Genomic DNA, 55,744 nt, shown 5'->3' with positions numbered 1-55,744 from the left:
ATGCCGTATAACCATGGCCTGGCATCGGGCCACGAGCGGTCGTAACGCGCCCGCCGGCGGAACGCGACGAGGAACACCTCCCCCGTCACGTCGTCGGCCAGCTCGGTCCCGAGGCGCCGGGCCGCGTACCTGTGGATCTCGTCGGCGTGCCGGTCGAACAGCGCCGCGAAACTCTCCGGGTCGGCCAGCGAATGCCCGATCAGCGTCGAGTCATCCAGCGTCTCAGGCACATCCTGAACACCCACCACTCTGCCGGTCCTCTCTCATGCGGTCACCCTGTTGTTGACCGCACGCCGGAGGGCGGTTCCACCTTTCTTGTGGCTACGGGAGGCGCCACACCTCCATCCCCTCCGGAGCCGGCTCTGGGGTGAAGCCCGCGCTCTCCAGCTCCGAGACCAGCCGCTCCCGGGCGGGCCAGTGGTTCGTGAGGACCACCTCGTCCTCGCTGATGGCCACGCCGTGCTGCCTGATCCGGTAGACGAAGCGCGTGGTGACGCTCTCCCCCTCGGCCTCCAGCACCTGCCCGGCCACCTCGTACGCGTGCCTGCCGACCTGGTACGACCCCAGGACCTCCAGATCGCCCGGCACCGGCGCGGACCGCTCCCGCCAGTTGAACACCAGCCGCCCGCCCGGCTCCAGCTGCCTGGCCAGCACCTCCCACAGCGTGGCCCGCTCCTCCGCGTCGAAGCTCTGCAGGACGGAGATCATCACGACCGCCTCGACCGGTTCGTCCACCTCCACGTCGAGCGCCCCATAAGGCAGCACGGTCACCCGCCGCAGCGTGGCGGGGTCGGACGCCAGGCGGGAGACCAGGACCGAGCGCATGCCCAGCGACGGCTCCAGGGCGTAGATCTCGGCCGGCGTCTCCCTGGCGATCAGCTCGGTGATCAGGCCGGTGCCCGCGCCGATCTCGAGCACGCTCCGCCGCACCCCCTTCAGCAGCAGGGGAAGCAGCTCCCGCACCATCGGGACATGCCCGTCCTCGTGCCAGAGGTCGTAGAACGGCACGGCGGCGGCGTAATCATCCTTGTGCATGCGCTTCAGCGTAGGCGGACGGAGTCGATCGGCCTGACCGCATCGCCGACGGACTCGTACCAGGTGACCTCGTCGGGCAGGGTCAGCGTGGCCACCGCGTTCTGGAACCAGGGCCCCTTCGTGACCCGCCACCTGAACGGCGGCTTCGGGATGCCCGCCAGCCGCGCCAGCAGGCCGCCGACCAGCGTGGCGATGGAGAACTGGGTGAACACGTTGGCCCAGCGGAGCAGGCGGCTGAGCGGGTTGCGGATCGGCGAGCAGACGATCTGGTAGATCTGCCCGGCACCGGCCTTGGCCAGGTAGGAGTAGTGGACGTCACCCGAGAGGATCAGCACGGGCCGGCCGGCCTTCACCAGCAGCCGGGACAGGTCCTCGAACGAGCGCCGGAACGCCGCCCAGTGCTCCAGGTCGATGCGCTGCCGGAACTTCTCCGACCACCGCCGCGCCAGCCCGCCCCACTTGCCGTCGCACAGGGCCTCGTTCCAGTTCTGCACGCCGTGGACGCCCTCGGGGAGCAGGAACGGGATCGACGAGCCGATGATCAGCCGCTCGGCCGGGGCGGCGACCTGCTCCTCCAGCCAGGCCCACTCCCCCGGGTCGAGCATGCGGCGGTCGCCGGGCGTGAGCTGCCTGGCGCACCTGGTGTCCACCATGATCAGGCGGGCGTTGCCGAAGTCGCGGGCGTAGCTCCAGCGGTTGCTGCTCGGCTCGGCGTCGGCCTTCTCCGCGAACGAGTCCAGGGCCGCGCCGCCGTCGCCGTCCATCAGCTTGCGCAGCAGCGGGTCCTCCGCGCGCTCGGCCGGCGAGAGGTTGCCGAGGTGCTGATAGATCCAGTACGCCCCCAGCCCCGCGACGACGCGGCGCGGCCACCACGGCACGGCGGCCATCTGCTCGCGCCAGGGCTGCGAGCTGTTCCAGTCGTCACGCAGGTCGTGGTCGTCGAAGATCATCGCGGACGGGACGGTGGACAGCAGCCAGCGGATCTCCTCGTCGGTCCAGGCCAGGCGGTAGAGCTCGGCGTACTCCTCGAAGTCGGCGATCTCCCCCTGCGGCTCCGTGCTCCTGCGGGAGCGGATGTATTCGAGCATCGCGGGCGAGGGGTTGTCGGCGTAGACCTGGTCGCCGAGGAGCACCAGCAGGTCCGGCCACTCCTCGTCGTCCGCGGTGGGGAGGTGCTCGCCGTACGCGCGCAGGACGTCGTCGCCGTGGGTGAGGACGTACGTGGCGTCATGCGGGACGCTGGTGCGGCACGAGCCGAACGCCAGCTTGCGCAGCCCATCGGCGGGCAGCAGCCGGATCCGGCTCGGTGGGCGACCCGCCAGGGGCCATACCTGCTCCCCGTCGAGCCTTACCGAATACGACCCGATATCCTGGGAGAGTTCAACGAGATCCACGATCGCGTAGTGGTGACCGTGCACGGTGAAGGTAGGCGACCGGTAAGACCTGCCGTCCGCCTCGATGGTGACCGTGCAGGGCTCGGCGGTCTCCACCCAGATCGAGGCGCTGACGGAGTCCACGTATCGCAGCATCGGCCCCATCACGAGTGCGGGCATCTCACTCCCCGAGATATTCACGATTCAGCACACTGACCGGACGCAAGCCTGCCAGAGTGGCACGGTCCACAGCACCTCGGGATTTCATCGACCGCTAGGCAAGGTCAAACCCTCCGCCTTAGGATGATCGAGACAAGCACGCCCAAAGCGGGAGGCAAAGGCGCTTCTCTCTTAAAAAGGGCGTCATAGCAGGAGGACTCTCTTCCATGAGCATCATGGTGCCGTCAAAGACGCCGGCCCTGATCACCCCGGGCCGTCAGGCCCTCGACTCCGCACTCCACCAACTCGACCAGGCCGCCGAGCAGCTCGGACTCGACGACGGGCTCCGCACGATGCTGGCCACGCCCCGGCGGTCGCTGACCGTCTCGGTCCCGGTCCGGCGCGAGAACGGCCGCCTGGACGTCGTGCAGGGCTTCCGCGTCCAGCACAACGTCTCGCGAGGTCCCGCCAAGGGCGGGCTCCGTTTTCATCCGGACACCGACATCCACGAGGTCACCGCGCTCGCGATGTGGATGACGTGGAAGTGCGCGCTGGTCGGCATCCCGTACGGCGGCGCCAAGGGCGGCGTGGCCGTGGATCCGTCCACACTCACCGAGCGCGAGCGGGAGCGCATGACCCGCCGCTACGTCAACGAGGTCATGCCGCTGATAGGCCCTGAGCAGGACATCCCGGCTCCGGACGTCGGCACCGACGCGCAGACCATGGCCTGGATCATGGACACCTACAGCGTCCACACCGGCTTCCCGGTGCCCGGCGTCGTCACCGGCAAGCCGAAGACGCTGGGCGGCTCGCACGGACGCATGTCCGCCACCTCGCGCGGCGTGCAGATCGCGGCGCTGGCCGCGCTCGGCCGCTCGCCCGCCGGCAGCACCGTCGCCGTGCAGGGCTTCGGCAAGGTGGGCGGGCCGGCCGCGCAGTTCCTGGCCGACGCGGGTTGCAAGGTGGTGGCCGTCTCCGACGCCACGGGAGCCGTGTACGCACGCGGCGGCCTCGACATCCCCGCCCTGGTCGCGTACGCGGCCGAGGCCGGGGGCGTGCGCGGCTTCCGCGAGGCCGACGCGCTGACCCATGACGAGCTGCTGGAGCTGGACGTGGACATCCTCGTCCCGGCGGCCCTCGAAGGCGCGATCACCGAGGCCAACGCGCCCCGGATCCGCGCCCGGCTGATCGTGGAGGGCGCGAACGGCCCCACCACGCCCGAGGCCGACGAGATCCTGACGGCCAACGGCACCACGGTGGTGCCCGACATCCTCGCCAACGCGGGCGGGGTGATCGTGTCCTACCTCGAGTGGGTGCAGAACCTGCAGGCCTACTCGTGGAGCGCCGAGGAGGTCGAGCGCAAGCTGCGCGAGCTCATGCTGGAGGCCTTCGCCGAGGTGAAGTCGGTGGCGGCCGAACGCGGCCTGACGCTCCGGCAGGCGGCACACGTCATCGGCGTGGGCCGCGTCGTCGAGGCCCACCAGCTCCGCGGCCTCTACCCGTAACCACACCTCAGTCCCACCGGCTGAACCAGGGTGGGCGCGCCACCACCGCGCGCCCACCCCTCCCCGAAGAACCCCAGCCCCCTGCGACGGTGGCGCGGACGTAGCCGTGGCACCCGCCCTACTGGTGCTCGTAGAGGCGGTAGGTGGCCAGGACGTTGAGCCGGTGGAGGTCCCGGCAGAGCGCGAGCATCCCCTGCTCGGCCAGTTCCCGCGGCACCGGATAACGGGCCAGGGCCGCCGCCAGGCCGGGATCGAGCGCCTCCGCCCACGGATCGGCGCAGGCCGCGTACGTCTCCTCCAGGCTGCGCCCCGCCCGCACACTGGCCAGCACCTCATCGTGCAGCCGCTCCAGATAGCCGATGAGGGCGTCCACCGCCGCCGGCCCGTCGCCCATCGGGCCGTGGCCCGGGACGATCGTCTCCAGCTCGGGCAGAGCCTCGCGCATCCTGCGCAACGACCCCAGGTACGGCTCAGGACCGCCCTGGAGCAGCATGTGAGCCGTACCCGCGTGACAGACGAAGTTGCCGGTCCACGCGGTACGGGTGTCGGGCACGTACACGACGGTGTCACCCGGACCGTTGCCGGGGCCGAAGTGGTGCAGCTGGACCACGCGCCCGCCGAGGTCGATCTCCGCGTACTCATCGAACACGAGGTCGGGCAGACGCCACGTGGTGACCGCGTCGAGCAGGGCGTCGTCGCCGTACATGTTCGCCGACCTGGTCTGCTTCTCGTACGCGAGGTCGGACATGTTGTCGCGGTTCGTCCGGGACGAGACGACGACGACCTCGTCGGGGAACGCGGCGTTGCCGAAGCTGTGATCGCCGTGGTACGTGGTGTTGACCAGGTAGCGGAGGGGCCGGTCGGTCAGGTCGGCGGCGATCGCCTGGATTTTTGCCGAAATTTCGGGTGTGATCCCGGCGTCGACGACCAGCGCCGCGTCCCGCCCGGCCACCACCCCGTTGTTGTCCTTCGGCGGGAGGCTCGCCATCAACGCGTACACACCCTCGGCGAACGCGTGCGGCACCAACTCCAGGCCCACCGGCGACAGGTTCGGCCCGCCGTAACCGGCCGGCCGCTCGGCGATCTCACGCTCGGGAATCCGCGAAGTGAACATTTCCGCTCCCATCTCTCTCCGTGCCTCTAAACTAATCGAACGAGCGATTATTTTTCAAGGTGATTGGATGTCCCCGTGAGCAGCATCACCAGCGGCCGCCGTCCGGGCCGTCCTTCCAAGGCCGAGGCAGGCGACACCAAGGCCGCACTCCTGGACGCCGCACTGCGCCTGTTCGCGCAGAAGGGGTACGCGGGAACCTCGATCAGGGCCATCGCCAGAGAGGTGGGGTTGAGCGAGAGCGTCCTTTACGCGCACTTCGCCAGCAAGCAGGCGATCTACGACGCGGCCATGTCCCTGGCCGGCCCGCAGGCGGCCGACGTGGCGCTCGACCAGGCCCCGGACGAACCGGCGGCCTTCGTCGAGTCGTTCGCGGCCCGGGTGCTGGCCGCGTGGGACACCCCGCAGTCCAGGCAGGTCATGAGCCTGGTCTCACGTGACGGCCTGATCCACGACGACACCCTCTCCGTGGGCATCGAGAACGTACTGGGCCATCTCGCCGAGGTGTTCGCGCGGTGGCAGTCGGAGGGGCGGATCCGTACGGACCTGGGCACTCCCGACGACCTCGCCTACGCCCTCCTGGCCCCGATCGCCCACGCCCGGCTGCTGTGGCTGCACGGGAACGCCACGGAGGCCCAGCGCGAGCGCGCCCGCGACCGCATCAAGGCCCACGCCGCCCTGTTCGCGAAAACGCTCACCCGCTGAACCCACCACGACAACGGCCCCACCGACGGCAGCGACCCACCGCACCCGCCCGGCGTCGGGGAAGAGCGCGTCACCCAGCGGGACCGGCCGTCAGACGCGGAGCTCCGCGTAGTCGAGGGCCTCCATCAGCCTCTCCAGGTCGCGCATGAGCTGCTCCGTGCGCTCCCGCCCGAACGCCCCCGCGATCAGCCCGTGATGCTCGGCCACCGCCCCGTCCACCCGCGCGAGCAGCTCCGCCCCCCGGTCCGAGACGAACACCGCCACCCGCCGCCGGTCACCCTTGGACGGCCCGCGATAGACCAGCGCCCGGTCGATCAGCCGGTCGATCGCCTTGGTCAGCGTCGGGTGCGGCATCAGCACCGCCTCCGCCAGCTCGCCCATCGAGTCGCCGTGCCCGTCGGCCAGCGCCCGCATGATGCGCCACTGCTCGACCGTGACATCCTCGCCGGCCAGCACCGCGGCCAGCCCGCGGTTGACACTGCGCTCCGCACGGCTCAGCAGGTAGGCGAGTGAGGACCCGAGCCCAGAGGTGGTCATGGAGAAAGGTCCTTTCATCGGAGAGCTAGAACGGAGGATACTCGTCGGCGTGGCGGCGACCGTCGACCCGTTGGAAGCGCGGCTCATACCGTCGGAGTCGATCAGGATCGGCCTGGTCGTGCCCGTGTCAGGGGTGCTCGGCCTGATGGGCCCGTGCGCGATCAACTGCGCGGTGCTGGCCGCCGAGGAGGTCAACGCCGGCGGCGGCGTGCTGGGCAGGCCGGTCGAGCTGGTGCTCATCGACGGCGGCCGGCCCGCGCGCCAGGTGGCGGCCGAGGTGGCCGGGCTGGTCGGCTCGGAGACGGTGCAGGCCGTCGCGGGCGCCCACGCGAGCGACGTGCGGGTGGAGGTCGTGGCCGCGATCGCCGGGCGGGTGCCGTTCGTGTACGCGCCACCGTACGAGGGCGGCGGCCACGCGCCGGGCGTCTACTTCCTCGGCGAGACCCCGGGCAGGCAGCTCGCGCCGGGCATCGAGTGGCTGGCCGGCGCGCGCAAGGCGCGCCGCTGGTACCTGCTGGGCAACGACTACGTCTGGCCGCGCCTGGTGCACGCCAGCGCCCGCGGGCGGCTGCGCGCCCGGGGCGCGAGCGTGGTGGGTGAGAGCTTCGTCCCGTACGGCGAGGCCGTCAGCCGGCTCGACCGGGTGGCGGCCGCGCGGCCCGACGCCATCCTGCTGACGCTGATCGGCAGTGACCTCATGGCGTTCAACCGGGCGTACGCGGCCGCCGGGCTCGGCGCGGCCCGGCTGTGCGGGGCGCTGGAGGAGCACGGCCTGCTGGGCGTCGGCGGGGACGTCACCGGCGAGCTGTACGCGTCCATGGGCTACTTCCGCGACCTGTCCACCGACGCCGGTCTCGACTTCGCCGAGCGGTACGCGGCCAGGTTCGGCGAGGACGCCCCCATGCTGAACGCCCACGGCCACGGCTGCTACGAGGCCGTGGCGATGCTGGCCGCGCTCGCGGCGCGGGCGGGGTCGCTGGCCGTGCCCGCGCTCGACGCGGTCGCCGACGGCACCGAGATCACCAGCGCCCGGGGCACGCTCACGCTGCTCGACCGCCAGGTACGCCATCCCGTGCACCTGGGCAGGGCGGACGGCCTGGGATTCTTTCTAGAGAAACCTTTTCAGTAGAAAGCTTTGGCTCTAGGGTGCGAATCGCCCCCCACGCAGCTAGGAGCCGTAATGAGCACAGTCGAGCAGTTCGGCTACCGCCAGGAACTCCAGCGTTCCTTAGGCTTCGCCGACCTGATGATCTATGGCTTGATCTTCATGGTGCCGATCGCCCCGTTCGGCATCTTCGGCCACGTCTTCGCCGTCTCCCACGGGATGGTGGCGCTCGCCTATGTCATCGGCCTGGTGGCGATGGCGTTCACGGCGCTGTCGTACGCGCAGATGGCCCGCGCGTTCCCCATGGCCGGCTCGGTCTACACGTACGCGGGCCGGGGAATCGCCGCCCCCGTCGGGTTCATCGCCGGATGGGCGATCCTGCTCGACTACGTGCTCGTGCCCTCGCTGCTCTACCTGGTGGCCGGCGTGGCCATGAACTCGTTCGTGCCCGCGGTGCCCGTCTGGCTGTGGCTGGTGGCGTTCATCGTGCTCAACACGGTCGTGAACTACCTCGGCATCCAGATGACCGCCAGGATCACCCGGATCATGCTGGTGGCCGAGCTCGCGGTGCTGGCGATCTTCCTGGTGGTCGGCGGCGTCGCGCTGGCCCAGGGCAAGGCGCAGACCGGCGCGCTCACCCCGTTCTTCGACTCCGCCGGATTCAGCTGGAGCGTGGTCCTGGCCGCCGCGTCGGTGGCCGTGCTGTCGTTCCTCGGCTTCGACGGCATCTCCACGCTGGCGGAGGAGAACCGCGAGGACGCCCGCCGGCTCGGCCGTTCCATGGTGGCCGCGCTGGGGCTGGCCGCGGTGCTGTTCGTGGCGCAGACCTGGGTCGCCGCGCTGCTCACCCCCGGCCGTGACGCTCTGATCGCGAACGACGACCCGGCGGGCAGCGCGTTCTACACCACCGCGGAGTTCGCCGGCGGGCACTGGCTGTCGGTGCTGACGGCCGTGGCCACCGCCGTCGCGTGGGGGTTCGCCAACTCGCTGGTCGCGCAGGCGGCCACCTCTCGCCTGCTGTTCGCGATGGGCCGCGACCGCCAGCTCCCCTCGTTCCTCGCGAAGGTGGACCCCAAGCACAAGGTGCCGGTCAACGCGACCCTCGTGGTGGCCGCGCTCTCCCTGATCATCGGTGTCTACATGAGCACGCGGCCGACCGGCATCGGCGAGCTGAGCTCGCTGGTCAACTTCGGCGCCATGGCCGCGTTCCTGCTGCTGCACGTCTCCGTCGTCGTCCACTACGTCATCAGGCAGCGCAGCCGCAACTGGCTCGCGCACCTGGTCGTGCCCGTGGTCGGCATCGTCGTCCTGGTGGCCGTCGTCTTCAACCAGAGCGTCTACGCACAGTGGGCCGGCGGCATCTGGCTGGCCGTCGGCCTCGTCGTCCTCGGCATCTCGTACGCCCGCGGCCGCCGGCCCGTACTCCCCTCGGAGGTCAAATGAACGTCGTCTCCTACCGTCCCTCCCCGGAGGACCTGAGCTACACCTTCGGGGGCCGCTCGGCCGTCGGCAAGGTACGGCCGGGCACGATCCTGGAGCTGTACACCGAGGACTGCTTCGGCGGCCGCGTGCGGACCGTGGACGACCTGCCGTCGCAGGTGTGCGAGTTCCCCTACCTGAACCCGGTGACGGGCCCCTTCCACGTCGAGGGCGCCGAGCCCGGCGACACGCTGGCCCTGCACTTCGTGAAGATCACACCGGCCAGGGACTGGGCGGTGTCGACGACGTTCCCCCACTTCGGCGCGCTGACCGGCACCCACACCACGGCCATGCTGCAGCCGCCGCTGGAGGAGCGGGTCTGGCGATACGACATCGACCTCGACCGGGGCGTGGCCGTCTACCACGCCCGCAACAGCGACTTCAGCGTGGCGCTGCCGCTCGACCCGATGCACGGCACGGTCGGCGTGGCCCCCGCCGCGAACGAGGCACGCATGACGATCACCCCGGACGCGCACGGCGGCAACATGGACACCCCGGAGCTGCGCGCGGGCGTCACCGTCTACCTGGGCGTCAACGTCGAGGGCGGGATGTTCTCGATCGGCGACGGCCACGGGTTGCAGGGACACGGTGAGGTCTGCGGCACCGCCGTGGAGTCGGCCATGAACACCGTGGTCGCGGTCGAGCTGGTCAAGGGGGTGGCGACGCCGTGGCCGCGGCTGGAGGACGACCTGCACCTGATGTCCACGGGTTCGGCCAGGCCGCTGGAGGACGCGTACCGGATCAGCCAGCACGACCTGGTCACCTGGACGTCGGAGCTGACCGGGCTGGACACGCTGGACGCCTACCAGCTCGTCAGCCAGGCCGGGCAGGCGCCGGTCGGCAACGTGTGCGACACCAACTACACGATGGTCGCGAAACTGCCCAAGGAGTATCTGGGCCGCCCGGCCGCCTACGCGTCGGCGCACGCCCGGCTGCGCGCGCTGGGCTCTCAGTACACAAGTTGAGGTAAAGATTGATGTTGCAGGTCAGAGCACTGATCATCGTCACCTTAAGGTGGGAGTGTGCTCAGGTTGGTGCTGTCTCTGGTCCTGCTCGACCCCACCGCCGTCGCCGAGGTGTCGCAACGTAACGTCCCCGTACCCCGCGTCCTGACCCCCGACGGCGACCGCCTGGGCTATGCGCCGGTCCCGCGCCCCTACACGGGGGCGCGGCGCCTCACGGGGGTCCTGCTCGGCCGCGACCCCGTGACGCGGACGAACGTGCTGTGCGGGGGCACGGTGATCGGCTCGCGCAGCCGCAGCCTGGTGGTCACCGCCGCGCACTGCCTCTACCAGAACGGCCACTCGCTCCAGCAGGTGACCTTCCTGCCCGGCTACGACCTGGGGCAGCCGAAGCTGGGGGTCTGGCAGGCCGTGCGCGTGTGGGTGCCCGACAGGTGGCGCACCGAGCCGTACTCGGCGAGTCTGCTGCCGTACGACGTCGGCCTGGTCGGTGTGGCGCGCCGCGAGCGCCCGCTGGAGGCCGTCACCGGCAAGGGTGTGCGGCCGATGCCCACCACCAGGGGCACGAAGCTGCGCGGGCTCGAACTGCTCGGCTATCCGGCGGGCAAGGGCTATCCGGGCACGAAGATGTACCGGTGCGTGGGCGACGCGAGCGAGGGCCTCTCCGAGGGGCCCGGGCTGATGATCACGCGCAACTGCCACGCCGCCGCCGGCGGGAGCGGCGGTCCCGCCCTGTACGGCGACGCGCTGGCCGGCGTCGTGTCGTCCTCCAGCCCGATGAGCGACACCCAGGGGTACACCGTGCTGACCAGGCTGGGCGAGTCCGTGTTCGGGCGGATGCTGGCCAAGGCCGACAAGGAGATGCTCAAGCTGCCCGGCTGACGATCTCCTCGCAGAGCGCGTGGGTGGCCAGGGCGTCGTCGGCGGCGATCCGGCGGCCTTCGCGCACGGCGGCGAGGAAGTCGAGGCAGATCTGCTCGATGCCGCGCTGTCTGGCCACCGGCACCCAGTCGGGGCGACGGGCGAGCGTCTCGCCGCCCCGGTAGTCGACGACGTCGCCGAGGTTGGCCACGCGGCGCTTGGCGCCGTCGCCCATGGCCTCGCAGGTCTCCTCGCTCGCCCCGCTCGTCCGGTTCATGACGCCGATGGCGGTGAAGCCGTCGCCCGTCAACTCCAGGACGACGTGCTCGAGGAGGCCGTCCTTGACGCGGGTCCTGCTCCTGGTGCCGGTCACCGGGCCGGGGGCGAGGAACCTGAGGGTGTCCACCACGTGGATGAAGTCGTCGAAGATCACCCGGCGCGGCTCGTCGGGCTGGTTGTCGCGGTTCTTCTCCATGAGGACGAGGTGCCGGGGATGGGCGGCGAGCCCGGCGTATCCGGGCGCGTACCGGCGGTTGAAGCCGACCATCAGTGACCTCCCCTCGCTCTCCGCGAGCCGTACGAGCCGCTCGGAGTCCTGGAGCGTGTAGGCGATCGGCTTGTCGACGTAGACGTGGATCCCGGCCTTGAGCAGGGGCTCCACGATCTGCGGGTGCGCCTCGGTGGCCGCGTGCACGAACGCCGCGTCGGCCCCCGCCTTGATCACCTCGTCCACGCTCGTGGACCGCGCGGCGATCCGGTAGGTGTCGCCGAGCCGGTCCAGGCGGGCCTGGTTGCGCGTGCAGAGGTGCAGGTCGAGGGAGGGCTGGGCGGCGAGCACGGGGAGGTAGGCCTTCTCCGCGATGTCACCCAGGCCGATCACGGCTATCTTCACGCCTCGAGCGTAGCCTTGAGGCTCACTTCGATCGGCGTAGGCGCGACACCGAACGTGGTCTGGAAGGCCGAGGAGTCGAGCACGAACGGCTGCGTGAACTGGTACCTGACGTGGCCGAGCTCCCCGATCATGGGCGAGAACAGGCCGGCCACCCTGACCAGCGGCCACGGGAGCTGCGCGAACTTGGGCGCGGGCCGCCCGAGCAGCGCGGCCATCCGCTCCCCCATCTGGCGGAAGCTCAGCGGCTCGCCGGTGGGCACGTGCCACGGCCGGCCCCAGGCCCGCTCGTCGCCGCCGGCCACGATCAGCGCGTCCGCCACGTCGGGCAGGTAGGTCCAGCTGTGCGGCATGTCCGGAGGGTAGACCAGCTGGATGGTCTTGCCCTCCCTGAGCGGCACGAGGAACCGGCCGCCCAGGTAGGACTGGTCGCTGGCGCCCGGGCCGAAGAAGTCGGAGCCGCGCACCTCGGTCGTCCTGATCCGGCCCGCCTCGTGCGCGGCCAGCGCGTCCCGCCACATCTTCGCCCGCACCCGGAACTTGGGGTTGGCGGAGGTGAGCGGCAGGTCCTCGGTCATGGGGCCGTTCACGGGCCCGTACGGGTAGAGGTTGCCGAGCATCACGTACACGGCGCCGCTCGCCTCGGCGGCGGCCAGGAACGACTCGGCCATCGGCGGCCAGTCGGTGAGCCAGCGGTGGTACTTGGGGTTGACGCAGTTGTAGAGGACGTCGGCCCCCTTGGTCGCCTCGATCAGCCCGGCCTTGTCGGAGATGTCGGCGGCCACCTTGACGGCCCCCTCGGGACCGCTGCCCGAGCGGGTCACGACGGCGACCTCGTGTCCCTGAGCGAGCAGCTTGTTCGCCACATGCGTGCCGACCTGGCCGGAGCCTACGACGACGTGCTTACCCATGATCAGACCTGCTTCCAGATGATGCGGAGAACCGCGTTGACGACGAACACAGCGAAGAAGACGACGGCGGGGGTCGCCAGGCCGGAGGCGTAGAGCGCGACGGCGCCGCCGCCGAACCAGAGGATCTCCAGCGCGGCGCGGGCCAGACCGGTGAGGGGGAACGTGGCGTTGGCGCCCCCGCCGGCCCCGAACAGCGCCCAGGCGGCGATGAACAGCGCCGGCGCACCCACCCCGGCCAGCAGCCTGATCCACCAGGCGGCGCTCAGGGTGAAGCCCCAGTATCCCACGGAGGCCAGCACGCCGAGCTCCAGGAAGAACATCAGGACGGCGTTGGCGCCTTTGACTGTGCCGAGCATTTCGGTCCTCCGTGAACTGTCATTCGCTTACGAGAGCAATGCTCTCTCAAAAGAGCAGGGATCGTCAAGAGCGGTGCTCTCGTTTTTTGGCACCGCTCTGATAGCCTGCTTCCATGACAGCCAGCCGCACCGCCAGAGAACGCGTCAGGGCCGAGCTCACCAGGGAGATCACCGACATCGCGCGTCGCCAGCTCGCCACCGACGGCGCCGGCGGCCTGTCGCTGCGGGCGGTCGCCCGGGAGATGGGTATGGTCTCCTCGGCCATCTACCGCTACTTCCCGAGCCGCGACGACCTGCTGACCGCGTTGATCATCGACGGCTACAACGCGCTCGGCGAGAGCGTGGAGCGCGCCGACGCCGAGTGCCGGCAGGACGACTACCTGCGCCGGTGGATGACGGCCTGCCACGCCGTCCGCGACTGGGCGCTGGCGCACCCGCACGAGTACGCGCTGCTCTACGGCTCCCCCGTGCCCGGCTACCAGGCTCCGCAGGACACGGTCCCGGCCCGGATCCGCGACGTCACCGTGCTGGGCCGGATCGTCTCCGACGCCTGGGCCGCGGGCGCGGTCCAGGCCCTTCCCGGCGAGGCCCCGCGCGAGCTGGCGCCGGAGGCGGCGGCGATCCGCGGGCTCATGCCCGGCGTGCCCGACGACGTGCTCTGGCGCGGCCTGTCCGCGTGGACCACGCTGTACGGGTGGGTCAACTTCGAGGTGTTCGGCCAGTTCAACAACACGATCGAGAACAGGCGCGCGGCGTTCGAGCACTCGATGCGGCTGGCGGCTTCGGCGATCGGGCTCGCCGCCGCGTGAGCGGCGCCGCTCAGCTCGGCTTGAACAGCGGCACCAGCACCTCGTCCACGATCGCGACGACGAGCTCGTCGGGGACGGGCGAGCCCTCGAAGAGGAAGTGGTGGCGCAGCAGCGCGTGACCGGCGTCGAGGCGGCGGGGGGTGACGGCCCCGGGGGCGACCTCGCCGCGCTCGACCGCCCGGCCGACGACCTCCGTCATCAGCCTCCTGGAGGTGCTCTGGGAGTCCTTGCGCAGGGCGCGCAGCGGGGACCCGCTGCTCAGCGCCTCGCCGAGCAGCCCGCGCATGGCCTCGCCCGCCGGGCCCGCCAGCGCCTTCGACGTCATCCTGAGCATGGCCACCAGGTCGTCGCGCAGGTTGCCGGTGTCGGGCGCGGCCCCGGGGGTGGGCAGCGAGTTGTAGACCGCGTCCATCACCAGCTCGATGCGGGTGGGCCAGCGCCGATAGAGCGACGCCTTGCTGGCCTTGGCCCGCTCGGCGACGCGCTCCATGGTCAGCCCGGCGTAGCCGGCCTCGGCCAGCTCGTCGAGCGTCGCCTGGAAGATCGCGGCGTTCAGCGCCTCGCCCCGGCGTCGCGGCAGCTTGCGGTGGTCGGTCACCATGGCATCTTAGAGAGCTCGGGTGACGCGACCGGTGTCGCCGTTCACGGTCACCGGCTGGCCGTCCACCAGCACGGAGGTGGCCCTGCCGGTGCCCATGACGGCCGGGATCCCGTACTCCCTGGCGACAATGGCGGCGTGCGAGGCCGCGCCGCCGGCGTCCACGACCACGGCCGACGCCAACTGGAACAGGGGCGTCCACGACGGGTTCGTGTACGGGCAGACGAGCACGTCGCCGCTCTCCAGCCTGGCGAACTCGGCCGGCTCCCTGATCACCTTCACCGGCCCGGTCGTCACGCCGCCGCTGGCCGGGGAGCCGGTGACCAGCGCGTCCCCCGTCTCGTGGACCGGGAAGACGGCCGCGGGGTCGATCAGTCGCACGCCCGACAACTCCTCCCGCTTGGCCGCCCGTGCCCGGACCGCCTCGCGCAGCCGTTCCCGGTCGGCGCCGGCCATGGCGGTCACGTCGCGGATGGCCTCCAGCTCCGGCAGTCGCAGGTGGAAGACGTCCTCCGGCCGGTCGAGCACGCCCTGCCCGCGCAGACGGCGGCCGATCTCCATGAGTGATCTGCGCAGGATGGGCTGCGGCATCATGAAGAAGAAGTGGCTGTCCTCGCGGAACGCGACGCCCGCGCGGGCGGCCTCCACCCACCGCCGCATCCGGGCGCGGCCGCCGGCTGTCAGCCACGGGTGGCGGAGCAGGCGGCCGAGAGCGTCGTCGCCATCCTTGCGCGCGGGCGGCGCGGCGGCCAGCACTTTGATCAGGTCGATGACGGTCTCGGGGACGTCGGACCAGGTGGGCGTGGTGACGAGGATCGGGCTCGAGGTCTCGCGGTGGCCGTACTCGGCCAGGAACGCCCGCAGCCCCTCCTCGAACTCGGCCGGCCTCGGGCCACCGTCGAGCGCGCCCGTCCGCCTGGCCAGCTCGGCCAGCCGTTCCAGCGCCTGGTTGGCGTCGGTGGTACGGGTACGCGCCCCGTGCAGCAGGTCGCCGAAGAGCCGGCCGCGCCCGAGCAGCTTGACCGCCACCAGCAGCCGCAGCAGCGCCAGCCCGGTGCCGGGCAGGTAGTCCGCGCGCAGGCCGGCCACCGGGTCCACCAGGTCCAGGGCCCGCCGGGGCACGCGGACGAGCTCCGCCCACGGCAGCTCCGCCAGGTCGCGGGCGGCCAGCTCCCTGACCGCGGCGAGGTAGGCGCGCAAGCGCGGGTCCTCCGTCCAGCGGGCGGGGTCGAACCTCCTGGCCCTGGCCAGCAGGCTGAACGGGACGGCCGGCAGCTTCCGGGTGGGGCGCGGGCTCCGCGGAACGAGCTGGTAGACCACGCCGTCCTCCTCCCGCAGGAACCCGTCGAACACGCCGGCCATGCCGAAGCCGGCCACCACCCTGGCCATCAGCCCGACGGGGCCGTACGGGATCCAGGTCGTCATGTCGATCGGATAGGGCCGTTCCGGGAGGTACTCCATCAGAATGGTGGCGATGCGGCGCTGGGCCGGGTTGAGCCTCCCGACCGGGGGCGGCGGCAGCGCGGTCATGGGCCGGGCCTGCAGCAGGTGGACGCGACCGCCCGCGTACGCCCACTCGATGTCCTGGGGCCGCCCGAAGTGCGCGGCGACCTCCTTCCCCAGCCTGGCCAGCTCCCCGAGCGCCGCGTCGGGCAGGCGCTCCTGAGCGGCCGAGCCCGTCTCGCGCGTGACTCCCCCGCCCGCCGCGCCCCTGATGACGACCTCGTGACGCCCCGGCGTGAAGGCCGTACCGGCGTCGGAGATCACGTAGTGGTCGGGCGTGACCAGGCCGGACACCACGGCCTCGCCGAGCCCGCTGCCGGCGTCGACGACGAGCTGGGCGCGGTCGCCGGTGACCGGGTTCGCGGTGAACATGACGCCCGCCAGGTCCGCCTCGACCATGCTCTGCACCACGACCGCGATCCGCACCTCGGAGTCGTCGATGCCGAGCCGGGCGCGGTAGGCGACGGCGCGGTCGGTCCAGAGCGAGCCCCAGCAGCGGCGTACGGCGTCGAGCACGGCCCGCTCGCCCACGACGTTCAGGTACGTGTCCTGCTGGCCGGCGAACGCGGCCCCCGGCAGGTCCTCGGCGGTGGCGCTGGAGCGCACGGCCACGGGCCCGCCGCCAAGGGCGCCGTACGCGCCGGCGACGGCCTCCCGCAGCTCGTCGGGCAGCTCGACCTGCTCGAAGTACGCCCGCGTGCCGTGCCCCTGGGCGATCACGTCGTAGGCATGGGTGGTGACGACGAAGCCGCCCGGGACGGGGAAGCCGTTCCTGACGAGCTCGCCCAGGTTGGCGCCCTTGCCTCCGGCCATGGCCAGGTCGTCCCGGCCGAAGGCGGCCAGCGGTGCGACGAGTTTCACGATCTCTCCTCGGCGTAGGCGGTGGTGCGGAGCGGACGCGCCGGCAGCGCCAGCGCGAGGAAGAACGCCACGGCCAGCAGCGGCGCCATGGCCGCGAAAACCGGCGGCACGGCCGCGGCGAAGGCGTCCCGCATGCTGTCGGGGACGTCGGACGGGTTCGTGGCGGAGATCCCGGACCTCAGCGTGATCAGCGCGCCCACCAGCGCGACCCCGGCGGACGCGCCGACCTGGCGCAGGAAGGTCACCGACGAGGTGGCGGTGCCCAGGTCGGCGTACTCCACGGCGTTCTGGGCGGCCAGCACCATGGTCTGCATGACGAGCCCGACCCCCAGCCCGGTCACCAGCATCGCGCCGGCCAGCGCGAGCGGGTCGCGGCCCGCCAGGCCGATCAGCCCGAGCCCGGCGGCGGCCACGGCCGTGCCCGCGATCGGGTATGGCCGGTACCTCCCGGTCCGCGTGATCAGCCGCCCGGACACGACGGTCGTGGCGAGCACGCCCGCCATCAGCGCCGTCACCAGCAGCCCCGCCCCCGTCGCGCTGGAGCGCAGCGCGATCTGCAGGTAGGCCGGCATGTACGTGATCGTCCCGAACAACGCGAACCCGATGAGCAGGCTGATCGACACCGGCACCGCGAACGCCCGGTCGCGGAACAGCCGCAGCGGCAGGATCGGGTCGCTGGCGAACCGGGCGCTGACCAGCCACGCCAGCGCCCCGGCGATCGCCACGCCGAGATAGACGGGGTTCCCGGTCTGCCCCAGCAGGACCACCCCGACCACGGCGACCGCCAGCGTGACGGCCCCGGCGACGTCGAGCGGCGCCCGGCCCGCCTGCCCGCGCGGCCTCGGCAGCCGCAGGGTGGCGCTCAGCACGACCAGCGCCAGCACCCCGAGCGGCGGGTAGATCGCGAAGATCCACCGCCAGCTCAGCCGGTCGACGAGGAACCCCCCGATCAGCGGCCCGCCCACGGCGGCCACCACGTACATGGCCCCGATGAGCCCGAGGTAGCGGCCCCGCTCGCGCGGGCTCACCACCTCGCCGATGATCGCCTGAGCCCCGATCATCAGCCCGCCGCCGCCCAGGCCCTGCACGGCCCGGAAGGCGATGAACTGCGGCATCGACGTGGCCACCGCGCACAGCACGGCCCCGGTCACGAACACGACGATGGCGACCTGCATGGTGGGCTTGCGGCCGTACCGGTCGCCGAGCTTGCCGTAGACGGGCATGACCACGGTGGCGGCGGCGAGGTAGGCGCTGACGACGGCGGGCATCTGGTCCAGCCCGCCCAGGCTGCCCGCCACGGCCGGCAGCGCGGGCGCCATGATCGTCTGATCGAGCGCGCCCAGCAGCATCGCCAGCATCAATCCGGACAGCACGACGCCCATGACGTCTCTCCTTAGAGAACGACTCGTTCTCTAAGGAGCATAGGATTCAACTCGAAGAAACGCAACGTTCACTAATCGGGCCTCAGCGGATGCCGCGGGTCCGGAGCGCGGAGGCCAGGGCGGCGATGCTCAGGAAGGAGACGGCGAGCAGGTAGTACGCCGGCGACACCTGCGAGCCGGTCCCCGAGACGAGCGCCGCGGCGATGGCGGGGGTGAACCCGCCGAAGATCGCGACCGCCGCGTTGTAGCTGAACGACAGGCCGGTCGCGCGCGCCTGCACCGGGAATGCGTCGGCCATCACCGACGGCAGCGCGCCGAAGTAGGCGGCCTTCAGCAGGCCGAGGATCGTCATGCAGAGCGTCAGGGTCAGGAACGACGGCGACGCGGTCAGCCAGAGGAACAGCGGGACGACGCTCCCGCCGATCAGCACCGCGGCCGGGATCATGATCTTCAGCCGGCCGAACCGGTCGGCCAGCAGGCCGACGAAAGGGGTCGCGACGGTCAGGGTGACCCCGGTGATGAGCAGCGCGACGAACGACAGCGAATCGTTCAGGCCCAGCTCCTCGATCCCGAAGGTCGGCATGTACTGCAGGATGAAGTTGAGCGCGGTCGAGATGACCATCGCGCCACCGGCGATCAGCAGGCCGCCCCAGTGGTCGCGGAAGACCGACCGGATCGGCGAGGGACGCTCGCCCGTCGCCTCCGGCGTGATCTCCGGCGACTCCAGGACGTACCGGCGGATGTAGAGGCCGACCGGAAGGACCAGCAGCCCGAACACGAACGGCACCCGCCAGCCCCAGGCCGCCATCTGCTCCTTGGACAGCACGGCGGTCAGGCCCGCGGCGAACCCGGAGGACATCAGGGTCGCGAGCCCCTGGCTGGCGAACTGGAAGCTGCCGAGGAAACCCTTGCGGCTGTCGTCCTGCTCGACCAGGAACGAGGTGGCGGCGCCGAACTCGCCGCCGGCCGCGAATCCCTGGATCAGCCGCGCGACCACGATCCCCAGCGGCGCGAGGAGCCCGAGCGTGGCGTAGCCGGGCATGACCACGATCAGCAGGGTGCCGAGGGCCATCAGCCAGATCGTCAGCACCAGGGCCTTCTTGCGCCCGTGCCGGTCGGCGTACGCGCCGATGACCAGTCCTCCGAGCGGACGGATCAGGTACGTCACGCCGAACACCGCGTATGCCTGCACCAGCTGGACGCCGGGCGCGTCGGCGGGGAAGAACACCTGTCCGATGTAGGCCGCCATCAGCGCGTACACGGCGAGGTCGAACCACTCGAGCGCGTTGCCGATGGTCGCCGCCGCGATCGCGCGGCCGGTGGAGCCGCGCGTCGCGGGCTGGGTCGGATCTGTGGAGGCGACGGCCATCGAAGGTCCTTCCGGTGGGGGCTGACGTCTGTCAGACCGGTTGGGGGGCGGGGAGAGGGTGGTCGGCCGAAGGGTTGCCGAGAGCGTGGAACAGCGCGGCGGCCAGCACGACGCCCTCGCGGGCGATCCCGGCGAGCAGGTGCTCGTCGGGCGCGTGCTGGAGGCAGCCCGGGTACGAGTGCGGCAGCCACAGGGTCGGCAGCCCGAGGACGTCGGTGAAGACGAAGTTGGGCAGGGAGCCGCCGATGTTCGGGAGCAGGGCGACGGGCCCGCCGGTCACCTGCTCCAGCGATCCCCTGGCCCACCGCATCCACGGGTCGTCGAGTGCCGTACGGCTGGCCGGGAAGTGGCCCAGGACGCTGACGCCGACCATCGGGTAGCCGTGGGCGGCGAGGTGCTCGGCGACGGCCTGCTCCACGCCGCTCACGTCGGTCCCGGCCACGTACCGCAGCTGCAGGATCGCGCGGGCCCGGCCGGGGATCGCGTTGACGGGGTTGTCGATGTCGGCCGACCCCATCGCCAGGACCTCCAGGGTGTTCCAGCCGTACAGCCGCTCGGCGGCGGTCAGGCCGGTGTCACCCCAGCCCTCGTCCGGGGCCGGGTCGCCGGGGCTGTTCGCGACGGTGACGCCGGCCAGCACCTCGCGGACCGCGTCCGGGAGCTCCGGCGGCAGCAGGGCCGGCACCCGGATGCGCCCGTGCCCGTCGACGCAGCTCGCGATCGCGCCGGCCAGGGTGGTGGCGGGGTTGCGCAGGACGCCGCCCCAGTTGCCGGAGTGGTAGGTGTTGGGGCGCAGATCGACGTCGAGCGCGATGTCGACGCCGCCGCGCGACCCGAGGAACAGCGTGGGCGTCGCCGCGTCCAGGCGCGGCCCGTCCGAGGCGATCAGGACGTCCGCCCGCAGCTCCTCGCGGTGCGCCGCGGCGAACTCGGCCAGCCCCGGCGAGCCGATCTCCTCGCCGGACTCGAACAGGAAGATCAGGTTGAACCCGAGCCTCCCCTGCCGGGCGAGCAGCAGGCGCAGCGCGGCGAGGTTGATCAGGTGCTGACCCTTGTTGTCGGCCGAGCCGCGGCCGTACCAGCGGTCGCCGTCGGCGGTCAGCGTCCACGGGTCCCGGCCACCGCTCCACCGGCCCGCGTGGCCGTCCACCACGTCGGCGTGGCCGTAGCAGAGGAGCGTCGGCAGCGAGGAGGACTCGATCCGGGTGCCGACCAGGAACGGGCCCCCAGCGAGGTCGGGGTTGGGGTGCTCGGTCACGGAGCACCCCAGGCCGGTCAGCGCGGGTGCCAGAACCTCGTCCAGGTATGCCTTGACGGCAACGCGGGCTCCCGGCTTGGTGCTCTCGGTGGGGTAGGAGACCATCGCGGCGAGGTCGGTGAAGAACGCGCCGGAATCGACGTACTCCTCCGCCTGTTCGATGAGGTCTGCTGGGATCACGAGAGGTTCCTCCGGGGGATCGCGGGCGCTGTGCTGGTCAGCAGCGTAGGACGGTTCACGGGCTTGGACCATTGCCGATTGCCGCAACGAGCGTTCTACTATTGGCAAACCCGTGTGCCAGAAGCATTTACCAGGAGGTCCCGATGCAACTCCTGCCGGTGGGCCTCTCGTACTTCCTCGAGGTGGCCCGGACGGGGTCGGTGACCGAGGCGGCCCGTACGCTGACCGTCGCGCCCTCGGCGATCAGCAGGCAGATCGCCAAGCTGGAGTCCGGGTGCGGGGTGCCCCTGTTCGTCCGGCATCCGCGCGGGATGGCGCTGACCGAGGCCGGGTCCCGGCTCCTCGCTCACGTCCGCCGCAGCGAAGCCGAGGCGTCCGCCCTGGTGAACGAGTTGCGGACCGGGCGCGGAGCCGATGTCCGCAACGTCACGGTGGCGTGTTCGGAGGGGTTCGGACGGCGGATCGTCCCGCGGGCGATGGCGGCCTTCCGGCGCGACCACCCCGACGTGACGTTCCAGCTCGACGTCGTCCCCCGGCAGGAGGCCACCCGCCGGGTGATCGAGGGGATCGCCGACGTCGCCGTCACCTATGCGATGGGGCCGCAGCACGATGTGCGGGTGGAGTGCGCCGTCGTGATCCCGGTGGTCGCGATCGTCCCGCTCGGGCACGAGCTGGCCGGACGTGACCGGGTCGGGCTGGCGGAGCTGTGTGAGCACCCGCTGGCCCTCGCCTCCACCGGGACCAGCCAGCGCGAGCTCTTCGACATCGGCACGCAGATCGAGGGGCTGACGGTCCGCCCGGTGCTGGTCTGTGACGGGCTCGGCCCGCTGCACGAGTTCGTCCGCTGCGGGGGTGGCATCGCGCTCGTCGGAGATCTCGGCGACCTGCACCGCGAGGGCTCGGGCGAAGGGGTCGCCTACGTACGGCTGGACCACCCGGTGTTCCGCCAGCGGGAGGCCCAGGTGCAGACCGCCCTGGGCCGCCGGCTGCCCTGGTCGGTGACGGAGTTCACCGGGCTGCTGGTCTCACTGCTCGGCCCGCCGCCCAAGTGACGGGCGGCCCCTTGGACGGCGTACCGAGTCGATGGGATGCGGTGCGGTCAGCGCGAGGCGCGGTTGACCGCGGAGATGATGGCCTTGAGCGAGGCCGTCGTGGTGTTGGCGTCGACGCCGACGCCCCACAGCACCTGGCCGTCGACCTCGCACTCCAGGTAGGAGGCGGCCTTGGCGTCGGAGCCGGCGCTCATCGCGTGCTCCACGTAGTCGAGCACGCGCACCTGGATGCCGACCCCCGCCAGGGCGTCGATGAAGGCCGAGATCGGGCCGTTGCCCGCGCCCGCGATCTCGCGGATCTCCCCGTCGACCCGGACGTCGGCGCCGATGCGGTCCTTGTCGTCCACCGTGGACTCGTGGCGGTGGGCCATCAGGCTGAGGCGGCCCCAGCGGTTGGCCGGGTTGGGCAGGTATTCGTCGCGGAAGATCTCGTACATCGCGGTGGGGCTGATCTCGCCGCCCTCGCTGTCGGTGCGGGCCTGCACCACCTTCGAGAACTCGATCTGCAGCCGACGCGGCAGGTCGAGCTGGTGGTCGGCCTTCATGATGAACGCGACGCCGCCCTTGCCCGACTGGCTGTTGACGCGGATGACGGCCTCGTAGGTGCGGCCGATGTCCTTCGGGTCGATCGGCAGGTACGGCACCGCCCAGGTGAACGCGTCGACCGGCACGCCCGCCGCGGCCGCGTCGCGTTCGAGGTGCTCGAAGCCCTTCTTGATGGCGTCCTGGTGGGAGCCGGAGAAGGCGGTGTAGACCAGCTCGCCGCCCCACGGGTGGCGCGGGTGCACGGGCAGCTGGTTGCAGTATTCGGTGACGCGGCGGATCTCGTCGATGTCACTGAAGTCGATCTCGGGGTCGACGCCCTGGGAGAACAGGTTCATGCCCAGGGTGACCAGGCAGACGTTGCCGGTGCGCTCGCCGTTGCCGAACAGGCAGCCCTCGATGCGGTCGGCGCCCGCCATGTAGCCCAGCTCGGCGGCGGCCACGGCGCTGCCGCGGTCGTTGTGCGGGTGCAGCGACAGGACGATCGAGTCGCGGTGCTTGAGGTTGCGGTGCATCCACTCGATCTGGTCGGCGTAGATGTTGGGGGTGGCCATCTCGACCGTGGCCGGCAGATTGACGATGACCTTGCGCTCGGGGGTGGGCTGCCACACGTCGTTGACCGCGTCGCACACCTCGACGGCGTATTCGAGCTCGGTGCCGGTGAACGACTCGGGAGAGTACTGGAAGTAGACGTCGACGTCGCTCGCGTCGGCGAGCTTCTTGACCAGCTTGGCGCCCTCGACGGCGATGGCGGTGATGCCGTCCTTGTCCAGGCCGAACACGACGCGGCGTTGGAGGGTGGAGGTCGAGTTGTACAGGTGGACGATGGCCTGCTTGGCGCCCTCGATGGACTCGAAGGTGCGCTCGATCAGCTCCGGCCTGGCCTGGGTCAGCACCTGGATGACCACGTCGTCGGGGACGCGGCCCTCTTCGATGATCTGGCGGATGAAGTCGAAGTCGGTCTGCGAGGCGGCCGGGAAGCCGACCTCGATCTCCTTGTAGCCCATGCGTACCAGCAGCTCGAACATCTGCAGCTTGCGATGGGAGTCCATCGGGTCGATCAGGGCCTGGTTGCCGTCCCGCAGGTCCACCGCGCACCAGCGGGGCGCCTTGGTGATGACCTGGTCGGGCCAGGTGCGGTCGGTCAGGCGGATGGGCTCGAACGCCTGATAGCGATGGGTCGGCATGGGGCTGGGCTGCTGAGCGGTCATGTCTGCTGGCTCCTCATCGGTCGAAAGAAATCGGCCGACGCGCATGACTGGCTCCGCGGCGAGGGAGCCGGCCTCAGTGGCCCCCGCCGCGGCAGCTAAGAAGCAGCCCACGCAGCATGCCATGCACGTTACCAGACGTCTCGCGATGCACTGCCCCGGATCTCAGATCCTGAGAAGGCGGCGAGTCGCCCCCAGCCGAAGTGCGACGGAAACGGGCCCCGGGGCGGGAGGCCGGCCCGGACCGGTGACTAGAGTTCAGGCATGCGGGACGACGAAATTCTCACCAAGATCAGTGCCCTGGTCGACGAGGAGCACGAGCTTCGCAACAGGCTGACCCAAGGCGAGGTGACCACGGACGAGGAGCACGAGCGCATCAAGCAGCTGGAGGCGGCGCTCGACCAGTGCTGGGACCTGCTCAGGCAGCGCCGGGCCAGGCGGAGCGCGGGCGAGGACCCCGACAACGCCGCCGCCCGCCCCGCCAACGAGGTCGAGAACTACAGCCAATAAATTCGCTCGCCCCGGCCGTCGTCCGTGCGATTTGCTGGGCACATGTGGATCCAGCCCATCGATCTCGACCGGCCGGGCGACCTGGTCACGGGCCTGCATGAGGCGTACACGGCGGCCTACTCCGACGACCCGGGCCCGCTGATGTCGCTCGCCAACTTCCGCCACGGCATCGCCAGGCACTCACCGGGCGACCGGGCCGAGCTGTGGGCCGTCGTCGAGGGCGGCGAGGTCGTCGGCGGCTACGCCCTGTCGCTCTCCCAGCTCGACAACACGCACATGGGCTGGATCTTCCCCCTCGTCGTGCGCCCCGAGCGGCGCGGCCGGGGGCTGGGCTCGGCGCTGTTCGAGCATGCGCTGGAGAGGTTGCGCCACCACGGCAGAAGCCTGCTCCTCACGGAGACGCCGACCACCGGCGTGGGCGCCCGCTTCGCGCTCGCCCACGGCATGACGGTCGCGGTCGCCGAGGCCCGCCGCGTGCTGGATCTCCGCAAGGCCGGCTGGGACACCCTGGAACGCATGATCCCCACCGTCGAGGGCTACCGTCTCGAACGCTGGACCGGCCCGGCCGACCCCGGCCTGATCCCCGACCTCTCGACCCTGATGAACGGCATGAACGACGCCCCGCGCGACGCCGGCATCGAGGACTTCGACTTCAGCTCCGAGCTCATCCGCGACCGCGAGGAGGGCATCAAGGAGCGCGGCCTCACCAGCTATTCGATGATCGCCCGCCGCGACTCCGACGGAGCCCCCGCCGGATACACGCGTGTCTACCTCGCCGCCGACCGCTCGGACGGCTGGGGACATCAGGCGGACACGACCGTGCTGGCCGGGCACCGGGGCCACCGCCTCGGGCTGCTGCTCAAGCTCGCCAACCTGTTCTGGCTCCGCGAGCACGAGCCCCACCTGGAGCGGATCATCACCTGGAACGCCACCTCCAACGCCCACATGCTGGCCATCAACGAGGCCATGGGCTTCGAGCTCCTCGACGAATGGAACGAATGGCGGCTGGAACTGTAGGCCGTTCGGAGGCGGGAGGCTAACCTGACCCTTTATGACCTTGGAGGCGTTGAGGGACGGGGATCCGCGCCAGGTGGGGCCGTACACGCTCCTGGTCCGGCTGGGCGAGGGCGGCATGGGCGTCGTCTACCTGGGCCAGGCGCCGGACGGCACGCGGGTGGCGGTCAAGCTCATCCACGCCAGGATGGACGCGCAAGCGGACTTCAGGCGGCGCTTCGCCCGCGAGGTGGCCGCCGCCAAGCGGGTCGCCCGCTTCTGCACCGCTCCCGTCCTGGACGCCGACGTCGAGGGGGACGTGGCGTACCTGGTCACCGAGTACGTCGAGGGGCCCAGCCTGGGGGACGCCGTCCACGAGTCGGGGCCGCTGAAGGGCTCGGCGCTGGACGGCCTGGCCGCCGCGATGGCCATGGCCCTGCGCGCCATCCACGGGGCGGGGGTCGTACACCGCGATCTCAAGCCGTCGAACGTGCTGCTCTCCCAGGTGGGGCCCAAGGTCATCGACTTCGGCATCGCGCAGCTCATGGACGCGGAGATGAGCAGCGCGATCGTGGGGACGCCGTCGTACATGTCGCCCGAGCAGGTGTCGGGCGCCACCATCGGCCCGGCCTCGGACATCTTCTCGTGGGGCTGCACGGTCGCCTACGCGGCGAGCGGCAGGCCGCCGTTCGGCTCGGGCTCGGTCCCCACGATCCTCCTGCGCATCATCAACGAAGCCCCGAAGCTGCACGGCCTCTCGGGGCCGCTGCGCGACCTGGTGCTCGCCTCGCTGACGAAGAACCCGCGCGAACGCCCCACGGCCCAGGACCTGATGGACCACCTCAGCGTGGCGGACCCCGGCGGCGCTCCACTCCCCAGCGCGGAGACGGACACAAGCGATACTCCGGCATCCACTGGTAGCACTGGCACGGGCACGAACGCGACCGGTCACCCGGGGCACGCCGATGTGACGACGGCGCCGCCTGACGGCCCAAGACCGCCCGTCGCGGCGACGGCGCCGCCCGACAGCCCCTTGACTCCCGGCCCCGGGGTGGCGGGGAACCGGAGGAAGATGCTCGCCGCGGCGGCGGCCGTCACCGTGGCCGTGGGAGGCGCGTCCGTGGCGGTCGCCTGGCGCACCCTGGGCACCTGGTCGAGCGCCCGCACCCCCGCCCAGACGACCACCACCCAAGCCGCCCGCTCCAACAACCAGGCCAAGCCCCAGAACCCGCTCACAGCCCCAGGCAAGATCACGTTCTACTCTCCACCGGAGCCGGCCGCCACCCGCCAGGCCAAGCAGTGGAAGAAGGACCGCCCCGAGGACGCGGAGCTCATGAGCAGGCTGGCCGCGGTCCCCCATGCCATCCGCCTCAACCAGCCCGAGGCCAGACCGGAGGTCGACGCCACCGTCAAAGCGGCCCGGCAGGAAGGCGGCGTCCCGGTGTTCCTGATCAACTCCCTGCCGGGCAGCGAGTGCCGCTCGACGACCGCCGCGGAACTGGCCTCGTACCAGGAGTGGATCAAGGGCATAGCGAGCACGATAGGCCGGGCCGAGGCGGCGGTGATCCTCGAACCGGGCGCCACGGTCAAGATCCCCGGCGTCAAGGCCTGCGACCCGCAGGGCTCGGTGGACCAGCGCTACGACGCCCTCCGCCAGGCCGTCCAGACCCTCAAGGCCAACCCGAACACGGCCGTCTACCTCGACGGCAGCCAGGACCTCTACCCGGGCACCGCGCTCATGGCCGACCGGCTGATCAAGGCCGGCATCGACCGGGCGGACGGCTTCTTCCTCAACACGGGGGCCTTCCACCCCACGGAGCGGAACGTCGCGTACGGCAAGGCGCTGTCGGCCTGCATCAGCGTCCAGCGGGCCACGGGCGCCAAGGACTGCCCGTCGGACGGGAAGGTGGACCCGGCGACGATGCCCCACTTCGTGGTCGACACCGCCAGGAACGGCCAGGGCTCGTGGTCCCCGCCGCCGAAGAAGTACCCCGACCCGCAGACGTGGTGCAACCCGCCGGGCCGGGGCGCCGGCGACCGGCCCACGACCGACACGGGTGAGGAGCTGGTGGACGCCTACCTGTGGATCGCGCGGGCGGGCTCGTCCAGCGGCCGGTGCAGGCGCGGGGAGGGCGGGGAGAAGGACCCCGAGCGCGGCGTCGTGTCCCCGGAGGCCGGCGAGTGGTGGCCGGATCTGGCGCTGGAGAGGGCCGAGAAGGCCAACCCGCCATTGTGACGGGCCGGGGCAAGCCCGAGGTTGCGCCCATGTTAAGCGGACGTTAGATCTCGGCCGCCTGCCCTTGTCCGAACATCCTTCTGCGGAGAGGCTCTGACCTGCACCTACTCCCCCCAGGAGGTTACCCGTGAGCAAGGCACGCGTGCCGTGGAAGGCAGTGATCGGCGGCTCCGTCGGCAATCTGGTCGAGTGGTACGACTGGTTCGTCTACACCAGCTTCGCCGTCTATTTCGCCGCGTCCTTCTTCCCTGAGGGCGACAACACGGCGAAGCTGCTCAACACCGCGGCCATCTTCGCCGTCGGCTTCTTCATGCGCCCGCTCGGCGGCTGGCTGCTCGGCCGTTACGCCGACAGGAAGGGCCGCAAGGCGGCTCTCACGCTCACCGTCACCCTCATGTCGGCCAGCGCCCTGCTGATCGCCATCGCCCCGACGTACGAGACGGTCGGCTACTTCGGCGCCGTGGTGCTGGTGGTGGCCCGCCTGCTGCAGGGGCTGTCGGTCGGCGGCGAGTACGCGGCCAGCGCCACGTACCTCACCGAGGCCACCCCGCGCGGCCGGCGCGGCTTCGCCTCGAGCTTCCAGTACGTCTCCATGACCGCCGGCCAGCTCGTCGGCCTCGGCCTGCAGATCATCCTGCAGAACACGATGTCCACGGAGGCCCTCAACTCCTACGGCTGGCGCATCCCGTTCGTGATCGGCGCCCTGGGCGCCGCGGTCGTGTTCTACCTGCGCCGCAACCTCCTGGAGACGGAGGCGTACGACGAGGAGGAGCGCGAGGTCGAGCACGAGGGCCGCGGCACGATCAAGCAGCTGCTGGCCCACAAGAAGGAAGCGCTGCTGGTCATCGCCCTGACCATGGGCGGCACGGTCGCGTACTACACCTACACCACGTACCTCACCAAATACCTCGCCATCACCGCCGGCCTGCCCAAGGAGACGGCCACGCTGGTGAGCTTCTGCGCGCTGTTCATCTTCATGTGCCTGCAGCCGCTGGCCGGTGGGCTGTCGGACCGGATCGGGCGGCGGCCGCTGCTGATCACGTTCGGGATCGGGTCGATGCTGGGCACGGTGCCGCTGATGACGGCGCTCGGCGGGGTCACGGGGTTCGCCGGCGGGCTCACGCTCTCTCTGATCGGCCTGATCATCGTCACCGGCTACACCTCGATCAACGCGGTGGTGAAGGCCGAGCTGTTCCCGACGAACGTGCGCGCGCTCGGCGTCGCCCTCCCCTACGCCATCGCGAACGCCCTGTTCGGCGGCACCGCCGAGTACGTGGCGCTGTGGTTCAAGAACAACAAGATCGAGTCCGGCTACTTCTGGTACGTCTCCGCCTGCGCCGCCGTGTCGCTCGTGGTCTACCTCACCATGCGCGAGACCAGGGACGCCGCCCTCTCCCGCGCCGAGCAGACTTCGGAGGATGTGGTCGCGGCCCGCGTCTAACCTGGGCACATGCGAGTTCTCCTGGTCGAGGACGACGATCGGCTCGCGTCCGCGCTCACCACGGCCCTCGCCCGGCACGGCCATCAGGTCGCCCGTGCCGGGCTGGCCGTCGACGCCCTCCGTCTGGCGGGGGGCGTCGATTTCGTCCTGCTCGACCTGGGCCTGCCCGACATGGACGGCCTCGACGTGCTGCGCCGCCTGCGCCGGGTGTCGGCGGTGCCGCTCATCGTGGTCACGGCCCGCACGGAGGAGCGCGAGGTGCTGCGCGGGCTGCGGTCCGGGGCCGACGACTACCTGGTCAAGCCATTCCGCACGGTGGAGCTGATGGCCCGCATGGAGGCGGTGGTGCGGCGCGGCACCAGGCCGATGCCGGCCCGCGACGACGTGGTGAGCGTCGGCGACGTCCGCATCGACCTGGAGTCCAGGCAGGTCACGGTGGCCGGCGAGCCGGTGACGCTGACGCGGCGGGAGTTCGACGTGCTGGCGATGCTGGCGCGCGAGCCGGGCGTGGTGCGCGGCCGGGAGGAGATCCTCGACGAGGTCTGGGGCGATCCGCTGCTGTCGGCGTCCCGCTCGCTCGACGTGCACGTGGCCAACCTGCGTTCCAAGACCGGCCGTCCGGGGCTGGTGGAGACGCTGCGCGGCACCGGCTACCGGCTGGGCTCGACGGCGTGAACTCCCGCCTGGTGGTCACGTTCACCACGCTGATCGTCTTCCTGATCGCGGCGCTGGCCGTGCCGCTGGGCCTCGCCTACGCCTCCCACCGGACGAACCGCCTGCTCCTCGACCGCCGCGCCGACGCCACCCGCTTCGCGGAGCTGGCCGACCAGGCGGCCAGGGAGGACGACCGCTCGGGGCTGATCGCCGAGATCGACCGCTATGCCGAGCTCTACGGGGCGGCGGTACGCGTACGCGACCGCGACGGTTCCGTCCTGGCCACCGCGGGCCGCTTCGACGCCGACGACCGGGAGGCCACCCGCCTGGCGCTGTCCGGCCGCACGACGGAGGAGCTGCCCACGATCAACCCGTTCGGACCGGCCACGGTGCTGCTGGCCGAGCCCGCGGGCCGGGACGCGCAGCTGTCCGGCGTGGTGCTGCTGGAGGCCCCCACCGACCGGGCCAGGCAGGACGTGTCGCTGGTGTGGGGCGCGCTGCTGGTCGGCGCGCTGGTGGCGCTGGGCTACTCGGCGCTGGTGGCCAGGCGGCTGGCCCGCTGGATCCTGCGGCCCGTCACCGAGCTCGACCGGACCACGCAGGCCATCGCGCAGGGCAGGCTCGACGCGCGGGCGCATCCCGGCGCCGGGCCCTCCGAGCTGCGGCGGCTGGAGGAGCGCTTCAACACCATGGCGGACGCGGTCTCCAACGCGATGGAGCGGCAGCGGGCGTTCGTGGCGGACGCCTCCCACGAGCTGCGCACCCCGCTCACGGCGCTGGGGCTGCGGCTGGAGAACCTGGAGCCGCATCTGCGGGGTGAGGGCACGGCCGAGTTCGGGGAGGCGATGGCGGAGCTGGACCGGCTGGCGCTGCTGGTGGAGGACCTGCTGGCGCTGGCGAAGGTGGAGGCGGGCGCGGGCGTCGAGGGCAAGGAGATCCCGCTGGCGCCCCGGCTGGGGACGTGGCGGGAGGTGTACGCGGCCAAGGGCATCCACCTCATAACCGAAATTTCGGAAATGGCAGTGGTTCCCGAGGCAGCGGCCAGGGTCGCGGACATCGCGCTCGACAACGCCCAGAAGTTCGTGCCCGAGGGCGGCACCGTCACGGTCACCCTGGAGGACGGGGTGCTGCGGATCGCGGACGACGGGCCCGGGCTCGGCGAGGAGGAGCGGGCGGAGGCGCTGGGACGGTTCTGGCGGTCCGGGGCCCACGCGAACGTGGTGGGCAGCGGCCTGGGCCTGGCCATCGCCGCCGAGCTGGCCAGGGCATGCGGGGCCACGCTGGCGCTGCTGCCCGCCGTACCGCACGGTCTGGTCGTGGAGCTGCGCCTGAGGGCTCAGCCGTAGGCGGAGCGGTAGTAGCGGGCGGCGCCCGGGTGGAGCGGGACGACGCCGGTGCCGATGGCGTAGCGCATGTCGAGCCGCCCGCCGGGCGCCGACGGGGCCTGGAGGCGGTCGCGGGCGCCGAAGAGGGTCTCGGTGATCGAGTACGCCAGATCGTCCGGGAGCGTGGCCCGGCACATCAGGTAGCTGGGGGTGCCGATGGTCGGCACCGGCCGGCCGACGCCGTACACGCCGGCGGGCACCAGCCCGTGCTCGTAGAGCGGGCCGAACCGGCGGCGCAGGACCGTCACCAGCGGCTCCAGCGGCACGAGCTCGATGTCCTCCAGCGCGGCCAGGACCGGCGTGGGCACCCCGCCCGACCAGAAGAACGCCTCGATCCCGCCGTCGCGCAACGCCTGGACCGACTCGTCCAGGCCCAGCCTGCTGACCTCGGCGGGCTCGGCCAGGTCGGCCACGGCCAGCACGCGGGTGGCGGTCACCGCGGTGCCCGAGCCCTCCAGCCCGATGGAGACCGCCCGACCCGCCAGGTCCTTGACCGCCGCGATGCCGGAGCCCCGCCGCACCACCAGGTGGACGTAGTTCATGTACACCCTGGCCAGCGCGGAGACCGGCTGGTGGCGCACCCTGACGGCGTCGTCGGCGCTGTCGGCCAGCGCGAACGCCACGTCGGCCCGCCCGTCGGTCATCATCGTCAGGTTCTGCACACTGGCCGCGGTCTTCATCACCCGCACCGTGAGCCCGTCCTGCCGCAGCTCCCGCGCGAGCCCGTCGCCGAGCTGCTCGTAGATCCCGCCCGTCACGCCCGTCGCCAGCCGCAACTCGGCCCGCCTGCCGTCGGCGGCCGAGCACCCGGTCGCCAGCGCGGCGAGCCCCAGGAAGGCGCGGCGAGATATCGGCATGAAATTACGTTATCCGGTCCACCAGAATGGACATGTGAGCGAACGGGACGCACGCCTACTCATCGCCTCAGAGCTGACGATGTTCCTGCCAGTGAGCCGGCGCCAGGAGTGGCAGCGGGTGACGCCGGACGGCACCTCGACGCTGGGTCACCACGTCGAGTCGCTCGGCATCCCGCTGACCGAGGTGGGGCCGATGGGCGCCGACGGCCGCGGGGTGCCGCCGTCGTACCAGCTCGTGGCCGGTGACGTGGTGGAGGTCCAGCCGGTGCCGCGCCCGCAGCCGCTGCCGGAGGAGCCGCGGTTCCTGCTGGACGTGCACCTGGGCACGCTGGCTCGGCGGCTGCGGCTGCTCGGCATCGACACGGCCTACCACAACGACATGGACGACCCCTCGCTGGTGGTGCAGGCCAACGAGGAGCACCGGGTGCTGCTCACGCAGGACCGCGGCCTGCTGCGCCGCCGCGCGCTGTGGCTGGGCGCGTACGTACGCGGCTCCCGCCCCGCCGACCAGCTCCGCGACCTCCTCGAACGCTTCACCCCGCCGCTGCGCCCGTGGACGCGGTGCACGGCGTGCAACGGCGAGCTGCGGCCGGTCGCCAAGCAGGAGATCGCGCCGCTGCTGGAGGCGGGCACGGAGCGCAACTACGACGCGTACGGGCGGTGCGGCGAGTGCGGCCAGGTCTACTGGCGCGGCGCGCACAGCGACCACCTGGAGGAGATCATCAGGTCGGCCCGCGCCTGGACCGCCTAGCGGCAGAGGGTGAAGGGCTCGACGCCGGGCAGGTGGCGGGCCCACTCCTGGGCCGTGAGGGTACGTCCGGCACGCCGGCAGACGGCGCCGGCCACCCGGCCCCCGTCGAGTTCGTGGGTGCGCGGCGTGCCGTCCGGCGTGACGCTGTAGACCCTCCTGCCGTCCGGTGAGAAGGCCAGCCGGCCGCTCCCGGCCGCCTGGAGGCCGTCGAAGAGCACGCCCAGCGGGTGGTTGTGCGGCACGCCCCACAGGCGGACGCGGGCGCGCCCAAGGGCACCCGATCCGGCGACGGACGGCACCGCCCCCTGCCCACCGGAGCGATGAGCAGGAGCATCGGACCATCCAGGCCGGACCGGACGCCCGCGGGTGTGAGGGACCCCGCCCCCGCATCCCCGGACCACGGACACGATCCGTGCCGCCCGGACGCGGCGCGTATGCGGGCGACCAGAACGCTCAACACCGTTCGGAGCGTTCGGCTGAGCACATGCACCTCAGGCTCAGTCCATAGGAACGGTCGGTGGGAGTGAGAGCAGCAATCAGTTGTGCCATTCTGATCGACGTCTCCTCCTCCAAGGAAGGTCGCGTGGAATTTCGCATCATGGGGCCGCTCGAAGTGCTCGACGGCGACGGCCAGGACCGCACCCCCACCGTGCCGAAGCACCGCGATCTGCTGGCGATGTTCCTGCTGAACGCCGGGCGCCCGCTCAAGGTCGAGCGGCTGCGCAGGCTGCTGTGGCCGCGCGAGGACGGCGACCGCTCCGACTCGCTGGTGCGCGGCTACGTCGGCCAGCTCCGCCAGCTCGTCGGGAAAGACGTGATCACGACCGTGGCGGGCTCGTACGTGCTGGCGCTGGGCGACGGGCAGCTCGACGTCGACCGGTTCCGGCTGCTGGTGGACAAGGGGGCCTACGAGGAGGCGCTGAGCCTGTGGCGGGGCGAGGTCCTGGAGGACGTCGACCCCGAGGGCGAGCGGTGGGTCGAGACGCGCCGGCTGCGCGAGGAGCTGGAGGAGCTGCGATTACTGGCGCTGGAGCGCCGGGTGCAGGCCGACCTGGACGCCGGCAGGCACCGCGAGCTGCTCGGCGAGCTGCGCCGGCTGACCAGGCAGCACCCGATGTGGCAGCGCTTCCGCGGCCAGTACATGCTGGCCCTCTACCGCAGCGGCCGCCGGGTGGACGCGCTGGCCGCGTACGCGGTGCTGCGTGACCAGCTCGACGGCGGGCTCGCGATCGAGCCCGACTCCGAGCTGCAGCTGCTCTACCACCGCATGCTGCACGACGACGTGTCGCTGCACGTCTCGGCCGGCCCGCCGGTGCTGCTGCCCCCCGACGTGACCGGCTTCACCGGCCGGGGCGAGCTGCTCGACGAGGTGGTGGGCGGCCACGTCGTGGTGCACGGGCAGGCGGGCGCGGGCAAGTCGGCGCTGGCCGTGCACGCGGCCTGGCGGGAGCGGGAGAGCTTCCCCGACGGCATCCTGTACGCCGACCTGCGCGAGACGACCACCCCGTCGGCCGTGCTGGAGGACTTCCTGCGCTGGCTGGGCTGCCCGGCCCAGGCGATCCCGGCGTCGCAGGAGCAGCGGGAAAGGCTCTTCCGCACCTACACGGCCAACCGCAGGCTGCTGGTGCTGCTCGACAACGCCTCGGGCGAGGCGCAGGTGCGGCCGCTGCTGACCTCGTGCCCGACGATCGTGACCAGCCGGTCCTCGCTCGGCGGCCTGACCGGCGCGCGGCGGCTGTCGGTGGGCGTGCTCGGCGCCGCCGAGGCCATCGACCTGCTGGTGAGCGGCTCGGGCCGGCCGGCCGACGACGCCATGACCCGGCTGGCCCGCTTCTGCGGCGGCCTGCCGATCGCGCTGCGCATCGCCGGCTCCCGGCTGGCGGCCCGGCCGGAGTGGACCGTCGACTACCTGGTGGCCCTGCTGGAGGACGAGCACGAGCGGCTCGACCGGCTGCACGCGGGTGACCAGGCGGTGCGCAGCGTGTTCGCGATCGGCTTCGACGGGCTGCCCGAGTCCGCCCGGCTGACGCTGCGGGGGCTCGGCGCGCTGTCGGCCCCCGACTTCGCCGACTGGGTGACCGAGCAGCTCGGCGGGCAGGCCGAGGCGCTGGTGGACGCGGGCCTGCTGGAGACGCACGGCGTGGACGTGGCGGGCCAGGTCCGCTACCGGCTGCACGACCTGACCAGGCTCTTCGCCCGCGAGCAGCCCGTGCCGGGCGTGCTGGGGCGGCTGTCGGAGGTGGTGCTGGCCAGGGTGCGGGCCTCGCGGTTCTCGCTGGTGTCGGGCGATCCGGCCACGGCCGTGGCCACCAGGGACATCAGGGAGTCGGTCGAGTGGCTGGCGGCCGAGCGGGCGTTCCTGGTGAGCCTGGTCGCCGACCTGCACGCGGCGGGGCTCGACGAGGGGTGCTGGCGGCTGGCGCACCTGCTGGCTCCCTACCTGGAGCGCCACCGGTTCCTGGACGACTGGCGGGCGGTGGCCGCGCGGGCGCTGGAGGCGGCGCGGCGCTCGGGCGACGACCGGGGCGAGGCGCTGGTCCTGCTGGACCAGGGCGACCTGCACCTGGCCGAGCGGGAGTGGGAGCTCGCGCACGGGCGGCTGCGGCTGGCGCTGGGCATGTTCCTGCGGCAGGGCCGGACCCGCGAGGTGAACCACACCAGGCGCCGGCTCGGCCGCGTCCATCTGGAGCAGGGGCGGCTGGAGGACGCCGAGCGCGCCCTGCGCACCTGCCTGGAGGGCGCCGACAACCAGCGGGACGCCGCCGACGCCGAGCGCGTGCTCGGGGCCGTGCTGCGCCGCGCGGGGCGGCTCGACGAAGCCGCCGAACGCCTGCGGGCCGCCGTCAAGCACCTGGAGGAGCTGGGCGACCGGCACCGGCAGGCCGACACGCTGCTCGACCTGTCCGCGACGCACCTGGCGCAGGCCGCCAAAACGGACGCCAGGGCCGCCGCCGAGCAGGCGAGGAGCATCGCCGTACGCCTCGGCGACCGGCTGCTGGACGCGCACGCCCTGCTGGCCCTGGCCAGGCTGAACCGGGCCGAGGGCGCGGCGGGGCGGGCGCGGGAGCTGGCCGGGGCGGCGCTGGAGGTGTTCGAGCGGACCGGCGACCGCCAGGGCGCCGCCAACGCCCGCGCCCTGCTGGCCCAGGGTTAGACCGCGAGCAGGCGGCGGACGTCCTCCCGGTGCAGCTCCTCGGCGGCCCCGGTGCGCACGACGTGCCCGCCGTCGAGGATGACGAACGTGTCGGCCAGCCGCAGCGCGATGTCCAGGTACTGCTCCACCAGCAGCACGGCCAGCCCTGCGGCGTGCAGCCGCTCGATCGCCGCCTCGATCTCCAGGATGATCGACGGCTGGATGCCCTCGGTCGGCTCGTCGAGTATGAGCATCCTGGGCCTGGTGACCAGAGCCCGGGCCATGGCGAGCTGCTGCTGCTGGCCGCCCGACAGGTGGCCGGCGCTCCGTTTGAGCAGCGGCTTGAGCGCGGGGAACACGTCCAGGGCCTCGTCGATGGCCTCTTTGGTCACCTTGGCGGCCTCCATGGTGACCAGCAGGTTGCCCAGGACCGAGAGCTGGGGGAAGCACTGATGGCCCTGGGGGACGTACCCCATGCCGAGCCTGACCCGCTCGTGCGGTTTCAGCCGGGTGACGTCGCGGCCGTCGAACGTGACCGTGCCGGCCGTCGCCGGGATCACGCCCATGACGGTGTTGAGCAGCGTGGTCTTGCCGACGCCGTTGCGTCCCATGACGCACACGAGCTGTCCAGGCCCGACCTCCAGAGAGACCCCGAACAGTACGCGTGCCCTCCCGTACCCCGACTCAAGGCCGGTCACCGACAGCATCGCTGGCCCTCCTCCCCAGGTAGACCTCCTGGACGCGGGGGTCGGCGCTGACCTCGTCGACCGACCCCTCCACGAGCACCCTGCCCTCGTGCAGCACGGTCACCGTCGAGGCGTGCCGCCGAAGGAACTCCATGTCGTGCTCCACCACGATCACCGTGTGGTCGGCGGCGATCTGGGTGAGCAGCTCCCCCGTGCGCTCCCGTTCGTCGCTGGACATGCCCGCCACCGGCTCGTCCAGGAGCAGCAGCCGGGGGCGCTGCGCCAGCAGCATGCCGATCTCCAGCCACTGGCGCTGGCCGTGCGAGAGAACACCGGCCGAACGTTCGGCGAGATCTTCGAGTCCGGTCCTGGCCAGCGCCTCCTCGACGGCCTCCGACACGCCCTTGCGCCGCCTGGCCAGCGACCAGAGCGGCTTGCGGAAGCTGGCCGCGAGGTCGAGGTTCTCGACCACGGTCAGCTCCTCGAACACGACCGACGTCTGGAACGTGCGGCCGACGCCCAGGCGGACGATCTGGTGCTCCTTCCTGCCGACCAGGTCGTGCTCGCCGAACCGCACGCTGCCCGCCGCCGGCCTGGTGAGCCCGGTGATCACGTCGATCAGCGTGGTCTTGCCCGCGCCGTTGGGCCCGATCAGGAAGCGCAGCTCGCCCTCGGGCACGGTCAGGTCCACGCCGTCGAGCGCCCGGAACCCGTCGAAGACGACCTGGACGTCACGCAGTTCGAGCACGCCGCCACCTCCCCACCAGGCCCACGATCCCCTTCGGGGCGAGCGTCATGACCAGGATGAACAGCGCTCCCTGCAGGTAGAGCCAGCCGTCGGCGAACTGCTCGCTGAACGCCGTCTTGGCGTAGCCCATGACGACCGCGCCGAGCACCGCGCCGGCCAGCGCGTGCCGTCCGCCGACCGCCACCGCGACGACCAGTTCCAGCGAGGGCACGACGCCGAGCAGCGCGGGCGAGATGATGCCGACCACCGGCACGAACAGCGCGCCCGCCAGCCCCGCCATGCCCGCCGAGGCGGCGAAGGTGACGGTCTTGACCAGGGCCGGGTCGTAGCCGAGGAAGCGCACGCGATCCTCCCCGTCCCTGACAGCGACGAGGAGCCGGCCGTAGCGGCTGTTCACGAGCTGGCGGGTGGCGAGGTAGAGGACCCCGAGGACGACCGCCACCACGATGTAGAGCACCCGCTGCGTGGAGTCCTCGGCCAGGTCCTGGCCGAACAGCTCGAAGAAGTTCGTCATGCCGTTGGTGCCGCCGGTCAGGCCCTGCTGGCCGACGAGCAGGATGACCATGGCGGCGGCCAGCGCCTGGGTGAGGATCGCGAAGTACGCGCCCCGCACCCGCTGCCTGAACACCAGCGTGCCCAGAATCAGCGCGATCGCCATGGGTCCCAGCACGGCCATGGCGAGGGCGAAGACCGGGTTGGCGAACGGCGCCCACAGCGTCGGCAGCTTCTCCACCCCGCTCCACACCATGAAGTCGGGCAGCCCGCCGCCGGCCTCGGTGAGCTTGAGGTACATCGCCATGGAGTAGCCGCCGAGCCCGAAGAAGACGCCCTGCCCGAGGGCGAGCATGCCGCCCTGCCCCCAGGCCAGCCCGATCCCGAGCGCGACGATCGCGTAGCAGAGGTATTTCGCCAGCAGCCCCAGCCGGAACGGCTCCAGCAGCAGCGGGGCCGCCACCAGAGCGATCACGGCCACGGTCGCGAAAGGCAGATTTCTCTTGATCACGTTCATGTGAGCACCCTTGACCGGAGCACGAACATGCCCTGCGGGCGCACCTGCAGGAACGCGATGATCACGGCGAACACGATCACCTTCGCCAGCGAGGCGTCCGACCAGAACTCGGCGTAGGAGTTCAGCAGCCCCAGCCCGATCGCGGCCAGCACGGCGCCGCGCAGCTGCCCGAGCCCGCCCGCCACGACGACGAGGAACGCGTCCACGATGTAGTACGTGCCGAGCGCCGGCCCGACGGGCCCGATCAGCGTCAGCGCCACCCCGGCCACGCCCGCCAGCCCGGACCCGATGAAGAACGTCAGCATGTCCACCCGGCCGGTGTCGATGCCGCTGGTCGCGGCGAGCTGCCGGTTCTGCACGACGGCCTGGGTCCGGCGGCCGAGCCCGGTGCGGTTGAGGTACAGCCAGACCGCCACCACGCCGGCGATCGCGAGCCCCATGATGAACAGCCGGTTGTAGGGCAGGATGCCCACTCCGCCCGCGAGCCAGGAGGGGGCGGGCACCTGCACGTTCGGCGCGCCGAACAGGTCGCGGGCGAGCTGCTGCAGCACCAGGCTGACACCCCAGGTGAGCAGCAGCGTGTCCAGCGGGCGGCCGTAGAAGTGCCTGATGGCGGCCCGCTCCAGGATCAGCCCCATGAGCCCCGCCACCAGGAACGCCGCCGGCAGCGCGAGCACCAGGTCCTGCAGCAGGAACGCGGTGTACGCGCCCGCCATGATGAACTCGCCGTGCGCCATGTTGATCACGCCCATCTGCCCGAACGTGAACGTCAGCCCGAGCGCGATGAGCAGCAGCACCGCCCCGATGGACAGGCCGATGGGGAGCTGGTTGAGGAAGGCCGGCATCACTGCCCCGCCGCCAGGCCGGAGGCCCAGGAGTAGCCCTTGAGGTACGGGTCCGGCTTGATCGGCTTGCCGGAGTCCCACACCTGCTTGATCAGGCCGTCGGGCTGGACGATGCCGATGCGGGCGGTCTTGTACATGTGCTGGTTCTCGCCGTCGATGGTGACCAGGCCCTCGGGGCGTTCGAGCGAGATGCCGGGCGCGGCCTTCTTGACCGCCTCGACCTCGGTGCTGCCCGCCTTCTTGACCGCCTCGGCCCACAGGTAGACCGCGTTGTAGCCGGCTTCCATGGGGTCGGAGGTGACCTTGTTCTGCCCGTACTTGGCCTTGTACGCCTTGACGAACGCGTCGTTGGCCGGGGTGTCGGTGGTCTGGTAGTAGTTCCAGGCGACCGGCTGGCCCACGATGTTGTCCACGCCGATGCCGGTGACCTCCTCCTCGGCGATGCTCACCGACAGCACCGGCATGCTGTCGGCGGACGAGCCCGCGCTCTTGAGCTGCTTGAAGAAGGCCACGTTGCTGTCGCCGTTCAGGGTGTTGAAGACGGCGTCCGGCTTGGCCTGCATGACCTTGTTGACCAGCGTGGAGTATTCGGTGTGGCCGAGCGGCGTGTACTCCTCGCCGAGGATCTCCATCCCGTTCGCCGCCGCGTACGCCTTGATGATCTTGTTCGCGGTCCGCGGGAAGACGTAGTCGCTGCCCACCAGGAACAGCTTCTTCTTGCCCTGCTCCTTCAGGTAGTCGAGGCCGGGGATGATCTGCTGGTTGGTGGTGGCGCCCGTGTAGAAGATGTACGGGGAGCTCTCCAGGCCCTCGTACTGCACCGGATACCAGAGCAACGCCTTGTGGCGCTCGAAGACCGGCAGCATGGCCTTCCTGCTGGCCGAGGTCCAGCCGCCAAAGACGGTGGCGACCTTGTCCTGCCTGATCAGCTTGGTGGCCTTCTCCGCGAACGTGGGCCAGTCGGAGGCGCCGTCCTCCACCACGGGGACGAGTTGCTTGCCGAGCACGCCGCCGGCCTTGTTGATCTCTTCTATGGCCAGGAGTTCGGCGTCGCGGACGGTGACCTCGCTGATCGCCATCGTGCCGCTGAGCGAGTGGAGAAGGCCCACCTTGATCTCCTTGGAGTCGGCGGGCTTGGCATTCGATCCGCAGGCCGCGAGGGCCAACACCAAGGTGGCGGAGACAATCGGACGGGAGATGCGCACAGCCGTTCCTTCCTGCCGACCGTTACTGGGAGAAAGGTGACTCCACGAGATTTCCCGAGTAGATCGCGGTTGTTAAGACGCGTTTGCCGATTGTTCACAAATGCACTTAATCCGAAATATGGGGGTTGAGTCGCAGTGCGAAACCAACACGACATGCCCCGGCAACAGCCACGAAACCGCCGGTTCCTATGGTCCGGCCATGCGGCTTACCTCACACGAGCAGGAACGGCTGCTCATCCACGTCGCCGCCGGGGTGGCGCGCGAGCGGCAGGCCAGAGGCCTGCGCCTGAACCACCCCGAGGCTACCGCCATCATCGCGTCGTTCCTCATGGAGGGGGCCAGGGACGGGCGCTCCGTGGCCGACCTCATGGAGGCCGGACGGTCGGTGCTCGGCCGGGCCGACGTCATGGAAGGCGTGCCGGAGATGCTGGAGAGCGTGCAGATCGAGGCGACGTTCCCCGACGGCACGAAGTTGGTCACCGTACACAGGCCGATCCCGTGATCCCGGGCGAGTACGTGCACCCCGAGGGCGCTCACACCCTCAACCCCGGGCGCGAGCGCCGCACGCTGCGGGTGGTGAACACGGCGGACCGGCCGGTGCAGGTGGGCTCGCACTACCACTTCGCGGCCGCCAACCCGGGGCTGGAGTTCGACAGGAAGGCGGCCTGGGGCATGCGGCTGGACGTGCCGGCGGGAACGGCGGTCAGGTTCGAGCCGGGCGTCGAGCGCGACGTGACGCTCGTGCCGCTGGCGGGCAACCGGGTCGTGCCCGGGCTGCGGCCGGAGTGGGCAGGGCCGCTCGATGGCTGACATCTCGCGCGCCCGGTACGCGGCGCTCTACGGCCCCACGGTCGGCGACCAGATCCGGCTGGCCGACACCGACCTGTTCATCGAGGTCACCGAGGACCTGTCGATCGGGCCCGCCGGGCCGGGCGACGAGGCGGTGTTCGGCGGCGGCAAGGTCATCCGCGAGTCCATGGGACAGGCGCGGACCACCCGGGCGCAGGGCGCGGCCGACCTGGTCATCACCGGCGCGGTGATCCTCGATCACTGGGGCGTGGTCAAGGCCGACGTCGGCATCCGCGACGGCCGCATCTACGCCATCGGCAAGGCCGGCAACCCCGACACGATGGACGGCGTCGACCTGGTCATCGGGCCGTCCACGGAGGTGCTCGCGGGCAACGGCAAGATCCTCACCGCCGGGGGCGTCGACTCGCACGTCCACCTGATCTGCCCGCAGGTCCTCGACGAGGCGATCGCCTCCGGCGTCACCACGATCGTCGGCGGCGGCACCGGCCCCGTCGAGGGCACCAAGGCGACGACCGTCACCGGAGCCTGGTACCTGGGCCGGATGCTGGAGTCGCTGGACGCGTACCCGCTGAACTTCGCGCTGCTCGGCAAGGGCAACACGGTCTCCACGGACGGCCTGACGGAGCAGCTCGAGGCCGGGGCCTCCGGCTTCAAGCTGCACGAGGACTGGGGCTCGACGCCGGCCGCCATCGACGCCTGCCTGAGCGTGGCGGACGCGTCGGGGGTGCAGGTGACGCTGCACACGGACACGCTGAACGAGGCGGGGTTCGTGGAGTCCACGCTGAAGGCCATCGGGGATCGGATGATCCACGCGTACCACACCGAAGGGGCCGGCGGCGGGCACGCTCCCGACATCATCCGCGTCGCCTCCTACCCCAACATCCTGCCCTCCTCCACCAACCCCACCCGGCCGCACACCGTCAACACGCTGGACGAGCACCTCGACATGCTCATGGTGTGCCACCACCTCAACCCGTCGATCCCGGAGGACCTGGCCTTCGCCGAGTCGCGCATCAGGCCGGCGACGATGGCCGCCGAGGACGTGCTGCACGATCTGGGGGCGATCTCGATGATCGGCTCGGACTCGCAGGCGATGGGGCGGATCGGGGAGACGATCATCCGCACGTGGCAGACGGCGCACGTCATGAAGGGCCGCCGGGGGTCGCTCGGTGGGCCCGCGGACAACCTGCGAGCCCGCCGCTACATCGCGAAATATACGATTTGTCCGGCTATCGCCCACGGGCTGGACGGCGAGATCGGCTCCGTTGAACGCGGCAAGCTCGCCGACCTCGTCCTCTGGGACCCGGCGTTCTTCGGGGTCAAGCCCGACCTCGTCCTCAAGGGCGGCGTGGTGGCCTGGGCGCAGATGGGCGACGCCAACGCCTCCATCCCGACGCCGCAGCCGGTGCTGCCCCGTCCCATGTTCGGCGCCTCACCGGTGACCGCCGCCGCCACCTCGCTCCACTTCGTCGCGCCGCTGGCCCTGGAGTCGGGCCTCGCCGACCGGCTGTCCGTACGCCGCCGCCTGGCTCCGGTGGCGGACGTACGACGGCGCGGCAAGTCCTGGATGCCGCTCAACGACGCCATGCCCCGGATCGAGGTGGCGCCCGACACGTTCGAGGTCCGCATCGACGGCGACCTCGTCGAACCGGCCCCCGCCACCCGCCTTCCCATGGCCCAGCGCTACTTCCTCTTCTGATGCCATGAACCCAGCGCTGCTCCTCCTCGCCGACTCCCGCCTCCCGGCCGGCGGCCACGCCCACTCGGGCGGCACCGAACAGGCCATCACGTCGGGAGCGGTCTCCGACGTGCCCTCACTGGCGCGTTTCCTCCGCGGCCGCCTTCACACCACCGGCGCCCTCGCCGCCACCCTCACAGCCGCCGCCCACACCCAGGCCACCACCCCAGGGCCGACCACCACCACTGGGGCGGGGGCCGACGCCGAAGTCGGTCAGGTCGCGGCCGGGGCGCCGTGGGTGCTGCTCGACGCCGAGGTCGATGCCAGGACCGCCGCCCCCGCCCAGCGGGACGCGTCCAGGACCCAGGGCAGGCTCCTCCTCAGGGTCGCCCGCCGCGTGTGGCCGTCACCGGTGCTCGATGAGCTGGCGCGGGCCGTACCGAGCCCTCATCACCCGATCGCCCTCGGAGCGGTGGCGTACGCGGCGGGCGCCACGGCCGAGGAGGCGGCCACGGCGGCGGCGTACCACGCGATCAGCGGCCCGGCCACGGCGGCGGTGCGGCTCCTGGGCCTCGACCCGGTGGCCGTGCACGGGCTCCTGGCCGACCTCACCCCCGACCTCACGGCCGTCGCCACCGAAGCCCACCTCGCCGTGACGAACGCCCGCTCCGCCGCTCACCCCGACGTGACGAACGCCGACTCGACCGCCCACCCCACCGTGACGGACACCGACTCGACCGCCCACCCCGGCCCCACGAGCCAGACCCCGGACCCCGCGGACCCGCCCCCCTGGTTGGCGGCGCTCCCTGCGTACTCGTCCCCAGCCCTTGACCTCCTGGCCGAGCAGCACGCGCGCGCCGAGGTCAGGTTGTTCGTCTCCTAAGGAAGGATCCCCAGACATGGGTGCCAATCATGACGACCACCACCACGCCCCCGACGGCCGCGGCCGGGCGCTGCGGCTCGGGGTGGGCGGCCCGGTAGGGAGCGGCAAGACGGCCCTGGTGGCCGCGTTGTGCAGGACGCTGGGCCCGTCGCTGTCCCTCGGGGTGGTGACGAATGACATCTACACCACCGAGGACGCCGACTTCCTGCGCCGGGCGGGTGTGCTCGACCCCGACCGCATCCTCGCCGTCGAGACCGGTTGCTGCCCCCACACCGCCATCCGCGACGACATCGCCGCGAACCTCGACGCCGTGGAGACCCTGGAGCACCGCTTCGGCCCGCTGGACCTGGTGATCGTGGAGAGCGGCGGCGACAACCTGACGGCCACGTTCAGCCGGGGGCTGGCGGACAGGCAGATCTTCGTCCTGGACGTGTCGGGCGGCGACAAGGTGCCGCGCAAGGGCGGTCCGGGGGTGACGACGGCGGACCTGCTGGTCGTCAACAAGACGGACCTGGCCCCGATGGTGGGCGCCGACCTGGGCGTGATGGATCGGGACGCGGCGGCGGTACGCGGTGACAGGCCGGTGCTGTTCACCTCGATCAGGCAGGAGCCCACCGCCACCACGGTCGCTTCCTGGGTGTCCGAGCAGGTGACGGCCTGGTCCCACACCCACGCGGCCCCCGTCTCCTGATGCCCGCCAGCGCCCGGCCCGGCCGCCGCGGGATGAGGGCGAGCGCCGCCGTCGCGACGGCCTCGTCCCCGGATGGCCGGACCCTCATCCGCCGGCTGGCCTCGGCGCCCCCGCTGACGCTGCGCCAGACGGGGCCGTACACCGTGCATCTCATCTCCACGGCGGCGGGCCCGCTCGGCGGCGACCGGCTCTCCCTGGACCTGGACGTCGCCCCGCGCACCACCCTGGAGCTGGGCTCGGTCGCCAGCACCCTGGTCCTGCCGGGGGACGGCACGTCCGAGATGCTGGTCACGGCCCGGGTGGGGGCGGGCGCCACACTCCGCTTCACCCCGGAGCCCACGGTGCTCGCCGCCGGGTGCGAGCATCGGCTCCTGGTACGCCTCGAGCTGGCGGCGGACGCCGAGGTGCTGTGGCGCGAGGAGATCGTCTTCGGCCGCCACCGCGAGGTCTCGGGGCGTTGCCATGCCCGCTTCGACGCGACGTGCGACGGCCGCCCGGTGCTCCGGCAGGAGTTCACCGTGGGCGACCCGGCCGTGGACACCTCCCCGGCCGTCTACGGCTCTGCCCGCTGCGTCGGCACCACGTTCCTCACGACGTCCGCCAAGGAGCCGGTGGTGGCCGAGGGCGTCGCCGTCCTGCCCCTGGCCGGTCGGGGCACGCTCGTGTCCGCCCTGGCCGCGGACGCCGTCCAGCTCCGCTCCCGCCTCGAATGGGGCGAACGCACCACCCTCACCCGGGAGCCCTGACCAGGCGAACCCGTCAAGACAAGAGCGGCACCCCCGCATCGCCCAGCCCCGGCAGCCGATGACGGCACCCGGTAGCGGCTGCGGCGGTTGGCGGTGATGGTGACGACCCCGTTGCGTTCGGTGGTGGGAGGCGCGGGTCCGGCTTACAGTGATCGTGTGGCCGATTACCTCCAGCCTGCCCCCGCCGAACCGGCGGCCCGCCGCGGCTACGCCCTGGCCGTCGTGGTGGCCGGAGCGCTGCTGGTGTTCTGCGCCGTCCTGCCGTGGTCCGGGCTCGAGGTGCGCAGCGAGCTGATCGGCGGCGGGCTGGCCAACGACATCCGCGGCATCGACGACACGTTCGGCGTCTACACGCTGGTGGCGGGCCTGGCGGCGTTGGGCTGCGGCATCGCCGGGCTGCTCACCCGCCCCAGGGTCGCCGCCCTGGCCGCCGTCCCGGGGGCGGCGGCGGTGGCGGTGCTGGTGCTCTTCATGACCGACGGGAGCGGCGTCCGTGACCGGCTCTCCTTCGACCTGGGCCAGGTGCTGTCGGTCGGGCCGGTGATCAAGTTCGGCTGGTTCGCGGCCATGGGCTGCGCGGTGGCGGTCGTCGTGCTGTCCGTCGTAGCGCTGCTCCGCCGCCCCTGAGCTGATCAGCCGGCCGTCCCGGTGCCGGTCCGCCGCCCCCGAGCTGATCAGTCGTAGAAGCCCAGGCGCCGCAGCTGCTTGGGGTCGCGCTGCCAGTCCTTGGCCACGCTGATCCGCAGGTCCAGGTAGACGCGGGTGCCGAGCAGGGCCTCGATCTGCTTGCGGGCCTTGGTGCCCACCTCGCGCAGCCGCTCGCCCTTGTGCCCGATGACGATCGCCTTCTGCGAGGGCCGCTCCACGAACAGGTGCGCGTAGATGTCCAGCAGGTCGTCACGCCCCTCCCGGGGCATCATCTCGTCGACGACCACGGCGATCGAGTGGGGCAGCTCGTCGCGTACGCCCTCCAGCGCCGCCTCCCTGATCAGCTCGCCCACCAGCACCTGCTCGGGCTCGTCGGTGAGCTGGCCGTCCTCGTAGAGCGGCGGCGACTCGGGCATGTGCTCGATCAGCACGTCGGCCAGCACGTCGAGCTGCTCGCCCGACTGTGCCGACACCGGCACGATCGCGGCGAACTCCCCCACCTGCGACACCGCCAGCAGCTGCTCCGCGATCTGCTCCTTGGACGCCAGGTCGCACTTGGTCACGACCGCCACGACCGGCGTCTTCTTCACCGCCGCGAGCTTGTCGGCGATGAACCGGTCGCCCTTGCCGATCGGCTCGTTGGCGGGCACGCAGAAGCCGATCGCGTCGACCTCGGTCAGCGTGGACAGCACCAGGCTGTCGAGCCGCTCGCCGAGCAGCGTGCGCGGACGGTGCAGGCCCGGCGTGTCGACGATGACGAGCTGGGCGTCGGGCCGGTGCACGATGCCCCTGATGGTGCGCCTGGTCGTCTGCGGCTTGGACGAGGTGATCGCCACCTTGCTGCCGACCAGGGCGTTCATGAGCGTGGACTTGCCGACGTTCGGCCTCCCCACGAAACAGGCGAATCCGGCGCGATGGTTGTCTGGCGAAGTCACATTCTGCATTGTGGCCTATCAGCGGGCATGCGCACGCCACCAGGCGAACGCCTGGGGCGCGGCGATCGGGGTCCAGGGCGTCGTCGGCAGCTCCGAGAACTCCTGCTCGGTCACCCATCGGTAGTCGTTGATCTCGACCCCGTCCGGCTCCGGCCTGGCGGAGCCCGGGGCGATCACGCAGGCGTAGGCGGCGATGACGTAGCCGACCTGATGGCCGTTCGGGTAGACGGTGCGGAACTCGGGGCCGCCGAACACGCCGATCAGGCCGCGTACCTCGATGTCGATGCCGAGCTCCTCGTGCAGCTCCCTGACGATGGCGTCCTCGGGCCGCTCGTCAGGGTCGATGCCGCCGCCGGGCGCGGCCCAGAGGCCGACGTCGCCGTGGCGGGCCACCAGGAGCCTGCCCGCGTCGTCGAACACGAAGCCCGCCGCCGACGGCAGCATGAGCAGATCGGTGCCAACCTTTTCCCGCAATTTCGCCAAAAATGGCGACATCGGCATGATCAGCCCCGCAGCTTCCCGTCGGGACCGGCCACGAGCAGCGCCTTGACGCCCAGCTCCGCGGCCACGGCCTCGTCGGCGGCGCTCGGCGCGCCCTCGCTCACCAGCGCCACGGCCTCCAGGGACCGCGCGCCGCTGGAGACCGCCATGGCCACGGCCACCTGCACCGCCGACAGCGTGAGCGCGTCCAGCGCCACGTCGGTCGCCGAGTACGTACGGCCGGTCTCGTCGCGTACGGCGGCCCCTTCCGCGGACTCGTTACGCGCTCGGGCCGCCCGGGCCAGAGTGATGATCTTGCTGTCTTCAGGATCGAGTGTCACGGGAACAAGGCTACGAGAAATCCGCCAAGCGGAGTGCCCCCGCAGCCTCGACCAGGCATGGCAGCAGGTTTCCTGTCAGTGGGTCCCGGTCATGGAGATGACCGCGTCGACCACCTCGCTGGTACGGGCCGCGTCCACGTCGTTCATGCCCGTGTGCACGACCGAGACCAGCGTGTCGCCCACCCGCGACAGCACGACGTCCATCGCGTACGGGTAGCCGTTCAGGCGCCCGCTCAGCCGCGCGCCCACGGTCTCGTCGGCCGCGTTCTCGACCGGGAGCTCCTGCGAGCGCAGGTCGGTGCCGGAGGACGTACGTACCTCCCGGCACGACTCCAGGGCCTCGGCCAGCGCGTCGAGGTGCTCCTCGGCCTCCCCGTCCGCGTACCGGGCCAGCCCCACCCCGGCCTGCTCCCCCAGCCCGTCACCGCGGTAGCTGACCGCGGCCTCGGCCGTCAGCGCCTGCCGCGGCGCCAGCCCCCCGACGGGCTCGAGCACGGCCTTGCAGTTGCTGTCGGCCTGCGCGAACGGCATCCGCCACGCCTGCTCGGGCCGGGCCGTGAAGCCGTCGGGCAACGGCGGCTCCTTGCTGAGCACCTCGCGCAGGTGCGCGGTGGCCTGCGCGTCGAGAGCGCTCCCCGTCCCCCCGCTGACGCACCCCCCCAGAACGCCGGCCAGCAGGGCACAGGCGATGATCTCGCGTTTCATGATTCCCCCTGGATCGCAGCCTCCCCCACCGACGAATGCGGCAATCCACCGGAGCTTCCACCAATGCGCAAAAAGGGTGCCCTCACCCGGTTTTCCGGACGAGAACACCCTTTACGCCGACCTGCGTCCCAGCCGGCTGGGCAGCCGGCCGGGACACCGTCGTTCCCCCCAGGGTCATCCTCCCGCCGCGAACCCCACCCGGCGTTCGGATGCTTTCCCCTCTGACACCCACCGCACTGGATGTCGTGGTTAGAGAGTGCCCGGACCGGCTTGCAGAAGACTTGTAGAACGCTTGCGACCTTTCGTCCGCCTTCGTCCGGACCCGCCCTGAGACAGGTCAGTCGTGTTCGGCGCCGACCGGTTCGGTGTCGTCCTCCGAGGGCTTGGCACGGCGGACCACCACCGTGCTGATGCGGTTGCGGCGGCCCGCCAGGCTCTCGGCGGTGAGCATGAGCCCGGCCACCTCGGCCTGCGACCCGGCGATGGGCACCCGGCCCAGAGCGTGGGCGAGCAGCCCGCCCACGGTCTCCACGTCGTCGACCTCGATCTCCGTGTCGAACAGCTCGCCCAGCTCGTCGACCGGCATCCGGGCCGTCACCCGCATCCCGCCGTCGGACATGGGCTCGACGCGGGGCGCCTCCTGGTCGTACTCGTCGGTGATCTCGCCGACGATCTCCTCCAGCACGTCCTCGATCGTGACCAGCCCGGCGGTGCCACCGTACTCGTCGATGACGATGGCGATGTGGATCTGGCGCGCCTGCATCTCCCGCATGAGCTGGTCGATGGGCTTGCTCTCGGGCACGTACGCGGCCGTCCGCATGATCGACTCGACCGTGTCCTCGCCCCCGCCCTCGCCGGACTCGTGGATCTTGCGGGCGATGTCCTTGAGGTAGGCGATGCCGATGACGTCGTCCTCGTTCTCGCCCACGACGGGGATGCGGGAGAACCCGCTGCGCAGCGCCAGCGACAGGGCCTGGCTGATCGACTTGCCGCGTTCGATGTGGACCATGTCGGTGCGCGGCACCATGACCTCGCGCACCAGCGTGTCACCCAGCTCGAAGACCGAGTGGATCATCTCGCGCTCGTCCGGCTCGATCACCCGGCGCTCCTCGGCCAGGTCGACCAGCTCGCGCAGCTCGGCCTCCGAGGTGAACGGCCCGTCGCGGAACCCCTTGCCGGGGGTCAGGGCGTTGCCGAGCAGGATGAGCAGCTTGGGCAGCGGGCCGAAGATGCGGGTCAGGCCGTAGACGATGGGGGCGCTGGCCAGCGCGACCGGCTCGGCGTGCTGGCGGCCAAGCGTACGCGGCATGACACCGACCACGACGTAGCTGACCACGATCATCACGACCGCGGCCCAGACGTACGCCCAGCCCTGGTCGTGCATGAGGTCGATGAACAGCAGGGTCGCGATGACCGTGGCCACCAGCTCGCAGCTCAGCCTGAGCAGCAGGAGCAGATTGAGGTAGCGGGGCGGGTCGTTGACGATGGCCTGCAGGCGCACCGCGCCCCGCCGGCCCTCACGCACGTATTCCTCGGTGCGCACCCTTGAGATGCGCGTCAGTGCCGTCTCCGCGCTGGCGATCAGGCCACCGATGATCACGAGCGCGATGGCCGACAGCAACCAGGCGTTCACTGCGGGTTGCGCACCTCCTGCCACGACTCCAGGAGCCGGGCCTGCAGGCCGAACATCTCCTTGTGCTCCTCGGGCTCGGCGTGGTCGTAGCCGAGCAGGTGGAGGATGCCGTGGGTGCACAGCAGCTCCAGCTCGTCGGCCGCGCTGTGGCCCGCCTCCTTGGCCTGCCGGGCGGCCACGTGCGGGCATAGCACGACGTCGCCGAGGAGGGCCGGGTCGGCCGGGCTCTCGGAGTCGCCGCGCGCTCCGCCGCCGGGGCGCAGCTCGTCCATCGGGAACGCCAGCACGTCGGTCGGGCCCGGCTCGCCCATCCACTTCTCGTGGAGCTCGGCCATGGCGTCCTCGTCGACCACCACGATGGACAGCTCGGCGAGCGGGTTGATGCCCATCTCGCCGAGCACGTGAGCGGCCAGGGCGGAGAGCTTCTCCTCATCGACCTCTACGCCGGACTCGTTGTTGATCTCGATGCTCATGGTCGCCGCTTCCCCCGGTGCTGGATGCTCTTGGGCTCCTGCGCGGCCTGCGTGGCGTCGTAACGCCCGTACGCGTCCACGATCTCGCTCACCAGCTTGTGGCGGACCACGTCGGCGCTGGACAGGCGCGCGAAGTGGATGTCGGGGATGCCGTCGAGGATCTCCTGGACAACCCGCAGCCCGCTCACCGTGCCGGCGGGCAGGTCGACCTGCGTCACGTCACCGGTCACCACGATCTTGGAGTTGAACCCGAGCCGGGTGAGGAACATCTTCATCTGCTCGGCCGAGGAGTTTTGCGCCTCGTCGAGGATGATGAACGCGTCGTTGAGCGTGCGTCCGCGCATGTACGCCAGCGGCGCGACCTCGATCGTGCCCGCGGCCATCAGCTTGGGGATCGAGTCGGGGTCGACCATGTCGTGCAGGGCGTCGTAGAGCGGCCGCAGGTAGGGGTCGATCTTCTCGTACAGGGTGCCGGGCAGGAAGCCCAGCCGCTCGCCGGCCTCGACGGCCGGGCGCGTCAGGATGATCCGGTTGACCCGCTTCTCCTGCAGCGCCCGCACGGCCTTGGCCATCGCGAGATAGGTCTTTCCGGTGCCGGCGGGGCCGATGCCGAACACGACCGTGTGCTTGTCGATCGCGTCGACGTAGCGCTTCTGGTTGACGGTCTTCGGCCTGATGGTGCGCCCGCGCGAGGAGAGGATGTCGAGCGACAGCACCTCGGCGGGACGGTCGGAGGTCATGCGGAGCATGGCGATGCTCCGCTCGACCGCGTCGGGGGTGAGCTCGCCGCCGCTGCGCAGGACCTCGACCAGCTCCTCGAAGAGCCGCACCACGGTGCCGCTCTCGTCGGGGCTGCCGGTGACGGTGATCTCGTTACCCCGTACGTGGATGTCGGCCCTGAAGGCACCCTCGATGACGCGTAGCAGCTCGTCGCGGGAGCCCAGGAGGCTGACCATCGGGTATTCGTCCGGAATCAGCACCTTGGCTTGTGTGCGCGAGGGAGGTGCCGTACGTCGGGATTCGTGTAGTTCGGACATGGGCAGGCCCGCGGCCTGATGCCTCCAGGTCTCTTGCGTTGTTCGTCTGAGCCCATGGTATCCGGGACGAGGCCGATTGCTCTCCCCAATATCAGCCGGGGGGCCAGGTGAGGCCGCGCCCGCCCAGGACGTGGGCGTGCACGTGGAAGACCGTCTGCCCGGCGCCGGGCCCGGTGTTGAACACCACGCGGTAGCCGCCGTCGGCCACGCCCTCCTGCACGGCCACGGCGTGGGCGGTCTTGAGCACGTCGTCGGCCAGCCCGTCGTCGGCCTTGGCGAGCTCCGCGGCGTCGCGGTGGTGCTGCTTCGGGATGACCAGCACGTGGGTCGGGGCCTGCGGGTTGACGTCGCGGAACGCCAGCGTCCTGCCGGTTTCGTAAACGATCTCGGCGGGAATCTCCTTGGCGACGATTTGACAGAAGAGGCAATCGCTCACCCGGCCACCTTATCGAGACCCCCGACGCACGGAACCCGTTGCGAATCGGTAATCAGCTGTGTCGTGCGCAGGAAGATCCACACGGTTAGGGTAAGTGTGCGACACTTCAGCAAAAAAAGAGACGATTCAGGGTCGGGCGAGCGCCACCTGGCGAGGACACGACTGGGTAATGCACCCTAAGGAACCGGGGAAACCTCAAGAACCGGAAGAGCGTAAACCCTCTGGGAAGGCCGCGCGTCCCACTGATGTGACCACCGAAACCCTTCTGGCCGACAGGTCGATGGGGGCGGTGCCGGTCGGGTGGGATGCCGACATGGCCGTGACCGCGCTCTATAGCGCGCATTTTCGGTCGTTGGTGCGTCTTGCCGTGTTGCTGGTGCGAGACATGGCAACAGCCGAGGAAGTCGTGCAGGATGCGTTCGTCGCCATCCATGGCGCCTGGCGCAGGCTGCGTGACCCCGACAAGGCACTGGCCTACCTCCGTCAATCCGTCGTCAACCGGTCCCGTTCCGTGCTGCGTCACCGCGCGGTCGTCGAGAAGTACGCTCCCAAGGGTCTGCCGGACGCCCCGAGCGCCGAGAACGGCGCGATCGGCGAGCTGGAACGCTCCGCCGTCATCGAGGCGTTACGGGCCCTGCCGACCCGACAGAGAGAAGCACTGGTTCTGCGGTACTACGGTGATCTGTCCGAAGCTGAGATAGCCCATGCGATGGGCATCAGCAAGGGCGCGGTCAAGAGCCACACCGCACGTGGCATGGCCGCCTTGCGATCCGTTCTGGAGAAAATGTCATGACCCAGCCCCCCGACGAGCACGGAGATCTCCTGCGCCGTGCGCTCCGCGCGGAGGCGGACGCGGTCGTGCCCTCGCCGGACGGACTGGAGATCATCCGCACCCGCATCGAGCGGCGCGGCGTCCGCAATCTGTTCTGGTGGCGAGCGGGCGCGGCCGCCGCCAGCGCCCTCCTGGTGGCGGGAACGATCGTGATGGCCGTTCCCAGCCTGCGCTCGCAGATCATCGACCAGCCCGCCAAGTGGGTGGACAGCGAGACGACCTCCAAGGTCCCGTCCAACTCCTCCACCACCCGCTCCCAGGAGCCGCCGCCCAGGCAGCCGACCAGCCACGACCAGCACCCGGTGGGAATCCCCGAGATCCCCTCCAAGAGCCCGACGCCCCGGCCCACGAAGAGGGCCGAATCGACCAGCCGGCCCTCGCCGACCCCCACCCCCACGACGACCGAGTGCCCGTCACCCCTGGCCGAGCAGGTCGAGCCGCCGTCCGACTGCCCCACGGTCTCGCCCACCCCGGCCCCGTCGACGTCGACGTCGGTGGAGGAGACCCTGCAGCCCACGACGTGCCCGGCCGACGAGTGCCCGCCCGACGACATCACCGACAGTCCGACCGACGTGACCAGCCCGTTGGTGGACGCCTCTCACCCGACGCCCTGAAAGGCTCTACCAGCGTCCGGTACGCGTGAGCAGCACTGAGGCCGCCGCCACCCCTGCCGTGGACGTACGCAGCACCGTGGGCCCCAGCAGCACGGACACCGCCCCTGCCGCCCGGAACCCGGCCAGTTCGTCGTCCGAGACGCCCCCTTCGGGCCCCACGACCACCACGATGTCGCCTGACGCGGGCAGCGCCACGCCGGACAGCGGCTCGGCCGCCTCCTCGTGCAGCACCAGCCCCAGCGCCGCGCCCGCCAGCAGCTTGTCGACCTGCGCGGTGGTGGCGGGCTCGGTCACCTCGGGTAGGTGGAACCTGCGGGCCTGCTTGCCCGCCTCACGAGCCGTCGAGCGCCACTTGTGCAGCCCCTTGGCGACCTTGTCGCCCTTCCACTGGGTGATGCTGCGCGAGGCGGCCCAGGGCACGATGACGTCCACGCCCGCCTCGGTCATCATCTCGACGGCCAGCTCGCCCCGGTCGCCCTTGGGCAGCCCCTGGACGACGACCAGCCGCGGCCGCGGCGGCTCGACCTCGTAGCGGCGCAGCACGTCGAGCCTCAGCGCGTCCTTGAGGACCTCGCGTACGACGCACTCGGCGACCGCGCCGGCACCGTCCGTCAGATCGATCCGCTCGCCGGCCCGCAGGCGCCGCACGGAGGCCGCGTGGCGCCCCTCCGGGCCGCCGAGCGTCAGCTCAGGCCCGTCCAGCTCCTGCGACAGGAACACCGGGACGGTCACGTCACCTGCCGTTGAAGGCGTCGCGCAGCCGCGAGAAGAAGCCCTGCTGGCCGGGGGCGAACTTGCCCGGCGGCCGCTCCTCGCCCCGCTGCTTGGCCAGCTCGCGCAGCAGCTCCTCCTGCGCGGGCTCGAGGCGGGTCGGGGTCTCGACGTTGACGTGGATCAGCAGGTCGCCGCGGCCGGACTCGTTGAGCCGCTGCACGCCCCGCCCGAACATGGTGATGACCTGGCCCGACTGCGTGCCGGGGCGGACATCGACCTCCTCCGAGCCGTCGAGCGTCTCGACCGCCAGGATGGTGCCGAGCGCGGCCGCCGTCATCGGGATCTGCACGGTGCAGTGGAGGTCGTCGCCGCGCCGCTCGAAGATCTCGTGGGCGCGCTCGACGATCTCGAGGAACAGGTCTCCGGGCGGGCCGCCGCCGGGGCCGACCTCGCCTTCGCCGGCGAGCTGGATGTGGGTGCCGTCCTCGACGCCAGCGGGGATGCGGACCTTGATCGTACGGCGGGTGCGCACCCGGCCGTCGCCGGAGCACTCCTGGCAGGGGTGGCGGATGATGGTGCCGAAACCGCCGCACTGCGGGCAGGGCCGCGAGGTCATGACCTGGCCCAGGAACGAGCGGGTGACCTGGGAGATCTCGCCGCGCCCGTTGCACATGTCGCAGGTGTCGGGGTGGGTGCCGGGCGCCGTGCCGGCCCCGTGGCAGACCTCGCAGAGCACGGCCGTGTCGACGACCAGCTCACGCGTGGTGCCGAACGCCGTCTCGCGCAGGTCGAGCTCGACCCGGATGGTGGCGTTGCGTCCCCTGCGGGCACGCGAGCGCGGGCCCCTGGCGCCGGCCGCGGTGCCGAAGAACGCGTCCATGATGTCGCTAAAGGGGAAGCCCGCTCCGAAGCCGCCGGCGCCCGCGCCTGCTCCGGCGCCGCCGAAGGGGTCGCCACCCAGGTCGTACATCTGGCGCTTGTTCGGGTCGGACAGCACCTCGTAGGCCTGCGTGATCTCCTTGAACCGCTCCTGGGTCTCAGGATCGGGGTTCACGTCGGGATGCAGCTCGCGGGCAAGTCGGCGATAAGCCTTCTTGATCTCGTCCTGACTGGCGTCACGGCGCACCCCGAGGGTGGCGTAATAGTCGCTGTTTGCCACTTATCGACCTCTTATGATGCAGCCAGGATCTGGCTGACGTAGCGTGCCACCGCGCGCACGGCTCCCATCGTCACTGGGTAGTCCATCCTCGTGGGCCCCAACACCCCGAGCCGGGCCAGTTGGTTGTCGCCTGAACCGTATCCGGTCGCGACTATGGATGTCCCCCGCAGATAGGGGTTTTCGGAGCCGATGCGCACGGTGAGCGCGGACGGTGTGTCTGCGGATGTCTCGCCGAGCAGCCTCATGAGCACGACCTGCTCCTCCAGCGCCTCGAGCACGTCGCGCAGGCCGATCGAGAAGTCGGCGCCCGCGAGGTTGGCCGCGCCGGCGAACACGATCTTCTCGTCGTGCCGCTCGACCAGCGTCTCCAGCAGCACCGACAGGATCGTCGCCACCACCGGGCGGTCTTCGAGAGGGAGCCGCTCGGGCAGGTCGGCGACCAGCTCGGGCACGTTGCTCAGGCCGCAGCCGTCGAGGCAGGCGTTGAGGACCGCGCGCAGGTGGGCGATGCGGGTGTCCTCCACCACCTCGGGCAGCTCGATGACGCGCTGCTCGACGCGACCGGTGTTGGTGATCAGCACGAGCATGACCCGCCGGTCGTTCAGCGGCACCAGCTCGACGTGCCGGACCGTCGAACGCGTCAGCGTCGGGTATTGCACCACCGCCACCTGCCTGGTCAGCTGCGCGAGCAGCCGGACCGTGCGGGTGACCACGTCGTCGAGGTC

The 55,744-nt window shown here is 71.3% G+C and carries 57 protein-coding genes (2 of these 57 only partly in view); 25 read left to right on the top strand and 32 right to left on the bottom strand.

Annotation, left to right across the window (positions count from 1 at the left end; all coding sequences use genetic code 11):
• The 3 genes from ABZX61_RS40700 to ABZX61_RS40690 all read right to left on the bottom strand — a co-directional run.
• Positions 1-230, bottom strand: the 5' end (the start) of a protein-coding gene (locus tag ABZX61_RS40700; protein WP_350725021.1) for an RNA polymerase sigma factor. It extends 349 nt beyond the left edge of the window; the window shows 230 of its 579 coding nt (coding positions 1-230); it begins with the start codon at positions 228-230; its stop codon lies off the left edge, out of view.
• A gap of 91 nt (positions 231-321) precedes the next feature.
• Positions 322-1,035: a class I SAM-dependent methyltransferase gene (locus tag ABZX61_RS40695; RefSeq protein ID WP_355201936.1), complete on the bottom strand. Its 714-nt coding sequence runs from the start codon at positions 1,033-1,035 to the stop codon at positions 322-324.
• Between the two features lie 5 nt (positions 1,036-1,040).
• On the bottom strand, positions 1,041-2,588 hold the full coding sequence (locus tag ABZX61_RS40690) for an alkaline phosphatase D family protein (protein WP_355201933.1): 1,548 nt from the start codon (positions 2,586-2,588) through the stop codon (positions 1,041-1,043).
• Positions 2,589-2,794: 206 nt separating this feature from the next.
• Here ABZX61_RS40690 and ABZX61_RS40685 point away from each other — a divergent pair, with 206 nt between their 5' ends.
• Positions 2,795-4,072 carry a Glu/Leu/Phe/Val dehydrogenase gene (locus ABZX61_RS40685; protein ID WP_350725016.1) on the top strand — a complete coding sequence of 426 codons (1,278 nt, stop codon included), beginning with the start codon at positions 2,795-2,797 and terminating at the stop codon, positions 4,070-4,072.
• Between the two features lie 118 nt (positions 4,073-4,190).
• Here ABZX61_RS40685 and ABZX61_RS40680 read toward each other — a convergent pair whose 3' ends face one another.
• On the bottom strand, positions 4,191-5,186 hold the full coding sequence (locus tag ABZX61_RS40680; protein WP_355201930.1) for an MBL fold metallo-hydrolase: 996 nt from the start codon (positions 5,184-5,186) through the stop codon (positions 4,191-4,193).
• Positions 5,187-5,261: 75 nt separating this feature from the next.
• Here ABZX61_RS40680 and ABZX61_RS40675 point away from each other — a divergent pair, with 75 nt between their 5' ends.
• The gene (locus ABZX61_RS40675) at positions 5,262-5,888 is read left to right on the top strand and encodes a TetR/AcrR family transcriptional regulator (protein WP_355201928.1); all 627 of its coding nucleotides are present in this window, start codon (positions 5,262-5,264) and stop codon (positions 5,886-5,888) included.
• Between the two features lie 90 nt (positions 5,889-5,978).
• Here ABZX61_RS40675 and ABZX61_RS40670 read toward each other — a convergent pair whose 3' ends face one another.
• Complete coding sequence (locus ABZX61_RS40670) at positions 5,979-6,425, bottom strand: MarR family transcriptional regulator (RefSeq protein ID WP_350725011.1); 447 nt, start codon at positions 6,423-6,425, stop codon at positions 5,979-5,981.
• Positions 6,426-6,474: 49 nt separating this feature from the next.
• On the opposite strand from ABZX61_RS40670, the gene ABZX61_RS40665 reads away from it, so the two are divergent.
• Genes ABZX61_RS40665 through ABZX61_RS40650 form a run of 4 tightly spaced genes read left to right on the top strand, consistent with a single transcriptional unit; the run spans position 6,475 to position 10,853 of the window.
• A complete protein-coding gene (locus tag ABZX61_RS40665) occupies positions 6,475-7,554 on the top strand; it encodes a substrate-binding domain-containing protein (RefSeq protein ID WP_355201925.1) in 1,080 nt (359 codons plus the stop codon).
• A gap of 51 nt (positions 7,555-7,605) precedes the next feature.
• Positions 7,606-8,973: an APC family permease gene (locus ABZX61_RS40660; RefSeq protein WP_355201922.1), complete on the top strand. Its 1,368-nt coding sequence runs from the start codon at positions 7,606-7,608 to the stop codon at positions 8,971-8,973.
• On the top strand, positions 8,970-9,974 hold the full coding sequence (locus ABZX61_RS40655) for an acetamidase/formamidase family protein (RefSeq protein WP_355201919.1): 1,005 nt from the start codon (positions 8,970-8,972) through the stop codon (positions 9,972-9,974). The genes ABZX61_RS40660 and ABZX61_RS40655 overlap by 4 nt, the downstream gene beginning before the upstream one ends.
• 57 nt (positions 9,975-10,031) lie before the next feature.
• Complete coding sequence (locus ABZX61_RS40650) at positions 10,032-10,853, top strand: trypsin-like serine protease (protein WP_355201916.1); 822 nt, start codon at positions 10,032-10,034, stop codon at positions 10,851-10,853.
• Here ABZX61_RS40650 and ABZX61_RS40645 read toward each other — a convergent pair.
• The 3 genes from ABZX61_RS40645 to ABZX61_RS40635 are packed head-to-tail and all read right to left on the bottom strand — an operon-like array spanning position 10,837 to position 12,988.
• Positions 10,837-11,724: a Gfo/Idh/MocA family oxidoreductase gene (locus ABZX61_RS40645; RefSeq protein ID WP_355201913.1), complete on the bottom strand. Its 888-nt coding sequence runs from the start codon at positions 11,722-11,724 to the stop codon at positions 10,837-10,839. The genes ABZX61_RS40650 and ABZX61_RS40645 overlap by 17 nt on opposite strands.
• Entirely contained in the window at positions 11,721-12,632 is a 912-nt protein-coding gene (locus tag ABZX61_RS40640) for an NAD-dependent epimerase/dehydratase family protein (protein ID WP_355201910.1), read from the bottom strand. Before ABZX61_RS40640 ends, ABZX61_RS40645 begins: the two co-directional genes overlap by 4 nt.
• A gap of 2 nt (positions 12,633-12,634) precedes the next feature.
• Positions 12,635-12,988 carry a YrdB family protein gene (locus ABZX61_RS40635; protein WP_350724998.1) on the bottom strand — a complete coding sequence of 118 codons (354 nt, stop codon included), beginning with the start codon at positions 12,986-12,988 and terminating at the stop codon, positions 12,635-12,637.
• 113 nt (positions 12,989-13,101) lie between these two features.
• On the opposite strand from ABZX61_RS40635, the gene ABZX61_RS40630 reads away from it, so the two are divergent.
• Positions 13,102-13,797 (top strand): TetR/AcrR family transcriptional regulator, encoded by a 696-nt coding sequence (locus ABZX61_RS40630; RefSeq protein ID WP_355201907.1) that lies wholly within the window; start codon positions 13,102-13,104, stop codon positions 13,795-13,797.
• Between the two features lie 10 nt (positions 13,798-13,807).
• Here ABZX61_RS40630 and ABZX61_RS40625 read toward each other — a convergent pair whose 3' ends face one another.
• The 5 genes from ABZX61_RS40625 to ABZX61_RS40605 form a co-directional block, all read right to left on the bottom strand.
• Positions 13,808-14,398, bottom strand: a complete 591-nt coding sequence (locus ABZX61_RS40625; protein WP_350724995.1) for a TetR/AcrR family transcriptional regulator — start codon at positions 14,396-14,398, stop codon at positions 13,808-13,810.
• 6 nt (positions 14,399-14,404) lie between these two features.
• Positions 14,405-16,759 carry a PEP/pyruvate-binding domain-containing protein gene (locus ABZX61_RS40620; protein ID WP_355201904.1) on the bottom strand — a complete coding sequence of 785 codons (2,355 nt, stop codon included), beginning with the start codon at positions 16,757-16,759 and terminating at the stop codon, positions 14,405-14,407.
• Entirely contained in the window at positions 16,756-18,141 is a 1,386-nt protein-coding gene (locus ABZX61_RS40615; RefSeq protein ID WP_355201901.1) for an MFS transporter, read from the bottom strand. Before ABZX61_RS40615 ends, ABZX61_RS40620 begins: the two co-directional genes overlap by 4 nt.
• An 82-nt stretch (positions 18,142-18,223) precedes the next feature.
• Entirely contained in the window at positions 18,224-19,510 is a 1,287-nt protein-coding gene (locus tag ABZX61_RS40610; protein ID WP_355201898.1) for an MFS transporter, read from the bottom strand.
• Positions 19,511-19,541: 31 nt separating this feature from the next.
• On the bottom strand, positions 19,542-20,948 hold the full coding sequence (locus ABZX61_RS40605) for a M20 family metallopeptidase (RefSeq protein ID WP_355201894.1): 1,407 nt from the start codon (positions 20,946-20,948) through the stop codon (positions 19,542-19,544).
• 143 nt (positions 20,949-21,091) lie between these two features.
• On the opposite strand from ABZX61_RS40605, the gene ABZX61_RS40600 reads away from it, so the two are divergent.
• The gene (locus ABZX61_RS40600) at positions 21,092-22,000 is read left to right on the top strand and encodes a LysR family transcriptional regulator (protein ID WP_355201891.1); all 909 of its coding nucleotides are present in this window, start codon (positions 21,092-21,094) and stop codon (positions 21,998-22,000) included.
• A gap of 47 nt (positions 22,001-22,047) precedes the next feature.
• Here ABZX61_RS40600 and leuA read toward each other — a convergent pair whose 3' ends face one another.
• Positions 22,048-23,754: a 2-isopropylmalate synthase gene (leuA, locus tag ABZX61_RS40595; RefSeq protein WP_355201888.1), complete on the bottom strand. Its 1,707-nt coding sequence runs from the start codon at positions 23,752-23,754 to the stop codon at positions 22,048-22,050.
• A gap of 261 nt (positions 23,755-24,015) precedes the next feature.
• On the opposite strand from leuA, the gene ABZX61_RS40590 reads away from it, so the two are divergent.
• From ABZX61_RS40590 to ABZX61_RS40565, 6 genes are all read left to right on the top strand, one after another.
• Positions 24,016-24,261: a DUF2630 family protein gene (locus ABZX61_RS40590; protein ID WP_350724982.1), complete on the top strand. Its 246-nt coding sequence runs from the start codon at positions 24,016-24,018 to the stop codon at positions 24,259-24,261.
• Between the two features lie 42 nt (positions 24,262-24,303).
• The gene (locus ABZX61_RS40585; RefSeq protein WP_355201884.1) at positions 24,304-25,278 is read left to right on the top strand and encodes a GNAT family N-acetyltransferase; all 975 of its coding nucleotides are present in this window, start codon (positions 24,304-24,306) and stop codon (positions 25,276-25,278) included.
• A gap of 34 nt (positions 25,279-25,312) precedes the next feature.
• Positions 25,313-27,490 (top strand): glycoside hydrolase family 6 protein, encoded by a 2,178-nt coding sequence (locus ABZX61_RS40580; protein WP_355201881.1) that lies wholly within the window; start codon positions 25,313-25,315, stop codon positions 27,488-27,490.
• A gap of 127 nt (positions 27,491-27,617) precedes the next feature.
• Entirely contained in the window at positions 27,618-28,931 is a 1,314-nt protein-coding gene (locus ABZX61_RS40575) for an MFS transporter (protein WP_355201878.1), read from the top strand.
• A gap of 9 nt (positions 28,932-28,940) precedes the next feature.
• Positions 28,941-29,606 carry a response regulator transcription factor gene (locus ABZX61_RS40570; RefSeq protein WP_355201875.1) on the top strand — a complete coding sequence of 222 codons (666 nt, stop codon included), beginning with the start codon at positions 28,941-28,943 and terminating at the stop codon, positions 29,604-29,606.
• Positions 29,603-30,931: a HAMP domain-containing sensor histidine kinase gene (locus tag ABZX61_RS40565; protein ID WP_355201873.1), complete on the top strand. Its 1,329-nt coding sequence runs from the start codon at positions 29,603-29,605 to the stop codon at positions 30,929-30,931. The genes ABZX61_RS40570 and ABZX61_RS40565 overlap by 4 nt, the downstream gene beginning before the upstream one ends.
• Here ABZX61_RS40565 and ABZX61_RS40560 read toward each other — a convergent pair.
• Positions 30,922-31,827, bottom strand: a complete 906-nt coding sequence (locus tag ABZX61_RS40560) for a TAXI family TRAP transporter solute-binding subunit (protein ID WP_355201871.1) — start codon at positions 31,825-31,827, stop codon at positions 30,922-30,924. The two genes, ABZX61_RS40565 and ABZX61_RS40560, sit on opposite strands and share 10 nt — an antisense overlap.
• Positions 31,828-31,861: 34 nt before the next feature.
• On the opposite strand from ABZX61_RS40560, the gene ABZX61_RS40555 reads away from it, so the two are divergent.
• Positions 31,862-32,578, top strand: a complete 717-nt coding sequence (locus ABZX61_RS40555; RefSeq protein WP_355201870.1) for a Mut7-C RNAse domain-containing protein — start codon at positions 31,862-31,864, stop codon at positions 32,576-32,578.
• Here ABZX61_RS40555 and ABZX61_RS40550 read toward each other — a convergent pair.
• A complete protein-coding gene (locus ABZX61_RS40550) occupies positions 32,575-32,877 on the bottom strand; it encodes a hypothetical protein (RefSeq protein WP_355201868.1) in 303 nt (100 codons plus the stop codon). The two genes, ABZX61_RS40555 and ABZX61_RS40550, sit on opposite strands and share 4 nt — an antisense overlap.
• Before the next feature lie 284 nt (positions 32,878-33,161).
• Here ABZX61_RS40550 and ABZX61_RS40545 point away from each other — a divergent pair, with 284 nt between their 5' ends.
• Entirely contained in the window at positions 33,162-35,732 is a 2,571-nt protein-coding gene (locus tag ABZX61_RS40545) for a BTAD domain-containing putative transcriptional regulator (protein WP_355201867.1), read from the top strand.
• Here the strand turns inward: ABZX61_RS40545 and urtE are convergent.
• Genes urtE through urtA form a run of 5 tightly spaced genes read right to left on the bottom strand, consistent with a single transcriptional unit; the run spans position 35,729 to position 40,168 of the window.
• Positions 35,729-36,418, bottom strand: a complete 690-nt coding sequence (gene urtE, locus ABZX61_RS40540; protein WP_355201865.1) for an urea ABC transporter ATP-binding subunit UrtE — start codon at positions 36,416-36,418, stop codon at positions 35,729-35,731. The genes ABZX61_RS40545 and urtE overlap by 4 nt on opposite strands.
• Positions 36,396-37,145, bottom strand: coding sequence for an urea ABC transporter ATP-binding protein UrtD (gene urtD / locus ABZX61_RS40535; protein ID WP_355201863.1), 750 nt, complete (start codon positions 37,143-37,145; stop codon positions 36,396-36,398). The genes urtE and urtD overlap by 23 nt, the downstream gene beginning before the upstream one ends.
• Positions 37,129-38,154: an urea ABC transporter permease subunit UrtC gene (gene urtC, locus ABZX61_RS40530; protein ID WP_355201862.1), complete on the bottom strand. Its 1,026-nt coding sequence runs from the start codon at positions 38,152-38,154 to the stop codon at positions 37,129-37,131. The genes urtD and urtC overlap by 17 nt, the downstream gene beginning before the upstream one ends.
• The gene (urtB, locus tag ABZX61_RS40525) at positions 38,151-38,999 is read right to left on the bottom strand and encodes an urea ABC transporter permease subunit UrtB (protein WP_319713349.1); all 849 of its coding nucleotides are present in this window, start codon (positions 38,997-38,999) and stop codon (positions 38,151-38,153) included. The genes urtC and urtB overlap by 4 nt, the downstream gene beginning before the upstream one ends.
• Positions 38,999-40,168, bottom strand: coding sequence for an urea ABC transporter substrate-binding protein (urtA, locus tag ABZX61_RS40520; protein WP_350725339.1), 1,170 nt, complete (start codon positions 40,166-40,168; stop codon positions 38,999-39,001). Before urtA ends, urtB begins: the two co-directional genes overlap by 1 nt.
• Positions 40,169-40,403: 235 nt before the next feature.
• Here urtA and ABZX61_RS40515 point away from each other — a divergent pair, with 235 nt between their 5' ends.
• The 7 genes from ABZX61_RS40515 (at position 40,404) to ABZX61_RS40485 (ending at position 45,639) form a co-directional block, all read left to right on the top strand.
• Positions 40,404-40,706: an urease subunit gamma gene (locus tag ABZX61_RS40515; RefSeq protein WP_080041930.1), complete on the top strand. Its 303-nt coding sequence runs from the start codon at positions 40,404-40,406 to the stop codon at positions 40,704-40,706.
• Positions 40,703-41,014 (top strand): urease subunit beta, encoded by a 312-nt coding sequence (locus ABZX61_RS40510; protein ID WP_350724958.1) that lies wholly within the window; start codon positions 40,703-40,705, stop codon positions 41,012-41,014. Before ABZX61_RS40515 ends, ABZX61_RS40510 begins: the two co-directional genes overlap by 4 nt.
• Entirely contained in the window at positions 41,007-42,713 is a 1,707-nt protein-coding gene (locus tag ABZX61_RS40505; RefSeq protein ID WP_355201859.1) for an urease subunit alpha, read from the top strand. The genes ABZX61_RS40510 and ABZX61_RS40505 overlap by 8 nt, the downstream gene beginning before the upstream one ends.
• A 4-nt stretch (positions 42,714-42,717) precedes the next feature.
• Entirely contained in the window at positions 42,718-43,575 is an 858-nt protein-coding gene (locus tag ABZX61_RS40500) for an urease accessory UreF family protein (protein WP_355201857.1), read from the top strand.
• A gap of 16 nt (positions 43,576-43,591) precedes the next feature.
• Positions 43,592-44,266 (top strand): urease accessory protein UreG, encoded by a 675-nt coding sequence (ureG, locus tag ABZX61_RS40495; RefSeq protein ID WP_355201855.1) that lies wholly within the window; start codon positions 43,592-43,594, stop codon positions 44,264-44,266.
• On the top strand, positions 44,266-45,012 hold the full coding sequence (locus tag ABZX61_RS40490; protein WP_355201853.1) for an urease accessory protein UreD: 747 nt from the start codon (positions 44,266-44,268) through the stop codon (positions 45,010-45,012). The genes ureG and ABZX61_RS40490 overlap by 1 nt, the downstream gene beginning before the upstream one ends.
• Before the next feature lie 156 nt (positions 45,013-45,168).
• Positions 45,169-45,639 carry a hypothetical protein gene (locus ABZX61_RS40485; RefSeq protein WP_355201851.1) on the top strand — a complete coding sequence of 157 codons (471 nt, stop codon included), beginning with the start codon at positions 45,169-45,171 and terminating at the stop codon, positions 45,637-45,639.
• 47 nt (positions 45,640-45,686) lie between these two features.
• Here ABZX61_RS40485 and era read toward each other — a convergent pair whose 3' ends face one another.
• The 8 genes from era to ABZX61_RS40445 all read right to left on the bottom strand — a co-directional run bounded on the left by era (position 45,687) and on the right by ABZX61_RS40445 (position 51,700).
• Positions 45,687-46,604, bottom strand: coding sequence for a GTPase Era (era, locus tag ABZX61_RS40480; RefSeq protein ID WP_350724946.1), 918 nt, complete (start codon positions 46,602-46,604; stop codon positions 45,687-45,689).
• Between the two features lie 9 nt (positions 46,605-46,613).
• Entirely contained in the window at positions 46,614-47,069 is a 456-nt protein-coding gene (locus tag ABZX61_RS40475; protein ID WP_355201849.1) for an NUDIX domain-containing protein, read from the bottom strand.
• 29 nt (positions 47,070-47,098) lie between these two features.
• Positions 47,099-47,416, bottom strand: a complete 318-nt coding sequence (locus ABZX61_RS40470; RefSeq protein WP_192791110.1) for a cytidine deaminase — start codon at positions 47,414-47,416, stop codon at positions 47,099-47,101.
• A 75-nt stretch (positions 47,417-47,491) separates the two neighbouring features.
• Positions 47,492-48,121, bottom strand: a complete 630-nt coding sequence (locus tag ABZX61_RS40465; RefSeq protein WP_350724941.1) for a hypothetical protein — start codon at positions 48,119-48,121, stop codon at positions 47,492-47,494.
• Between the two features lie 337 nt (positions 48,122-48,458).
• Positions 48,459-49,754 (bottom strand): hemolysin family protein, encoded by a 1,296-nt coding sequence (locus ABZX61_RS40460; protein ID WP_355201846.1) that lies wholly within the window; start codon positions 49,752-49,754, stop codon positions 48,459-48,461.
• A complete protein-coding gene (ybeY, locus tag ABZX61_RS40455) occupies positions 49,751-50,227 on the bottom strand; it encodes an rRNA maturation RNase YbeY (protein ID WP_350724937.1) in 477 nt (158 codons plus the stop codon). Before ybeY ends, ABZX61_RS40460 begins: the two co-directional genes overlap by 4 nt.
• On the bottom strand, positions 50,224-51,264 hold the full coding sequence (locus ABZX61_RS40450; protein ID WP_185071921.1) for a PhoH family protein: 1,041 nt from the start codon (positions 51,262-51,264) through the stop codon (positions 50,224-50,226). The genes ybeY and ABZX61_RS40450 overlap by 4 nt, the downstream gene beginning before the upstream one ends.
• Positions 51,265-51,355: 91 nt before the next feature.
• The gene (locus tag ABZX61_RS40445; protein WP_350724934.1) at positions 51,356-51,700 is read right to left on the bottom strand and encodes a histidine triad nucleotide-binding protein; all 345 of its coding nucleotides are present in this window, start codon (positions 51,698-51,700) and stop codon (positions 51,356-51,358) included.
• Between the two features lie 280 nt (positions 51,701-51,980).
• On the opposite strand from ABZX61_RS40445, the gene ABZX61_RS40440 reads away from it, so the two are divergent.
• Positions 51,981-52,493: a SigE family RNA polymerase sigma factor gene (locus ABZX61_RS40440; RefSeq protein WP_049573205.1), complete on the top strand. Its 513-nt coding sequence runs from the start codon at positions 51,981-51,983 to the stop codon at positions 52,491-52,493.
• On the top strand, positions 52,490-53,146 hold the full coding sequence (locus ABZX61_RS40435) for a hypothetical protein (RefSeq protein WP_355201844.1): 657 nt from the start codon (positions 52,490-52,492) through the stop codon (positions 53,144-53,146). The genes ABZX61_RS40440 and ABZX61_RS40435 overlap by 4 nt, the downstream gene beginning before the upstream one ends.
• A gap of 6 nt (positions 53,147-53,152) precedes the next feature.
• Here the strand turns inward: ABZX61_RS40435 and ABZX61_RS40430 are convergent, their stop codons facing one another.
• The 3 genes in view from ABZX61_RS40430 to hrcA are tightly spaced (at most 11 nt apart) and all read right to left on the bottom strand, a layout consistent with a single transcriptional unit that may run on beyond the window.
• The gene (locus ABZX61_RS40430) at positions 53,153-53,878 is read right to left on the bottom strand and encodes a 16S rRNA (uracil(1498)-N(3))-methyltransferase (protein ID WP_355201842.1); all 726 of its coding nucleotides are present in this window, start codon (positions 53,876-53,878) and stop codon (positions 53,153-53,155) included.
• Between the two features lies 1 nt (position 53,879).
• Positions 53,880-55,019: a molecular chaperone DnaJ gene (gene dnaJ / locus ABZX61_RS40425; protein WP_350724929.1), complete on the bottom strand. Its 1,140-nt coding sequence runs from the start codon at positions 55,017-55,019 to the stop codon at positions 53,880-53,882.
• Positions 55,020-55,030: 11 nt separating this feature from the next.
• Positions 55,031-55,744, bottom strand: the 3' portion of a protein-coding gene (hrcA, locus tag ABZX61_RS40420) for a heat-inducible transcriptional repressor HrcA (RefSeq protein WP_350724927.1). It continues 300 nt past the right edge of the window; the window shows 714 of its 1,014 coding nt (coding positions 301-1,014); its start codon lies off the right edge, out of view; its stop codon occupies positions 55,031-55,033.

It is taken from the genome of Nonomuraea sp. NPDC003709 (assembly GCF_040610775.1).
Taxonomy (GTDB): domain Bacteria; phylum Actinomycetota; class Actinomycetes; order Streptosporangiales; family Streptosporangiaceae; genus Nonomuraea; species Nonomuraea angiospora_A.
The sequence above is the reverse complement of the archived record's forward strand: the minus strand, read 5'-3'. Positions and strand labels throughout refer to the sequence as shown.

Excerpts from the sequence above, each read along its gene's own strand:
- ABZX61_RS40695 (WP_355201936.1), bottom strand. The coding sequence starts at position 1,035 with ATGCACAAGGATGATTACGCCGCCGCCGTGCCGTTCTACGACCTCTGG.
- ABZX61_RS40690 (WP_355201933.1), bottom strand. The coding sequence starts at position 2,588 with ATGCCCGCACTCGTGATGGGGCCGATGCTGCGATACGTGGACTCCGTC.
- ABZX61_RS40685 (WP_350725016.1), top strand. The coding sequence starts at position 2,795 with ATGAGCATCATGGTGCCGTCAAAGACGCCGGCCCTGATCACCCCGGGC.
- ABZX61_RS40680 (WP_355201930.1), bottom strand. The coding sequence starts at position 5,186 with ATGTTCACTTCGCGGATTCCCGAGCGTGAGATCGCCGAGCGGCCGGCC.
- ABZX61_RS40670 (WP_350725011.1), bottom strand. The coding sequence starts at position 6,425 with ATGACCACCTCTGGGCTCGGGTCCTCACTCGCCTACCTGCTGAGCCGT.
- ABZX61_RS40660 (WP_355201922.1), top strand. The coding sequence starts at position 7,606 with ATGAGCACAGTCGAGCAGTTCGGCTACCGCCAGGAACTCCAGCGTTCC.
- ABZX61_RS40655 (WP_355201919.1), top strand. The coding sequence starts at position 8,970 with ATGAACGTCGTCTCCTACCGTCCCTCCCCGGAGGACCTGAGCTACACC.
- ABZX61_RS40640 (WP_355201910.1), bottom strand. The coding sequence starts at position 12,632 with ATGGGTAAGCACGTCGTCGTAGGCTCCGGCCAGGTCGGCACGCATGTG.
- ABZX61_RS40635 (WP_350724998.1), bottom strand. The coding sequence starts at position 12,988 with ATGCTCGGCACAGTCAAAGGCGCCAACGCCGTCCTGATGTTCTTCCTG.
- ABZX61_RS40630 (WP_355201907.1), top strand. The coding sequence starts at position 13,102 with ATGACAGCCAGCCGCACCGCCAGAGAACGCGTCAGGGCCGAGCTCACC.
- ABZX61_RS40625 (WP_350724995.1), bottom strand. The coding sequence starts at position 14,398 with ATGGTGACCGACCACCGCAAGCTGCCGCGACGCCGGGGCGAGGCGCTG.
- ABZX61_RS40615 (WP_355201901.1), bottom strand. The coding sequence starts at position 18,141 with ATGGGCGTCGTGCTGTCCGGATTGATGCTGGCGATGCTGCTGGGCGCG.
- ABZX61_RS40610 (WP_355201898.1), bottom strand. The coding sequence starts at position 19,510 with ATGGCCGTCGCCTCCACAGATCCGACCCAGCCCGCGACGCGCGGCTCC.
- ABZX61_RS40600 (WP_355201891.1), top strand. The coding sequence starts at position 21,092 with ATGCAACTCCTGCCGGTGGGCCTCTCGTACTTCCTCGAGGTGGCCCGG.
- leuA (WP_355201888.1), bottom strand. The coding sequence starts at position 23,754 with ATGACCGCTCAGCAGCCCAGCCCCATGCCGACCCATCGCTATCAGGCG.
- ABZX61_RS40590 (WP_350724982.1), top strand. The coding sequence starts at position 24,016 with ATGCGGGACGACGAAATTCTCACCAAGATCAGTGCCCTGGTCGACGAG.
- ABZX61_RS40585 (WP_355201884.1), top strand. The coding sequence starts at position 24,304 with ATGTGGATCCAGCCCATCGATCTCGACCGGCCGGGCGACCTGGTCACG.
- ABZX61_RS40580 (WP_355201881.1), top strand. The coding sequence starts at position 25,313 with ATGACCTTGGAGGCGTTGAGGGACGGGGATCCGCGCCAGGTGGGGCCG.
- ABZX61_RS40570 (WP_355201875.1), top strand. The coding sequence starts at position 28,941 with ATGCGAGTTCTCCTGGTCGAGGACGACGATCGGCTCGCGTCCGCGCTC.
- ABZX61_RS40560 (WP_355201871.1), bottom strand. The coding sequence starts at position 31,827 with ATGCCGATATCTCGCCGCGCCTTCCTGGGGCTCGCCGCGCTGGCGACC.
- urtE (WP_355201865.1), bottom strand. The coding sequence starts at position 36,418 with ATGCTGTCGGTGACCGGCCTTGAGTCGGGGTACGGGAGGGCACGCGTA.
- urtC (WP_355201862.1), bottom strand. The coding sequence starts at position 38,154 with ATGAACGTGATCAAGAGAAATCTGCCTTTCGCGACCGTGGCCGTGATC.
- urtB (WP_319713349.1), bottom strand. The coding sequence starts at position 38,999 with ATGCCGGCCTTCCTCAACCAGCTCCCCATCGGCCTGTCCATCGGGGCG.
- ABZX61_RS40515 (WP_080041930.1), top strand. The coding sequence starts at position 40,404 with ATGCGGCTTACCTCACACGAGCAGGAACGGCTGCTCATCCACGTCGCC.
- ABZX61_RS40505 (WP_355201859.1), top strand. The coding sequence starts at position 41,007 with ATGGCTGACATCTCGCGCGCCCGGTACGCGGCGCTCTACGGCCCCACG.
- ABZX61_RS40500 (WP_355201857.1), top strand. The coding sequence starts at position 42,718 with ATGAACCCAGCGCTGCTCCTCCTCGCCGACTCCCGCCTCCCGGCCGGC.
- ureG (WP_355201855.1), top strand. The coding sequence starts at position 43,592 with ATGGGTGCCAATCATGACGACCACCACCACGCCCCCGACGGCCGCGGC.
- ABZX61_RS40490 (WP_355201853.1), top strand. The coding sequence starts at position 44,266 with ATGCCCGCCAGCGCCCGGCCCGGCCGCCGCGGGATGAGGGCGAGCGCC.
- era (WP_350724946.1), bottom strand. The coding sequence starts at position 46,604 with ATGCAGAATGTGACTTCGCCAGACAACCATCGCGCCGGATTCGCCTGT.
- ABZX61_RS40465 (WP_350724941.1), bottom strand. The coding sequence starts at position 48,121 with ATGAAACGCGAGATCATCGCCTGTGCCCTGCTGGCCGGCGTTCTGGGG.
- ybeY (WP_350724937.1), bottom strand. The coding sequence starts at position 50,227 with ATGAGCATCGAGATCAACAACGAGTCCGGCGTAGAGGTCGATGAGGAG.
- ABZX61_RS40450 (WP_185071921.1), bottom strand. The coding sequence starts at position 51,264 with ATGTCCGAACTACACGAATCCCGACGTACGGCACCTCCCTCGCGCACA.
- ABZX61_RS40440 (WP_049573205.1), top strand. The coding sequence starts at position 51,981 with ATGGGGGCGGTGCCGGTCGGGTGGGATGCCGACATGGCCGTGACCGCG.
- ABZX61_RS40435 (WP_355201844.1), top strand. The coding sequence starts at position 52,490 with ATGACCCAGCCCCCCGACGAGCACGGAGATCTCCTGCGCCGTGCGCTC.